Consider the following 57,378-nt stretch of genomic DNA (forward strand, 5'->3'; position numbering starts at 1 on the left):
TCGCTCTCACCGTCACGCTCTCCGTGACCGCCGGCATCGGCGTCGCCGCGGGGACCGCCGTCGCCGACGGCCCCGGCACGTCCGCCGATCCCGTCGTCGTCAGCGCGGGCGCACGCTTCGTGCCCCGCGCCACCGTCGTCCTGAACGCCGGCGAGACCGGCTTCCTCACCGCCCAGGAGGGCGACGACCGCCTCCGCTGGATCGACTACGCCACCGGGGCGACGACCGTCCTCGGCCGGCGGCTGCCCGAGCCGCTCCAGTACGACGTGGACGACTACCGCTTCACCCGGTCCCCGGGGGACTTCGGCCACGGCTCCGACACCGTCGCCCTCTACGCCGACTCCCCGGCCCCGCACGTGACGCTCCAGCAGCGGGCCGGCGGCGGAGCGGTGACCACGGTCCCGGTCCCGGAGGGCCAGACGTACGTCGCGACGTACGGCGACACCGTCATCACCCGGACCGGCGCCGCGAACGCCGTCACGAGCCTGCACCTGCTGCGCCTGGAGGACGGCGAGGTGCGGGACCGGGAGCTGGAGGGCCTGCCGCAGGGGTGGAACCTCAGCGTCGGCGACGGCGACACCCGCTCCGTCGCCGTCCGCGGCATCAAGTGGGAGGACACCACGATGTCCCAGGGGTGGTGGGTCGTCGACCTCGCCACCGGGAGCGTGAAGGCGCTCTCCACACACGGCGACAGCGTGTCCTTCGACAAGGACCACGTCTTCCAGCTCGGCGCCCCGTCCATCCAGTCCGCCCTGGTCTACCGCCGTGACGACCCGGACGCGGAGCCGGCCACCATCGACCTGCGGGACATCGCCTCGGCCGATGACGTCGTGCGGCCCCTCGGCGACGGCTTCGTCACCGTCACCCCGCCCAGCCCCGGCAACGACGGCGGGTACCGGGGCAACCAGCTGCTCCTGCGCGACGCCACTGGGGAGGCGAAGACCCTGCTGGAGGTCGCCTCCCCCGACGTGCACCGCACGCCCGACGGCTCGCTCCTGGTGGCCGGCGCGGAGAAGAGGACCGACTTCGGCCCGCTGGACTGGGGGTACTACCTCTTCACCCCCGCCGCGGACGGCACCGTCACCCGAAAGCGCCTCGCGGACATCGAGGACCGGGAGGCGAAGCCGGCCGGCATCTCGCTGGGCAGCGGCATCCTCACCACGGCCGACGACTCGCAGTACTACGACCCCGGCACCTACATCGGCGGCTACCGCAGCACCTGGCTGAAGACGACCGGCCGCCCGGAGGAGGTGAAGACGACCACCGACGGCCTCGTGTCCGGCCGGGACGACGACTGCGGCATGGTGCGCGAGTTCTACTGCGTGACCATGTTCGCGAGCGGCGACGGCGGTCACGGCCGCAAGGCGGCGACCGAGCAGGACGTCACCATGCTCTACCGCAACGGCGAGGCCTCGTGGGGCCCGCGGGTGACCTCCGGGCTCGAGAGCCCGGAACTCGTCGACCTCTCCGGCCGGTACGGCATCGTGAACCAGGCGGCCGGCGGCGAGCAGGCGGTCCTCGAATTCGAGGGGGCCGCCACCGGGAGGGTGCTCCTGAAGCGCGACCCGGTCGCCGCGTCCGTCTGGGGCGACACCCTGTGGAGCGCCCTCGGCCGCTCGGACGCCGTCGTCTCGGGCGAGTCGACCAAGGTCGCGGCGAAGAGCCTGGCGACGGGCGCCGCCGGCGAGTCCTTCGACGCGGGGTGCGTCCCCGACGAGCTCCAGGCCGTGGGCCGCTGGGTGTACTGGCGGTGCAGCGACTACTACTACTGGGACCACTACCGGGGCGCCGGCGTCTACGACCGGCAGACCAAGCGCACCCTGCGCCTCGGATCCGACCAGACGCTCCTGGGCGACGGGTACCTGGTCCACCGCTCGGACGCGGCCGGGCTGACCCTCGTCGACCTGCACAACGGGCTTCCGGCCGGCGGCACGGAGGCGGACCTGCCCCAGCGGGTGATCGTCACCGCCGCCCAGCTCGGGGACCGGACCGTGCGCCGGTCCGGGTGGACCGTCGACCGCTTCGGCGGTCACATCGCCTACACCGGCGAGGGCCGCCGGGTGCGGATCGTCCCGTCGGGCGTCCCGGCCTCGCGCATCGACGTCATCGACTCCGACACGCCCGCCCTGGACATCAAGTCCGCGGCATGGACGCCGCGGTGGTGGCTCTCGAAGCCGGCGGCGTCGTGGTCGCTGACGCTGAGGAACAAGGCGAGCGGGAAGATCGTGCGGACCTTCACCGGCGGCGAGGCACGGGGACTGATCGCGCCGTCGTGGGACGGCAAGGACACGGCCGGGGCGTACGTGCCGAACGGGGCGTACACCTGGACGCTGACCGCGAAGCCCGCCGACGGCGTCCAGGCGGACCTCTCCGTCTCCGGGACGGTGCCGGTGACCGGCGGGGCCGCCGTATGGCGGGACATGGCCGGTGACGACGGGTTCGGCGATCTGCTGGCGACGGACGCGGCCGGAGCGGTGTCGCTGTACAAGGGCGACGGGAACGGCGGGGTGTCGTCCCGGATCTCCGGGTCCGGCGACGCCTTCGACGCCGGCTCCGTGCTCGTGCCCTTCGGGGACGTGGACGGGGACCGGTGCGCCGATGTGCTCGCACGGGTGGGCGACCAGCTGCGGGCCTACCGTCCCGGGTGCGGGAAGGTCGTCACCGCCTCCTCGCCGTACACGGTGATCGGCTCCGGCTGGGGCCAGTACGACCGGCTGACGTCGCCGGGCGACATGGACGGGGACGGCCACGTCGACCTGATCGCACGCCAGGCGTCCACCGGGGACATCTACTTCTACGGCGGCACGGCCGATCACCGGCTGAGGACCCGGGTGCGGATCCAGACGAACTGGAAGCTGTACACGCAGGTCGTCGGGGCCGGTGACCTGAACGGGGACGGGCTCGGCGACCTGCTCGGGCTCGACTCCGCCGGTGTGCTGTGGGAGTACTACGGGACCTCCGCCGGCAGCGTGACCAAGCGGGTGCGGGTCGGCGGCGGGTGGAACGTCTACTCCGCCCTCGTGGGCGCCGGTGACGTGTCCGGCGACGGACGCGCCGATCTGCTGGCCCGGGACACCGCCGGGAAGCTGTGGCGGTACGCCTCCACGGGGGCCGGCACGTACGGCGGCCGGGTGCTGATCGGCACCGGCGGCTGGAACGGGTTCAAGGGCCTGTACTGAACCTGAGCGCCGTCCCGGGTCACGGACCTGGGACGGCGCCGCAGGCCCGGTGCGGCGGGTGAGGACGTCCGTTCGGGTCGACGGGCGCGGCCTCGCCGAGCGGCCGGGGTCAGGCGACCGCCCTGCGCCCGGCCGGCCACGGGCCACACGGACGAGGCGATCGCCGAGCGGCCCGGCTGCGCGGTGGTCGTCCACAGCTGTGGACGAGTGTGCGTGCGGCCGGGCGCCCCAGGGGCGGGGGCGGGCGCGTCGGTGGGCGGGTCAGGCCGACGCCCCCACCTCCGGCGCCGCCCCGGTGGTACCCGCGGCCCCGGCAGCCCCGGGCGCCTCGACCGTCCCGGCGGTACCGGCCGACCCGGGCGACCCGGTCGTGGCCTCGGCCGGCCGGCGCACGACACGGCGGCGGCGGACCGGGACGCCGAGCGTCGGGTTGGCGACGCCCCAGGCCGCGCCCTTGCAGACCACTTCCTTGTAGGCGGCGGCGAAGCGCCCCGTCAGGGCCGCCCGCACGGAGCGGTCGTCGGCGGTGACGTACTGGATGAGGCCGTCCTTGCGGCCCAGTGAGACGCACTGGTTGAAGTAGCGCAGCGGCACCTTCGGGAGCTTGCCGCCGGTGAGGCGGGCCGCGATGGCGTCCGCGGCCTGCCAGGCGCTGGGGACGCCCGAGGCGCACGACATGCGCAGCGGCTTGCCGCCGGGGCCCGCCGCCAGCGCCGCGTCGCCGATGGCGTACACGTCCGGGTGCGACACGGAGCGCATGGTCTCGTCGACCACGATCCGGCCGGTGCCGGTGACCTCCAGGGTGGTGGCCCGCGCGGTCGGGTGGACGGCGAAACCGGTGGTCCACACGGTGACGTCGGCCGGGATCGAGCCGCCGTCGGCGGTGGTGACGCGGTCGGGTCCGACGGCGGTGACGGCGGTGTGTTCGTAGGCCGTGATGCCGAGCCTGCCGAAGACCTTGTGCAGGTGCCGGCGGCCCTTGGCCGAGAGCCCGTCGCCGAGGGCGCCGCGTGCGGCGAGGGCGACGCCGAGGTCCGGACGGGCCTCGGCGATCTCGGTCGCGGCCTCCAGGCCGGTGAGTCCGCCGCCGACCACGACCACGTGCGCTCCGGCGTCCAGGCGGGCCAGGCGCTCGCGCAGCCGGTGCGCGCCGGGGCGGCCGGCGATCTCGTGGGCGTGCTCGGCGGCGCCGGGGACGCCCTGGCCGTCCCAGCCGCTGCCGAGGGCGTACACGAGGGTGTCGTAGGCCAGCTCCTCGGTCGCCGGTTCCTCCACCGGCTCACCGGTCGCGGGCTTCTGGGCGGTGGCGGTGACGGTGACGGTCCTGCGGTCGGCGTCGATGCCGGTCACCTTCGCGATCCGCAGCGCGACGCCGGTGCCCGCGAACATCTCGTCGAAGGGCCGGGGCCTGAGGTCCTGGCCGGTGGCGAGCTGGTGCAGCCGGACCCGCTCGACGAAGTCGGGCTCGGCGTTGACGAGGGTGATGGCGACGTCTTCGCGGTGCAGCCGCTTGGCGAGACGGCCTGCGGCGACGGCCCCGGTGTATCCGGCTCCGAGGACGATGATCCGGTGCTGCATCTCCTGGCTCCTGTCTTGAGCGGGTTCGCCCCTTGAACCGGGCGGCCCGCCGTTTCCTGACAGGAACAGGATGTGAAGCAGAACACACTCCAGTCGGGCTCGGGAGGCGTGCCTCGGAAGAGGCGGACTCATGAGGCGCGGCTCGGAAAGGCCGGTCCGGGGAGCGTGGCTCAGAAGAGGCGGAGCAGCGGCTCCCCGTGGTCGGCGGCCGCCCAGCGCCTGGTCGCCCGTTCGAGCTTGTCGGGGTTGGCCTGGCTGCGGAACGCGGCGATGCCCTCGGCGGTGACCTCCAGACACAGGACGCCGATGACCCGGCCGCCGACGACCGCCACGACGGCGGGGCCGCCGTTGGCGGTCGTGGCGTGGATCTCCGGGGAGCCGCCGACCAGGGCCTGCTTCGCCTTGCCGGGCTTGAACAGGCCCCGCATGAACTTCGCGACCGCCAGGGCGCCCTCGAACGGCTTGGTGCGGGCCGGGACCTTGCCGCCGCCGTCGCCGACGGCCACGGCGTCCTGGGTGAGAAGCCGTACGAGCGGTTCGGTGCGGCCGCTGGTGGCCGCGGCGAGGAACTCGTCGATGATCCTCCGGGCCGCGGCCCCGTCGATCTCGGTGCGGGCCCTGCCGTCCGCGACGTGCTTCTTGGCGCGGTGGAAGATCTGCTGGCTGGCGGCCTCGGTGAGGTCGAGGATCTCGGCGATCTCCCGGTGCGGATAGTCGAAGGCCTCGCGCAGCACGTAGACGGCCCGCTCGCCCGGCGTGAGGCGCTCCAACAGGGTGAGGACCGCGAACGAGACGGACTCGCGCTGCTCGGCGGTGTCGGCGGGGCCGAGCATCGGGTCCCCGGCGAGCAGCGGCTCGGGAAGCCACTGGCCGACGTACGTCTCGCGTCGCGCGCGGGCCGAGGTGAGCTGGTTCAGGCACAGGTTGGTGAGGACCTTGGTCAGCCAGGCCTCGGGGACCCGGACCTGTCCGGCGTCGGCGGCCTGCCAGCGCAGGAACGTCTCCTGGACGGCGTCCTCGGCCTCGCTCGCGGAGCCGAGGAGGCGGTAGGCGATGGCCTCCAGGCGGGGCCTGGACGCTTCGAACCGGTCCACGTCGTTCACGGTCAGGGCCATGGCCCGGATCCTAGCCCGCGGGCCCGGCGCGCCGACGGGGAGTTCTCCCCCGCGTCTGTGTCCCCGGTCTCCCTCCGCCCGCTGCGGCAACCGGGCCTCCGGCTGTTAACGTCTACTGATCCGTAGACGTTCATCCACAGGACAGGCTGACGTCGCAAGGATTCCACCTCTGCGTCCACGAGCGTTCCCCTCGGCGCTCACGCACCTGAGAACCCGGCCCGGAGATCCATCTGATGACGACTTCCTCCCCGCCCGTGCTCGCACTCGACGGTGCGTCCATCGACGGCGGCCTCTACACGGACGTCACCGACTTCGCCCGCCACACGCACTGGCTCAACGGGACGGCGGCGGCGTACTCGTCCGTCGGCATGGGTGTCTTCGTGCTGTTCCTGCTCGTCGCCTGGTGGCGGGCCCGGCGCGAGGGGAACGCGGTGATGGCCACGGTGCTGGCCACGCCGTTCGCGGTGATCATCGCCTACGTCGCCAACACGGCGGTCAAGGACGTCTTCCAGGAGCCGCGCCCCTGCCGGGCCCTGCCGCACGACTTCCTCATCGAGGCGTGCCCGCCGGTGGACGACTACGCCTTCCCCAGCAACCACACCACCGTCGCCTTCGCCTTCGTGGCGGCGCTGTTCCTCGTCAACCGGTGGCTGGGCTCGGTCGCGCTGCTCGCCGCCGTGGCGATGGGCTCCTCACGGGTGTACGTCGGCGCCCACTACCCGCACGACGTGGGCGTGGGCGCCCTGGTGGGCACCGTCGTGTCGCTGATCGTGGTGCTGGCCGCCCGGCGGTTCTGCCTCACCCTGGTGGGGCGGATGCGCGGCGGGGCGCTGCGCCCGTTGCTCGTCGCCGCGCCGCCCTCGCGGCACGCGGCCGGGCGTGGCGCGGCGCGGGTTCAGGAGAGCGTCCCGGAGCACGCCTCGGAGTGGCGGTAGAACGCTGAGGGGCCGGCCGCCGTCACTCGTTCCCGTACGGCGGCCGGCCCTGGAGGGCATGGGCCCTGATCTGCCGGTCCCGGCGGATCAGGGCCCATGTGCTGACCGCCACGACCAGCGTCGCGCCGGCCAGCGGCACCAGGAAGGGCGTCAGCCCGCCGATCGCGGTGGTCATCGCCGTCACCGCCGCACCCCCGTCACCGATGCCGCTGTCACGGTCGCCGCCGTCACTGTCGCCGCCGTCACCGCGGTCGGCGCCGTCACCGTCGGCTCCGCCATCGCCGTCACCGTCCCTCGTCGTCGGCCGCGTGCCGGGCCGGCCTCGGTCCGGTGGCGCCGGTGAGGGCCGCCTCGATCGCGGACATGCGGTCGGCGAGCAGCGCGAGGGCGCCCGCTGCGCGGGAGATCGGGTCCTCGGCGGGGCCGCCGAGGGTCTGGGTGCGGGCGTGGGCGGCCTTCAGCGCGGCCCAGCGCTCGGCCTGCCCGGGGGTGAGCGTGCCGCGCAGTTCGGCGAGTTTCAGCAGGTTGGCCTCGGCGCCGGTGGTGAGGGTCTGGGCCTCGGCGGTGAAGTGGTCGTCGAGCACGGCGGCCAGTTCGGCGCCGTTCATGACGGGGCGGATGCGCTGGGCGATCCGGTTCATGGTGCGGTAGGAGCCCTGGAGGCGGAACGGCGGCTCGGTGCGCGTGGCGTCGGACTGGGCGGCGGAGGCGATGTAGGCGGCGTTGACCGCTAGGACCGTCTCGCGCGCGGCGAGCAGATGGCGCAGCACGGCGGTGATCTGCTCCAGCTCGGCGGGGGCGTAGGGATGGGTGAGGCGGTCCGCGTGGGCCGCCGCATCGCCTTCGGCCAGCCGGACCAGCAGTTCCAGGTCGCTCCGGTCGCGGCCGGCCAGCGGGGCGAGGACCGGATGGGAGGTGAGCGCGTTCTCCAGGAAGCTGAGCGCGAAGGCCTCCTCCTTGCCGGTGAGGACGTCGCCGAGGTTCCACACGTCGGCGCGGTTGGCGAGCATGTCGGGTACGCGGAAGCGGTCGCCGGACTCGGTGTAGGGGTTGCCGGTCATGCAGACCGCGAAGCGCTTGCCGCGCAGGTCGTAGGTGCGCGGCTCGCCGTTCCACACGCCGTCGACACGGCGGGTGGCGTCGCACAGCGGGATGAACTTCTGGAGCAGTTCCGGCGAGGTGTGCTGGATGTCGTCCAGGTGGAGCAGCGTGTTGTTGCCGGCCGCCAACGCGAAGTTGATCTTCTCGATCTCCTGGCGGGCGGTGGCGTTCGGCGCCTCGGCCGGGTCGAGCGAGGTGACGGTGTGGCCGAGGGCCGGGCCGCTGACCCGCACCATCATCAGGCCGAGGCGGTCGGCGACGTACTCCATCAGCGTCGTCTTGCCGTAGCCGGGCGGCGACAGGAGCAGCAGCAGACCGCCGGTGTCGGTGCGCTTGGTGTCGCCGGCGGTGCCGATCTGGCGGGCCAGGCTGTCGCCGACGAGCGGCAGGTAGACCTCGTCGACGAGCCGGTTGCGCACGAAGGAGGCCATGGAGCGCGGCCGGTGCTCGTCCAGGTGCAGGCGGGCCCGCTCGGCGGCGACCAGGGCGGTGCGCCGCCGCTGGTGGGCGCGGTAGGCGGGGACGTCACGCTCGGCGAAGCGCCGGGTGCGGGCCAGGAACTCGTCGATCCGCAGCGGGAGGGCGCGGCCGGTGATGCGCGGGTGGGCGCCCAGCAGGCCTTCGGCGACGGTGACCGGGGTCAGGTCGGACTCGTGGCGGGGGAGGTCGGGGCAGAGCGAGACGGCGACCGCCTCCGCCAGGTCCCCGACCGTGACCGGGGTGCCGGTGGAGTCGGCGTACGCCGCCAGCCAGGCCCCGGCCAGCTGGTGGCGGGCGGCCAGGTCGTCGAGTGCGGCGAGGTCGTCGTCGAAGGCGGGGCCGCCCACCGTGCGGCGGAACTTGTCGAGCAGCGTGCGGGCGGCGGCGCTGACGACGAAGCCGTCGGGGCCCGAGGTCAGCTCCTCGAAAAGGTACGCGGCCGCCGCGGGGGCGAGTCCTCGGGCGTCCGGGAGTGCCGCGGGGGTGAGTCCTCGGGCGTCCGGGAGTGCCGCGGGGGTGAGTCCTCGGGCGTCCGGGAGTGCCGCGGGGGCGAGTCCTCGGGCGTCCGGGAGTGCCGCGGAAGCGGATCGGCCGGCTGCCGGGGCCGCCGCGGGGGCGAGCCCACCGGCTTCCCCGGCGGCCGGGGGCACGAGTCCGCCGTCGTACGGGGCCGCTGCGGGGGCGGAGCCGCCGGCTCCCGGGATCGCCGTGGGGGCGGGGCCGCCGGCGGACGGGGCGGGCGGCGGTGCCTCGCCGGGGGCCGGCCCCGTGGCGGCGGCCGTCGGGTGGACTCCGGACCCCGCCGTCCACCGGCCGATCGCCTCCGCGAGCTCCGCCTCCCAGGCGGTGACCGCGCCGGAGGCCGCCGGGCCGAACGTGTCGCGGGCGCGGGCCAGGGAGACGGCGCGGCGCGTCCAGGCGGCGCGGGCGGCCGGGGTGGTGCCGTGGGCCCAGAAGAGCTGGGCGGCGGCCCGGGCGGCGGGCTCGTGGCGTTCCACGCCGGCCCGCTCGTACAGGGGCAGCAGGGCGGTCAGGAGGAGGGTCGCGTCGTGGTCGTGGACGCCCCGCTCGTACCCCTCGTCGTACGCCTCCTGGGCGGCCCGGCGGACCAGGGCGGGCAGGTCGTCGGCCGCCGCCAGGGCCTCCGGCCCGGTCTCCCGCAGCAGCCGGGCGGCCAGGTGCTCGGCGCGGTAGACCTCGGGCGACTCGGACGGCAGGGTCCGCTCCCCCAGCGCGCCGGCCGCCGTGAACGCCGGGTCGGTGACCGGGGCGCGGTAGTCGGTGCCGGTGAGCGCGAAGGCGAGGCCGTCGCCGTCCGGGACGAGCGTGAGGTCGAGGGGCTGGGTGGTGACGGCGAAGCGGTGGGCGCCCAGACGGATGGTGCGGCCGCCGTCGGCGTACAGGTCGGCGCGGTCGCGCAGGGCGCGGCCGGCCTCCTGGCGGGCGGCCTTGAGCCGGCCGTCCAGCTCCTCCGCCCGCACCGGGTCGCCGAGTTCGCGCAGCTCCTCCGCGGTGCGGCGGACCTTGGCGACCATCGGGTCGGAGGCGAAGTAGGTGCTGACCGCGTCGGCGTCGGCGAGGGTGGCCGCGCGCCGGGCGACGGCCTGAAGGATGCGCGCGGCGGCGGCCGTGAGCTGCCCGGCACGCCGGGCGCGGGCGTCCAGCAGGGTCTGCTTGCGGGCGGAGAAGGCGTCGTGGACCTCGACGCGCCGGGCGGCCAACTCGCCGAGGAAGTCGTCGAACTCGGCGAAGCGGGACTCCAGGTTCTCCAGCCGCACCAGCGCGCCGGAGAGCTGTTCGTCGCACGCCTCGGGGGTGTCGGCCGCGGCTAGGGCGCCGGTGACGGCCTGGCCGAGCAGCGCGAACTCGGCGGCGAACTCGGCCCTGCCCTCCCGCTCGGCGAGTTCGCGGCGGCGGGCGACGAGCAGGGCGCGGGCACGGTTGACGCCGCCGAGCACCTCGGCGATCCGCTCCAGCACGGAGGTGCGTACGGTGGCGTCGCCGATGTCGAGTCCGGCGACGACCTCGGTGACCGTGCGCAGCGCGCCGGCCAGTTCGTCGAGGCGGGCGGCGACCGGTGCGGCAGCGGCGGCGGTCTCGATGGTCTCCGCGTCGGTGACGAGCTGCTCGACCTCCTGGTGGTGCTCGGCGAAGGCGTCCTCGCGGGAGAGGTGGGCGACGGCGCGCCTGCCGAAGGAGGCGAGGTCGCTCTCCGCCTCGGCGGCGAGTGCGTCGATGCGGGCGGTGTCGGCGTACCGCATCTCCTTGAGGGTCAGCACATGACCCTGTGCCGCGCGCAGTTCGGTGAGCCCGCCGACCCAGGCGGCGGCTCCGCGCGGGGCTTCACCGCGCAGCCGGCGCACCACCGCGGCGAGCCGTCCGGCGGCCTCCTCCAGGGCGTCGGCGGCCTGCCCGGTGAGCGTCCGCACGGTGCGGAACTCGGTCAGCACCTGTTCGGCGGTGGCGCGCACGGCCTCCAGCGGGGTGCGCAGGTCGCCCGACTCGGCCTCGCCGAGCCAGTGGTGCGTGTCGGCGGCGCGTACGCAGGCGCCGGCCAGCGCCTCGTACACCTCGACGGTCGGTGTGGTCTCGGCGACGGCGCGGCTGATGGACAGGCAGTCGGAGATGCCGCGCACCAGGTCGGCGTTGCCGATGCGGGCGAGGGGTCCGGCGCCGGCGCCGGCGGCGGCGGCGTGGGTGTCGGAGACGTACGGCGACGTCCACAGCTGGAGGGGGTGCACTCGGGCCGGCTCGCCCGTCGCCCCCGCGGGGTCCGCGCGCAGCGCCAGCAGCGCCCCGTCGTCGAACAGCGCCCAGCCGTGGCAGGTCAGCGGAGTGGCGATCTCCTCGCGGATGGTGTTGTACGACAGCAGCAGGCCGCGTCCCTCGGCGCGCGCGTGGAAGGCGTACAGCACGTCCTCGCCGTAGGGCGAGCGCACTTCCCGCTCGAACCGCAGCCCGGTGGTGTCGAGGTCGTACGTCTTGTACGTCCCGGTCGCCAGGCAGTAGCCGCCGGCGAAGACGATGCCCTGGTCGTCGGGGAGGCGGCGGCAGCCCTGGCCGATGCCGTCGAGGCGGACGACGGCGCGGGTGAGGGTGTTGAAGACGAGGTAGCGGTCGGCGTCCTCCTTGTAGGGGCGGATCCGCAGCAGGATCAGGGCGCCGACGCGGGCGTGCGCGATGTCGGCGTCGGCGAGGGCCTGCAGCGGTTCGTCGACCGGTTCGCTGTGGATGCCCTCGCCGGTCTCGGTGTCGTCCTCGGTCTTGACGGTGAGGGCGCCGCCGACGGTGGAGACGTGGATCTCGCCCTGGACCGTGACGTGCGGGTGGCGGCCCAGCCGGTGGTCCTCGCGGGTCGCCTGGGTCCAGGCGAAGTCGTGGGCGGGCGGCGGGACGTGGTCGCGGTCGCCGCGCGCGTCCAGGAAGACGGCCCGCCCGTCGTCGGCCAGGTCCCAGCGCAGCGCGCGGACGTCATCGGCCTTCTCGCCGGTGCGGAAGACGGCCAGCAGCCGGCCCTCCAGCAGCTGGAGGCGCAGCAGCCTCGCCTGCCGGTAGTAGCGGTGCAGGGCCGCGAACTCCCTCAGGAACGCGGGGTCGTCGAGGAGGCCGGGGACGGCGTCGTCGGGCAGCCGGTTCTGGTCGCGGTCGAAGAGCGCGAGGACGTCGCCGACCCGGGGTTCGGGGCGGGCGCCGGCGTGGACGCCGTTGTAGCCGAACAGCAGGCGGCCGCCGACGGCGACGACGTCGCGGGGGACGGACGGGTGCTCGGTGCGCAGCCGGCCGGTGCCGGTGAGGTCGAGCCGGACCGTGCCGAACTCCTCCGCCCGCCGGGCGTTCAACGCCTCGGCGCTGCGGGCGAGTTCGGCGGCCTGGGCGGTGAGCCGGTCGCGCAGCACCTCGTAGGTGCCGCGGTCCACGGCGTCGTGCGAACCCGTCTCCAGGGCGGTGGCCATGGGTCGTGCGTCCCTTCGCAGGAGGTGGGGGGACCGTGTCGCCGGCCCCCGAGGCGGGTCCGGACGAAGCCGCCGACCCCCGTGACGGCGGCTTCGTCCGGACCCTGGTCCGTCAGGGCCTGCGCGCGAACCCCCGCCCCGGGCGCGGGTTCGCCCTCACAGACCCTCGGGCCATCAGGCCTTCCGGCCCTCAGACCCTCGTGGTGCCGTTGACGGCGGTGAGCGCGGTCAACGGGGTGTCGGCGAGCCCGAGTTCGCCCGCGCGGTCCAGCAGCTGCCGGAACTGGCCGGCGTTGCCGCCGTCGGACTGCATCAGCTTCATCAGCAGCGCGGAGACGGTCAGGTTCTGCACGTCGGCCGTGGAGACCTGGCCGAGGACGCGGCCGAGGTCGTCGGCGAGGCTCGCGGAGCCGTCCAGGTAGGGCGTGGCCAGGGCCTGGGCGGTGCGGGAGTTCTCGACGAACCCGTCGACGCCCTTGCCGAAGGAGATCGCGGACACCAGCCGGTCGAAGAAGACCGACTCGCCGCCGACGATGTCGATGTCGGCGTTCTCCAGGCCGGTCGCCAGCACCGTGGCCTGCGCCTCGGCGACCTGGCGCTGCACGTCGAGCCCGGCGAGCCGGATCTCCTTCTCCGCCTGGAGCCTGAGGCGGTACTCCTCGTGGCCGCGGGAGGCCTCGTCCAGGGCGGCCATCGCCGCCGCCTTCTCGGTCAGGCCGGCCGCCTCCGCCTTCAGCTTCTCGCCGATCGCGGTGGCCTCGGCGATCGCCTTGGCCTGGGCGCCCTCGGCCTCGGCGCGCAGCCGCGCCTCGGTGCCCTCGGCCTCCGCGAGCATGCGGGCCTGGGTGGCCTCGGCCTCCGCGCGGCCGGCCTTCTCGATGACCTCGGCCTCCTTGTCGCGGACCTGGACGGCCGCGAGGCCTTCGGCGGCGGACTCGGCCTGCACGCCCTCGGCCAGCCGCAGCTTGGCGCGGGCGTCGAGGTCGGCGGTCTTCAACCGGGCCTCGGCGAGGGTGAGTTCCTCGGCGGCGCGGTGCGTGGCGGCCTGCTCGGCGGCCTCCGCCGCCTTGATGTCCTTGACCAGCTTCTCCTGCGCCTCGGCCTCGGCGGCGATGATGATCGCCTGCCGCTCGCGCTCGGCCTGCTCCACGGCGCGCAGCTTCTTGATGGACTCCTCCTGCTCGGCGACCGTACGGTCCACCGCGACCCGCTCGCGCACGACCTCGGCGATCTCGCGCTTCTCCGCCTCGACCTCCTTGTCGGCGGAGATCTTCGTCAGCTGGGTCTCGCGCTCGCGGGCGATGACCTCCAGCATCCGGTCCTTCTCGATGCGCTCGTTCTCCACGGCGATGACCCGCTCGCGGTTCTTGGCCGCGACGGCGACCTCGCGGGCCTGGTTCTCGCGCTGCACGCCGAGCTGTTCCTCGGTGCGCAGGAAGGCGCTCTGGGCGCGCAGCCTCTCCTCCTCGACCACGCGGGCGGTCTCGGCCTCCTCGCGGGCGCGGGAGGTCTCGATCTCGCGCTTCTGCTTGATCTCGGCGTCCGCCTGCCGGCGCTCCAGCTCCAGGATGGCCTCGCGCGCGTCGACGTTCTGCCGGGTGATCTCCTTCTCCTCGGTGCGCTGGGCCTCGTTGGTGCGCACGTGCTCGATCGCGGTGAGCTCGGTGATCTTGCGGATGCCCTGGGCGTCGAGGACGTTGGCCGGGTCGAGCTGGGTGAGCGGCGTCTGCTCCAGGTAGTCGATCGCCGCGTCCTCCAGGTGGTAGCCGTTGAGGTCGACGCCGATCAACTCGATGATCTGGAAGCGGAGTTCCTCGCGCTTGGTGTAGAGGTCGGTGAAGTCCATCTGCTTGCCGACGGTCTTCAGCGCCTCGGAGAACTTCGCGTGGAACAGCGCCTGGAGGGTGGCCTGGTCGCTGGCGCGGGCGGTGCCGACGGCCTGGGCGACCTTGATGACGTCCTGGGCGGTCTTGTTGACCTTGACGAAGAACGAGATGCGGATGTCGGCGCGGATGTTGTCCCGGCAGATGAGCCCGTCGCGTCCGGAGCGGGTGATCTCGATCGCCTTCACCGAGATGTCCATGACCTCGGCCTTGTGCAGCACCGGCAGCACGACCTGCCCGGTGAAGGACACGTCGACCCGGCGCGTCTTGGAGACGATCAGGGCCTTGCCCTGGTCGACCTTGCGGTAGAGCCGGGAGAAGAGGAACAGCAGAAGGAGAACCAGTATCAGGCAGGCAGCGGCGAGCGCGCCGAAGACATACATGGCATACGTCCTTGCGGTACAGAAGCTGAGATGGGCGCCGGCGCGGTCGGCGCCGGTCCTCGGTCTGGGGTGCTCGCCGGCGCGGTCGGTCCGGCCCCGGTCCGGGGCGTGCGTCCGCGGCGATCACCGGCGGCCCGTGGGCCGCGGCATCGGTCCCCCTCTCCCCCGCGCGGCCTGCCGGCCGGACCCCAGGCGTCTGCCGGGGTCCGGCACCGAGGCCGTCCGTAGTGCTCCCCGGATGACATGGTGCCCGGTGCCGCGGGCACCGCGCATTGCCGGTTTCCGGCAGTGTTCATGGGCTCCTGAGTGCCGGTGGGCGACCAAGGAGGCGGGTGACGGGACGCCGGCGGTCTGCCGCCGGGCCGGCGGAGAGGGCCGGTGGGCCGGGCTGGACGGTAGGCCGGGCTCTCGTCGGTGGGCCAGGCGCACGGTAAGCCGGGCTCGACGGTGGGTCAGGCGCACGCGGTGAACCGGGCTGGACCGGGGGGCCAGGCGCACGGCGGACCGTCCGGCCCGGTCGACCGGGCCGGACGGGCGGCCAGGTCGCACGAGGTCCGCTCGGTCCGCGGGCCGGGCCGTACGGGACTCGCTCGGCCTGCGGCACGATGGCCTCATGCGACCTCAGCGAACCCAGCGGCCCGACCGCGTCCCGCGGACCCGACGGCCGCGTCCCGTGCTCGTCTACGACGGGGACTGCGGCTTCTGCACGGCCTCGGTGACCTTCGCGCAGCGGCACGTCCGGCCGCGCTGCGACGTGCTCCCGTGGCAGTCCCTGCCCCTCGACGAGTACGGCGTGACCCAGGAGCGGGCCGAGTACGAGGCCCTGTGGGTGACCCCGGCGGGAACGGTGTACGGAGGCGCGCAGGCCGTCGCGAAGGCCCTGCTGAGCGCGGGCGGCCCCTGGTCCCTGCCGGGCGCGCTGCTCACCCTGCCGCCGTTCCGCTGGGCCGCGCACGCCGCGTACCGCCTCGTCGCGGAGAACCGCCACCGCCTGCCCGGCTCCACGGCGGCCTGCGCCGTACCGCCCCGCCGCTCGGGCAACCGCTGACGCACCGCGCGTGAGCACCTGTGCCGCCGCGGTGATCAGTCCGATGGAACTCGTCCCGTTCGACTGCGACCTCATGGAGCAGTGACGGCCCCCTGTCCTGCGCCACCGGGGACGATCGTTCCGGGATCGGTGATCGCGTGGCCCGGCGGCTTCCGCGTCGGGGTGACCGGCGTGAGCGGCCGCGGGGACGGACCCGTCAGGTGGGGGTCGTCCAGTGGGGGGACGTGGCTCTCCAGGCCCGGTCCCAGGCCTTGAGGTCGCGGCGGTGGAGGACGCGGGACGTGGTGGCGCAGGCGGTTGCGGCCAGGGCCGGGACGGCCAGGAAGGCGAGGATCGCCCAGCCCATGGTGCGGCTGCGGATCTGGTCCGTGGTCAGGGGCGGAGGAGTGATCCGGCCGTGGACGTCGGCCCAGACGTCGACCGTGCTGCCGACGGGCAGACCGGGGGTGACGTCCGCCTTCGCGGTGCGCGCCTGGCCGCCGGGGTCGGTGAAGCGGACCTCCACCGGGTAGCGGGTCCTCCTCTCCTCGGCGGAGCCCGGTTCGGGGTGGCGCGGGGCGTCGTGGGCCAGGACGGCGGTGGTCTGCCGCCGGTCGCCTTTCTGCCGCTCGGCCGCGTCCGTGTAGTGGCGGTAGGCGGTGTCGCCGGCCAGGAACATCGCGACGGGAGCGGCGGCCGGTACGACGAGGAACAGGGCGAGGGCCAGCCACGCCCGCAGGAGATCGGTACGGCGGCGCAGTGGGTTGCCGCGCAGCCGCCGTAGGGCGGTCCGGGGGGAGGCCGGCCGGGGGACGGGGGCGGTCGGCGCGCCGGCGAGCGGGACCGGGCGGAGACCGCCGAGGTCGCCCCGGTCGTCCGGGGGCGGCTGGGGCCGGGGGATGCCGGCGGGCATGGGGACTCCCTTGTCGGCGGGCGGGGGTGGGGACGGGGGCGTTCTCAGGACCGGTCGGGGTCCGGGGGCGCGGGGCTGGGGATCGAGGGGTGGGTGTGGGCGGAGTGGAGGAGGGTCGCGGCGCCGCGCACGGCGGCGGTGTGCGGGGCCGGTACGGCCCTGAGCGGCACGTGCAGGCGACCGGTGAGGCGGTAGGTGATCTCCGGGCGCAGCGCGCCGCCGCCCGCCAGCAGCACACCGCGCTGGAGGGCGTCGAGGGTGAGCGACGTGCGGTCCTGCCGCAGCATCGCCGCCACCATCGCGGCCACCGCCTCGCTGATCTCGGCCGACGGCGCTGTGTCCAGGTCGCTGGTGCCGAGCGCGGTGCGGCGCGCGTCGACGACCGCGCCGTCCACCAGCAGCACCACCTCGGTCAGGTGCGCGCCGATGTCCACCACGAGCAGCGGCCGGCTCAGGTCCGCGCCCGCGCCCAGGGCGACCGCGCGGGCGCCGGGGACGGTCAGCACGGTGCGTGGCCGCAGCACCTCCACGGCCGTACGGGCCTGGGCCCGGTAGGCGACCCCGTCCAGCACCGGAGCGGTCACCACGACCAGCGGACGGCTGAGGCGGGGCAGCCGGTGGCCGAGCAGCCGCTCCAGCATCCGGGCCGTGCCCGAGGCGTCGACGATGGCGCCGCGCTGGATCGGGTACACCGCACCGGCGCCGGGGAACGTCACCGTGGGGACGTCGATGATCAGGCCCCGGCCGGCGAGCCAGACGCGGGTGCGGGCGCTGCCCATGTCGAGGGCGACCCCGCAGCAGTGCCGGCACAGCGGCCAGGGCCGGTGCCGGTGCCGTACGGCGGAGACGGCCGAGCCGTGCCGGGCGGCGCGGGGACCGTGGGCGACGGTCACCGGCCGGCCTCCCTGACCTGCTGGCAGCGTGCGCAGTAGCGGGCCTGCGGCACTATCTCCAGCCGTTCCCGTGCGATGGGCCGCCGGCACAGGTGGCAGGCGCCGTAGCTGCCGTCGTCCAGGCGGGCGAGGGCGGCCTCGACGTCGGCGAGGACCATGCGGGCGGAGGCGGCGAGTTCGACCCGCACCTCGATCTGCGAGGCGGCCTGCTGCTGGAGCAGGGCGTCCGCGCGGGAGGTCGCGGCGGCGGCGATCTGCCGCAACTGCTCCTGGCGGAACAGGCGCTGCTCGTGCAGGCTCTCACGGAGCGCGGCGAGGTCCTCGGGCGTCAGGCGTGTGGCACGGTCGTGGTCGCCGATGGTCTGGTGGTTCACCGTTTCACCCCTCGGGCAGGGCGGGAGACGAGTGTCGTGATGCGGGCGGGCGGGTGGTGGTCGTACCGGAGGGCCGGGACTGCCCGGCGGTCGACAGCCGGTGGTCGGCGGTCGGCGGTCGGCGGTCGGTGGTCGGCAGTCGGCAGTCGACCGCCGGCTGGCGGTCAGGCGGATCCGGACGCTGGGACGAAGCCGGACGCTCGCACGGGAGTCGGACGGTCGGGCGGGAGCCGGCGGTCGGGCAGGGACCGGGGAGGGGTCAGGCGGTGCGGCGCAGGCAGGCGACGCAGTGGCCCGTGTACGGCAGGATCTCCAGGCGCTCGGCCGGGACCGGCTTGCCGCACCCCAGGCAGGTCCCGTAGCTGCCGTCCTCGACACGGGCGAAGGCGGCGTCGATCTCCTTGAGCACCCGCTCGATGGCGTCCTTCTGCGCGGACATCAGGTGGTCGTCCGCGCTCTGCCCGGTCTCGGTGAGCGCCCGCAGCTGGACCAGCCGTGTGCCGCGGGCGTGTTCGAGGCGCCGGCGGGCCTCGTGAGCGGTCAGGCGCTCGGGGCGGGGGTCGGTCCGGGCGGCGTCGAGCGACATGCTGGGTCCCTTCCGTGGGTCCTGCGTGGTTCCGCGGCGATGTCTCCACCCTCCTCCCGGCGGCAGCGCGAACCCATCGGGTCCAGAGCCCATTTGCGCCGGGTCGCACGATCCACTCCGTACGGTCATGGGTAGGCCGTGACCTGCCAAATGGGGGTCACGCCCCATCGACCGGGCGGGCGGGAACGGGCAGGCTCGGAGTCGGACAGGGGGCGCGACTCGTCCCGGGGGCGCGATGCCCGACAGTGGAGGCATGACGGCCCGGCACGTGAGGAGGCGCAACCGCGGTGTCCCTGTTCTGGCGGATCTTCGGACTCAACGCAGTGGTGCTGGGGTCGGCCACCGCGCTGCTGCTGTGGGCGCCGGTGACCGTCTCCGTGCCGGTCGTGCTGACCGAGGCGGTCATCCTGGTCGGCGGACTGGTCGTGATGCTGGTCGCCAACGCCGCCCTGCTGCGCTGGGGTCTGTCCCCGCTGGACCGGCTGACCCGGCTCATGACCACCGTCGACCTGCTGCGCCCCGGCCAGCGGCTGCCCGCCCACGGCGGCGCTGAGGTCGCCGAGCTGATCCGCACGTTCAACGCCATGCTCGACCGGCTGGAACAGGAGCGCGCCACCAGCAGCGCGCGCGTCCTGCTCGCCCAGGAGGCCGAACGGCGCCGTATCGCGCAGGAGCTGCACGACGAGGTGGGGCAGAGCATGACCGCGATCCTGCTCGCCCTCAAACGGGCCGCCGACGCGGCCGACCCCCCGCTGCGCGACGAACTGCACCAGGCGCAGGAGATCACCCGGGAGAGCCTGGACGAGGTACGCCGCCTGGTGCGCCGGCTGCGGCCGGGCGTCCTGGACGACCTCGGCCTGGTCAGCGCGCTGACCTCGCTCACCTCGGACTTCGCCACCCACACCGGGCTGCGGGTGGTGCGCCGTTTCGACGCCGACCTGCCCGCCCTGGACCCGGAGACGGAACTGGTCCTCTACCGCGTCGCCCAGGAGAGCCTGACCAACGCGGCCCGCCACGCGGACGCCGAACGCGTCGAGGTCGCCCTCACCCACGCCGACGGCGCCGTGGTGCTGGCCATCACGGACGACGGCCGCGGGATCAAGGCCGCCTGCGAGGGCGCCGGCATCCGCGGCATGCGCGAGCGGGCCCTGCTCATCGGGGCCGCGCTCGACATCACCGACGCCCCCGCCGCAGGTGCGCCCGCCGGTGCCGGCCTCGCCACCGCCTCCGGCGCCCCGGCCGCCCCCGCCACCGGCGCGCCCGCCACGGGCCCGTCCGGCGTCGGCCCGTCCGGCGTCGGCCCGTCCGGCGCGCTTCCGCCCGCTGCCGGTCCGTCCACCGGCGACGCGGGGGCAGGCCATGGCACCGGGCCCAACGCCCTCACCGGTCCCGGTGCCGGTTCCGGCCCCGGCCCCAGAGCCGCCGCCGGACCCGGCACCCGCGTCCGCCTCGCCGCGCCCGTCCCCAGCAAGCCCAGGAAGCAGCCCTGACCATGCCGACCACGCCCGACCGCACCCCGGACAAGATCCGCATCCTGCTCGCCGACGACCACGCCCTCGTACGGCGCGGGGTGCGGCTCATCCTCGACCAGGAGCCGGACCTCGAAGTGGTCGCCGAGGCCGGGGACGGAGCGGAGGCCATCGAGATGGCCCGTACCCACGAGATCGACCTCGCCGTCCTGGACATCGCGATGCCCCGGCTGACCGGTCTGCAGGCCACCCGCGAACTGGCCTCCCTCAAGCCCGACCTGCGCATCCTGATGCTGACGATGCACGACAACGAGCAGTACTTCTTCCAGGCGCTGAAGGCCGGCGCCTGCGGCTACGTGCTGAAGTCCGTCGCCGACCGGGACCTCGTCGCCGCCTGCCGGGCCGCGATGCGCGACGAGCCGTTCCTGTACCCGGGCGCGGTCACCGCGCTCATCCGCAACTACCTCGACCGGGTCCGCCACGGCGACGAGGCCCCCGACCAGGTGCTCACCCCCCGCGAGGAGGAGGTCCTCAAGCTGGTGGCGGAGGGGCACTCCTCCAAGGAGATCGCCGAGATCCTCTTCATCAGCGTCAAGACGGTCCAGCGGCACCGCGCCAACCTGCTGCACAAGCTCGGCCTGCGCGACCGCCTCGAACTCACCCGCTACGCCATCCGCGCCGGCCTCGTCGAGCCCTGACCCGCCCGCGCCCCCGACCACCCGGGGCCCCGGCCGCCACTCCCAGGCCGGGGCCCCGGGTCCGCACACCCGCCGCGCTCCGCAGGACGCGACCCACAGGAAAGGGGGAGGCGCATGCACCACGCGTCACGCACCGCCCCCGCCCCAGCCCGCGCCCCCACTCCCGCTCCCGCTCCCAGGGCGTCCGCCCTGTTCACGGCCGTCCTGCTGGCCCTGCTCGCGGTGTTCACCGCGAGCGGCCCGGGCACCGGCACGGACAGCGGTGCCGACCCGCGCTCCGCCCCCGCCCCCGCCTTCGTCGCCGCCGCTGCCGCCGCCCCCGGCTTCCGCCCCCTCCCGGACGCGGCCGGCGCCGACCCCGACCGCACCGCCCACGCCCCTCACACCGCCTACGGCCTTCGCTCCGGCCCCCTTCGCTCCGCCCCCGCCGCTCACACCGGACGCGCCGATCACGCCGGTCACGTCCACCACGCCGCCCGAGCTCCCCGCGCCGACGCACCGTGCACCGCCGTCTGCACCACCCAGGCCGGCACCCGGCAGGAGCACCACGGGGCACGTCCGGCCCCGCCGGGCCACCTCGTCACCACCGGCGACGCCACCGCCGTGGCGCCGCCCGCGCCCGCGCGGACCCCGCCGGCCCGCGCGCCCACGCACTCCTCCTCCCTGAGCCGTCCGGTCCCCGACCGCGACCGGGCCCCTCCCGCACCCTCCGGCGCCTGAGCCCGCATCCCACCCCAAGACCGCCGTCCGCGTCGCCCGCGGGCGTGCCGCCGGAGGCTTCCGTTGATCCGTTCCGCCCGGGTGAGGGCGCTGTTCGCCCTCGCCGTCCTCGCCGTGTCCCTGTACATCGCCGCGACCGTGCCGGTCCGTCTCGGACTCGATCTGCGCGGGGGCACCCAGATCGTCCTGGAGACCCGCTCCACCCCGACCGCCGAGGCCGACCGCGCGGCCACCGACCGCACCCTGGAGGTGCTGCGCGGCCGCGTCGACGCGCTCGGCGTCGCCGAACCGACCCTCGTCCGCTCCGGCGCCCACCGGATCATCGTCGAGCTGCCCGGCGTGCAGGACCCGAAGCAGGCGGCCGAGGTGCTCGGCCGCACCGCGCAGCTCACCATGCACCCGGTCCTCGGCCCCGCCGGGACCGAGAAGGCGGCGGCCGAGAGGACGGCGTCCGGCGAGCGGGTGCTGCCCGACGAGTCCGGGCAGCGGCTGCGACTGGCCGTCACCGCCATGACCGGCGAGGACGTCAAGGGCGCCGAGGCCCGGTTCGACGCGGAGTCCGGCACCGGCTGGCACGTCACCGTCGACTTCGACCGGGCGGGCCGCGACCGGTGGGCGAAGCTGACCGGCCAGGCCGCGTGCCGCCCGGCGGGCGATCCCGCGCGCCGGGTCGCCATCGTGCTGGACGACCGGATCATCTCCTCCCCGCAGGTCGACCCGTCGGTGGCCTGCGGGAGGGGCATCGCGGGCGGCTCCACCCAGATCACCGGCTCCTTCGACGACGGCGAGGCCCGCGAGCTGGCGTTGCTGATCAACGGCGGCGCGCTGCCCGTACCGGTCGAGACCGTCGAACAGCACACCGTGGGCCCGACGCTGGGCGCCCGCGCCATCACCGCCAGCGCCTGGGCCGCCGCCATCGGCACCGCCCTGACCGCACTGTTCGTCATCGTGGTCTACCGGCTGATGGGCGCCCTCGCCGCGGTGGCGCTGCTCGCCTACGGCCTGATCTCCTACGCTGCCCTGGCCGCCCTCGGCGCCACGCTGACCCTGCCGGGCCTGGCCGGGTTCGTGCTGGCGATCGGCATGGCCGTGGACGCGAACGTACTGGTGTTCGAACGCGCGCGTGAGGAGCATGCCTCGCGGGTGCGGCCGACCACCCGCTCCGCGCTCACCGCCGGTTTCCGCAACGCCTTCAGCGCGATCGCCGACTCCAACGTCACCACGCTCATCGCCGCCGCCCTGCTGTTCCTCCTGGCCTCGGGCCCGGTGCGCGGGTTCGGCGTGACCCTGGGCATCGGCGTCGTCGCCTCCATGATCAGTGCCTTGGTCGTCACCCGGGTGCTCGCCGGCTTCGCCGCCTCGCGCGCCTGGGTGCACCGGCGGCCCCGGCTCACCGGGCTCGCCACCACCGGCCGGGTCCGCGACGCGCTCGCGCGCCGCGATCCGCGTCCGATGCGCCGGCCGCGCCGCTGGCTGGCCGTCTCCGCCGTCGCGCTGGTGCTCGCCGGTTCGGGCATCGCGGTACGCGGCCTCGACTTCGGCATCGAGTTCACCGGGGGCAGACTGATCGAGTACGACACCGGCCGGGCCGTGGACCCCGAACGCGCCCGTGCCGCGCTCGCCGAGGCGGGCTTCCCCCGCGCCGTCGTGCAGTCCTCCGGCGCCACCGGGCTGACCGTGCGCACCGGGGAGCTGACCGACGACCGGGCGGCCGCGGTCACCCGGACCGTCGACGCGCTCGGCGGCGGCGCGGAGAAGGTCCGCGACGAGCTGATCGGCCCGAGCCTCGGCGAGGAGCTGCGCCGAGGCGCGCTGATCTCGCTGGGCGTCGCCCTCGGCGCGCAACTGCTGTACCTGGCGGCCCGGTTCCGCTGGCTGTTCGGCACGGCGGCGGTCTCCACCCTCGCCCACGACGTGGTGATCCTCGTCGGCGTGTTCGCCTGGCTGGGCAAGCCGGTGGACGGGGTGTTCCTCGCCGCGCTGCTGACCGTGATCGGGTACTCGGTCAACGACTCGGTCGTCGTCTTCGACCGCGTCCGGGAGCTGCTCCGGCAAGATCGCGAGGCGCCGCTGGCCGACGTCACCGACCGGGCGATCCTGCAGACCCTGCCGCGCACGGTGAACACCGGGATGGGCGCGGTCCTCATCCTCGCCTCGCTGGCCGTCCTCGGCGGCGACTCGCTGACCGACTTCGCGCTCGCCCTGCTCATCGGCCTCGCCGTCGGCACGTACTCGTCGGTGTTCACCGCGGCCCCGATCGCCGTCGAACTGCACCGCCTGCGCCGCCCGACGCCCCGCCGCCCCACACGGAACGGCCCCCGCCGCCCCGCGCCCCACCGCCCCCGCCCGCCCCGGCGGTACGGCTCCGCCGGGGGCCCGCCGAACGGCAGGCGCCGTACCGCCCCGGACGACCCGCCCACCCTCGCCACCCACCGCCCCTGACCGCCACCGCGCCTGACCACCGCCCCTGACCGCCCACCGCGCCTGACCTCCCGGCCCGGCCCCGCCGGGCCCGGCCTCGCCCCGTCGCCGGGGGCCGAGCCGGGCCGGGGGGCCGAAGCCGGCCGCCGGGCTCATGGGCGTCCGTGAACTCCCGCGCCCCATAACCCCGATGCCCGCTGTCAGACCCCTGTGAGAGGCTTTCGATCATCTGCGGCACACGTCATGTGCTGTTGCCATCGAGCACATCGCAGGGGGGATCCTCATGACCACCACCACCGACCACCGCCGTCGGCGCGCGCTTCGGGGCGCGCTCGCCGCCACCGCCGTCGCGGCCGCGCTGACCGCCACCGTCGGCACGGCCTTCGCCACCGGGAACCCGGCCGGGACCGGACGGGCCGAGCAGGCGCGTTCCGCGGCCGCCGCCGAGCAGCGCCCCGGCGGCGACCGGGCCGGCGCCCGTACGCCGGGCCTGCGGGCCGGGACGGCCGGCACGGTGCGCACGCCCAGCTTCTCGATGACGGCGGTGCACAAGAAGACCTCCGAGCTCTACCTGTACTTCCCCGACCACCAGGGCGGCTTCAAGCCCCAGTACGACGTGGGAGTCACCTTCGAGGGCATCGCCGACTCCATCGACGTCGACAACGACAAGGACGGTTACAACGACGGGACCTGGCACCTGGGCACCGACGGTTCCCTGACCTACGGCTACATCGACGACGACCTCGACTACCACAGCAAGGACGTCGGCAAGGGCTGGAACATCTACACCACGGTCCTGTCCCCCGGCGACCTCGGCGGGGCGAAGGAGGCCGACCTGATCGGCCTCGACAAGTCCGGCGTCCTGTGGGAGTACCTCGCCTACCCGGACGGCTCGCTCACCTCGCGCAAGCGGGTCGGCGGCGGCTGGGACCAGTACACCCAGCTCGCCGGCCAGGGCGACCTGACCGGTGACGGCAAGGCCGACATCGTCGCCCGCGACAAGTCCGGCGTCCTGTGGCTCTACAAGGGCACCGGCGACTACAAGGCCCCGTTCGCGGCCCGTACGAGGATCGGCGGCGGCTGGAACACGTACGACCGGCTGCTGTCGGTCGGCGACCTCGACGCCGACGGCACGCCGGACCTGATCGCGCGCAAGCCGGACGGCGGTCTGTACCGGTACTCGGGCACGGACGACGCCCAGGCGCCGTTCGCGAAGCCGGTGCAGATCGGCCACGGCTTCCAGGCGTACAACCTGCTGTGACGGCACGCGCCCCGCGCGCGTGAGGAACGGGCCGTCGCCTCCACCGGGAGGCGGCGGCCCGTTCGGCCTACCTGCGGGCCGTCTTCCGCACCGACCAGACCACCTGCCCGCCCTGCTGGAGTCCGCCGCCCCGTACGACTACCGCCTCGGCGTCTCCGTCTGGTTCCGCAGCCTGTTCGCGCTCGACCCCGACGTCACCGCGATGGCCCACGCCCCGCTGGTCTACCAGTGTCACGCCCTGCCGGCCCTCGCCCTCTTCGCCCTGTGGCCCTTCAGCCGCCTGGTGCACGCCCTCGCCGTCCCGCTCGGTTACGTGCTGCGCCCCTACGTCGTCTACCGCTCCCGCGGCCGCGCGGTGCCCTCCCGCGGTGGCGCGCCCCGGACCTCCGCGCGCTGAGACGAACGTCGCCCGGCGCGAGGCAACGCGGCGGGCGCCCGCGCGGTCCATACGGTTGTGCGCACGGCGGGCGGGGAACTGCTCCGGGGGACCGCGCGGTGGTGCGGTCGCGCAGGGAGCGGAAGGATCGGCCGGGGAGACAGCGTGGGACCGGGAGCACCGGCGGGGAAGCGGCGTGAGCCCGGGACGGGGACCCGGCTCACGCTGTTCGTCGTGCGCGTCCTGCGGAACGAGTGGCGGGCCATGGTCGTCGACCCGGTGCGGCGGCTGGCACGGCGCGGACTGTCCGCGCTGCTGCTGGCCTTCGTGGCCGCCTTCGGCGTGATCTTCTTCCACGCGATCGCCCAGCACCCCGGCGGCGAGAGGGCGGTACGGCTCGTCGGCGGCGTCCAGGGCGACCTGCCCCTGTGGCTGGCCCTGCTGCGCACCCCCGTCTCGCTCTACGTCCCCGCCCTGGACCTGCCGGTGTGGGCCGGGATCACCCAGCTGTTCCTGGCGTTCGCGCTGGCCGAACTCACCCTCGGCCGGACCCGCACCCTGTTCATCTCCTACGCCACCACCCTGGCCGGGACCCTCACGGTGCGGGTGATGATCGCGATGGGTCCCGGCCGGTGGGGGCTGGGCCTGCCGCCGGAGACCGGCCACGTCCTCGACACCGGTCCGTCCGCCGCCGTCGTGGGACTGTTCACCTATCTGTCCGTCGTCCGGCGCGCCCCCGTCGTCTTCCTCCTCACCGGTGGCTCGATGGTCGTCGAGTCCCTGGTCAAGCCCAATCTGGCCGGCCGCGAACATCTGATCGCGGTCGCCACCGCGCTCGTCCTGGCACTGATCGACGAGCGCGCCTGGCGCCGCCTGCGGTGGCCGGCGTGGCGGGAGCGGAAGCCGGACGGGCGGACGCCGGGGGCGGCCGGACCGGTCCGGGGCGGTGCCGCACGTCCCGCACTCGCGCTCACGCGCGACCGCGGCCGCGGCCGCGACGAAGAGCACGGCCCCGCGCCCGGGCGGGGGACCGTCCCCACCGCGCCCTGGCGGGGGACCGGTCCCGCGGCCCGTCCTCCGGGACCCTCCCGCCCGACCCGACCGCCGGCGGGCGTGGCTCGCCCGGACGGAGTAACGGCGGGCGCCGCGCGGCCGGACGGGGTGACGGCGGGCGCGGCCCGCTCGGACGGAAAGGCGGCGGGTGCGCCGCGCCCGGACCGGCCGACTGCGGGGACGGTGCGGCCGGGCGCGGTGGTGGATCCGGGCGCGGTGGCCGGGCCGGTGGAGGAGCCGGGCGGGTCGGCGGTGTCCGGTGAACCGGAGATGTCGGGCCGGCCGACCCGGCCGACGCTCAGCCGCTGAGCCGGTGGGCGGTCCTCCGTACGGCCGGACCGCCGGGCGGCGACAAGCGGCGTGCGACGGCCGTGACGGCGGACCGGCGCGACTCCCCGTCAGGGCCCTGCGGGGCGGTCAGCGCAGGACGCTCGTCCAGGCGCGCGGCGCGGAGTCGATGCCCGGGAGCACCGCGGGGGCGGGCTCGTGCGCCAGGGACGGCGCGGTGGCCGAGGACGCCGCCGGAGAGCACAGGGCGCCGCCGATGTAGTCGTTGAGGGCGTCGTCGATCGGACTCGGTTCGAAGCCGGTGCCGTCGGCGTTCAGGCGCTCGTACTTCATCAGGTTCCAGCCCGCCGCGACCTGCCGCTTGCCGTCCGGGCTGGACAGGGCGATCGTGCCCGCGCCGAACACCGCGCCGTCATGGCCCCAGAAGCGGCCGCAGCCGGGGATGTCGACGGCGTAGATGCCGAGACCGTAGGCCATTCCGTTCACGGGCACCGTGGTCTGCATCTGTTTCAGCGCGGCCGGGCCGAGCAGCCGGCCGGTCAGCAGGGCGCGGTAGAAGCGGTTCAGGTCGTCGGCGGTGGAGACGACCGAGCCCGCCGTGTACGCCCAGGACATGTCGTAGACGCTGTAGTCGCGGGGCGGGTCGATCAGGCCGTAGAAGCTCTCGTACATCCGCGGGTGCGGGCCCTGGATGTAGGGGGTGCGCGGGTAGGAGGTGTGGTGCAGTCCGGCCCGGTCGATGACGTGCCGGGTGATGTACGCCTCCGGGTCCTGGCCGGTGACCTCGGCCAGCAGCAGTCCGGCGATGACGTAGTTGGTGTTGGAGTAGTGGCCGGGCAGCGCGCCGGGCGCGCCGGTGGCGGGTGCCGCGAGGCCGATGCGGACCAGTTCCTCGGGGCGTACGGAGCGGAAGCGCTCCTCGTCGAGGCTGGCGGTCGAGCCCTGGGCGAGGGACGGGAAGGCGCCGACGACGTAGTCCCCGATGCCGCTGGTGTGGTTCAGCAGCATGCGGACGGTGATCTGCCGGCCGCGCTGACCGGGGATCAGGTCCGGCAGGTAGTCGCCGATCGGGGCGTCCAGGCGGATCCGGCCGAGCTCCACCTGCTGGAGCACGGCGACGGCGGTGAACGTCTTGCTGATGCTGCCCACCCGCTGGCGCATGTCCGGGCGGACCGGGCGGACCGTGTCCACGTCCGCGACGCCGGAGGCGCCGGACCAGGTGCGGGCGCCGTCGCGGACGGAGGAGTAGACGCCGTACATCCCGGCGTCCGTGACGGCGCGCAGGGCGGTGCGCAGCGCCGCCGGATCGGGTGCGGCCGTGGCCGGCGCGGCGGCTCGGGCGCCGGCGGAGGCCGCGGAGGCCACGGGCACGGCGGCGGTCAGTAACAGGGCGGTGGCGACGGCGGTTCCGGCACTCCGGAGGATGCGCAAGGGATTCCCCTCCCACGTGTTCGAACAGGCGTGTCCCGGTCATCCTGATCGATCACGCGCGGGCGGGGCATCCTTCGGGCGGATGAAGCGGCTTTGTCCGCCTCGGACTTGGGGAGGGGACACGGCCCCGGAACGGGCTGTGGGACCGGTCCCCGCCGACGCCCTTAGCCGGCCTTCGCGGTCAGTCCCTCTCGTCGAAGCTGGCGAAGTAGGCGGCCGCCATGTCCTCGTCGGCGTGGCCCTGCGCGGCGGCGCGGGCGAAGCGTTCGGCGCTCGCGGCGGCCACGTCGAGGCGGACGCCGTTTCGCTCACCGGCCTCGACGATCAGCCGGGCGTCCTTCTCCGCGGTGGCCACGGCGAAGCTCGGCGGCAGCAGCCTGTCCTCCAGGACGAGGGCGGCCTTGGCGTGCAGATAGCCCATGTCGAGCGGGCCGCCGGAGATGAGGTCGAAGAAGCCCTGCGGGTCGACGCCGAGCCCCTTGGCCAGGGCGAGCGCCTCGCCGGTCGCGGCGGTGGCCGCGAGGACCCAGCTGTTGGCGACCAGTTTGAGCCGGGTGGAGGTGGCCGCCGCCCCGTCCTCGCCGGTCCACACCGTGCGGGCGCCGACCGCGTCGAACACCGGGGCGACCGCGTCCCGGCCCTGCGCCGGGCCCGCCGCCAGCACGGACAGCTGCCCCGCCTCCGCGGGCTGCTTGGTGCCGAGCACCGGGGCGTCGTAGAAGAGCAGGCCGTGTTCCCCGGCGAGGGCGGCCAGTTCGGCGACCGCGTCCAGGCCGGCCGTGGTCGACTGCACCCACGCCGCGCCCGCGCGCGCCGCCGGGGCGGCCTCGCGCATGGTCTCCAGCACCGTGTCGCCGTCGTAGAGCATCGTGAGGATGACGTCGGCGTCGCGCACCGCCTCGGCGGGCGTGTCCACGACCCGCGCGCCGTCCGCGGCCAGCGGCTCCGCCTTGGCCCGGGTGCGGTTCCACGCCCGGACGGTGTGCCCGGCCCTCAGGAGGTTGCGGGCCATCGCGGCGCCCATGATCCCGGTGCCCAGGACTCCCACGGTACGGATCGTGTCGGTCATGTCCTCGTTCCCTTCCTGCTCCCTGCGGTGTCGACACGGCGAGTATCCGCGATCACCGCGCCGGTCCACGGGACGTCAGGCGCCCTCGGGACGGCGGGGCGGTGGGCGCTCCGCCCGGAAGGCGTCTCAGGCCATCCAGAAGAAGACCGCCGTCATCCGCTTCTCCTCCAGGGTCCGGCCGAAGTAGCCGGTCGCGCTGTGCACCAGATTGGCGTGGTAGAGCAGCAGCCGGTTGGCCTTGTGCGGCACGCGGACGTCCTCCTCGAAGGCGTCCGGTGCGACGAACCGGGTGCCCAGCGCCTCGACGAGGTTGGTGTGCGGGGCCTGCACGACGTTGCCGCCGAGCCGCCCGCCCGGCAGGGACTGGCGGTAGAAGCTGGTCCCGCAGTCCTTGGGGACGGCGGGATTGAGGTAGAGCACGGCCGCGTAGCGGCACAGCGCCCGGGAGTCGGTGTGCGGGCGCGGTTCGCTCTCGCCCTCGCCGACGACCTGGACGCAGTTGTGGTTGAGGGTGCCGCCGCCGGGCGCCTGCTGCACCCACAGCTCCTTCGCCCCGGTGGCCTTCTTCACCAGCCGTTCCACGCGGGCGAGTTCGGAGGGCTCCAGGCCCGGCATGGTCCGCAGGCCCGGCCACGTCTCCGAGGTGTACGGGTAGCCCTTGACCCAGTCGTCCCTGCTCAGGCACCGCTCGCGGACGGCGGCCGCGTCCGGCAGGACGTCGTCGATCACCCAGTAGTCACGGCCCTTGGTGGGCTTGCGGTAGGGCAGGACGGGCAGCGCGGTGGGCACGCCGGGACGACCGGGAGGCTGTGGGGGCATGCGGCCGAATGTAGGGCGGGCCTTCCCCAGGGCTCTCCCACGCGGGGGTCAACATTGTGTCAACGTTGCCTGCTCACACAGGGGTTGAGCGGCGCCCGCGTCGGGTTCGCGCGGTCCGGCACGGTTTCGACGACGTAGGGATTTTACCTGAACCAAAGGTTTCCACGGCTTCCCCGTCCGTACTGCTGTGCGTCCGAACCGCCCGCCACGGGGGGCGGGATCCACTGCCGGGCAGGAGGCACGGTGCGCTTTTCGCGGAACGCGACGGGAACTCTCTTCGTGACCGGAGCTCTGGGACTGACCCTCGCCGCGCTCGCCTATCCGGGCATGCTGGGCTTCCAGAACGTCTCCAGCAACCCGTCCCGGGTCATCGCCCAGACCCAGTGGGGCCCGCTCACGGAGGCGGACCGGGACTTCGTGGTCAAGGTGCGCGCGGCCGGGCTGTGGGAGTACCCCGTCGGCCAGATGGCCGTGAAGAAGGGCACCACCAAGGCGGTCGTCACCGCCGGTCAGCACCTGATCGACGGGCACGCGGCGCTGGACGCCAGCTGCCGCAAGATCGCCCCCATGCTCGACATCACGCTGCCCAACGCCGCCAGCCCGCAGCAGCAGGGCTTCGTCACCACGCTCAGCGCGGACAGCGGCAAGCAGTTCGACAGCGACATGGCCAACATCCTGCGCGTGACGCACGGCTCGATCTTCAACACGATCGCGAAAATCCGCTCCACCACCAAGAACAGCCTGGTGCGGGCGCTCGCCAACCAGGCCAACGCCACCGTCCTCGACCACATCACGGTCATGGAGGAGACGGGGCTGGTCAACTTCGACCAGGTGCTGTTCCAGCAGACGACCCCGCCGAAGCTGCCCGCCTCCGACCTCACCCCGCCGCCGCCCTCCGGCGGCCAGCCCGAGGTGGTGCTCACCCCGCCGCCCAACGCCACCTCCAGCCCGCTGGACCTCGGCGGCGGCGGACAGCCGGGCGCCACCCCGGCCCCCGGACCGACGGTGGGCTGAGCGCTTCGGACCGGCGCGGACGCTTCGGAGCGGCACGGACGCTTCGGACCGGCACGGGCTCTTCGGAGCGGCCCGCACGCTTCGGGCCGGCCTTGAAGCTCCGGCCCGGCCCGGACGCTTTCCCGCCCCCGGCACGGCGGCCGTCCCAGGCACGGGAGGGGTGCGGCCGGGGGGCTGCCACCGGTCCAGCCCGCCCGGTCCGACCAGCGCGTCCGGTCCGTCCGGCCGGTTCAGCTCTCGACGGCGGCCAGGTACAGCTTCACGTACCGGTCCACGTCGATGTCCAACGCCACGTCCACCAAGGTCTGTTCGCGGGCCTCGCCGTGCAGCTCGGCCTCGCCGGGGCGCGGGCGGCGGTCGACGACCGTCTGTCCGCGCGCCGGGCCGGGAGCGAGATGCACCTCGACCGGCAGCCGCTGTGTGGTCAGCCCGGCCGGGTCGGCGACCGCGCAGACCGCTCCCGCGTCCCCGAGGCCGCCGGCCGGGTCCTCCTCGCTGGTGACCGGGTCGCGGTGGGCCAGCAGCCGACCGGCCAGAACGGCGCCCGGCTCGCCGCTCGCGCGCAGCCGCCGCACGTGGTCGGCCGGCACGATCACCCGCTGGAACACGTCCAGCCCGTACATCGTGATCGGCACCCCGGCGGTGAGCAGGATCGCGGCGGCCTCCGGGTCGTGCCACACGTTGAACTCGGCGACCGCCGTGGCGTTCCCGGTGGCCACCGCGCCGCCCATGAACACGATCCGCTCGATGTTGCGCGTCACCTCCGGGTGGGTGCGCAGCAGCAGGGCGATGTTGGTCAGGGGCGCGGTGGGGATCAGGGTGACCGGGGTGGGCGAGGCCAGGATCTCGCGGCGCAGCAGCGTCACCGCGTCCACGTCGGCGGGCCGGCGGCTCGGCGCGGGCAGCCCCAGGTCGCCCATGCCGTCGTGGCCGTGCACGTGGTGGGCGGTGCGCACGGGCTCGATCAGCGGCCGCTCGGCGCCCCGCGCGACCGGGATCCAGGGCGAGCCCGCCTGCTCCAGGACGGTCAGCGTGTTGCGCACCACCTGGTCCACGTCGGTGTTCCCGGCCACGCAGGTGACCGCGCGCAGCTCCAGCCCCGGGTGGCGTACGGCGAACAGCAGGGCGAGCGCGTCGTCGACGCCGGTGTCGCAGTCGATGATCACGGGGGTGGGCCGACCGGTCACAGCAGGGCTCCTCGCAACGATTCGTCGTACCGCCGACCTTAGGCCCTGGCGTCCGGTTCGCGTCGTCCGTCCTCGTCCGGCGGGGGCGGCCGCCGGGTGCCTGGCGCGCCTCGCTCACCCGGACGGCCCGGCGCGCTGGTGGGCGCGGCCGCTCGGTGGTGCCGTGGGAGGAGCGCGCAGTCCAGGTCGTCCCGTCCGTCTGGAGGCAACCGCCCATGCCCCGTCTCCTGCCCGCCGCCGTGCTCTGCGCGGCCGCCCTGCTGACCGCTGCCGCCTGCTCGTCCGGCGGGTCCGGCCGGGACGCCGACGCGGCCGCCACCGAGGCGGGCGCGGCCACCCGGCCGGCCGCCCCCGTCTCGCCCAGTGCCGCCGCCATGCTCACCGCGGCCCAGGCGCAGGACGCGCTGCTCGGCGAGTCCGACCTGGGCGCCCCCTGGGGGCCCACGGAGGGCGCGGCGACCTGGCGGGACGGGGTGCTCAAGGCGCGGACCGACCTGACGGGCTGCCAACGCCTGCTCGACGCCCTCTACGCCGACGAACCGCTCGGCACCCCCACCGGGACGCGGGCGGTGGCCGCCTTCGACGACGGCGACGACCAGGCCCAGCTGCGGTACCAGGTCCTCTCGCTGCACGCGGCCGACGTGGACCGTTCGCTGGCGTGGCTGCGGACGCTGCCGCAGGGCTGCGCCCAGTTCACGGCGAGCACCACCTCGGCGGGCGAGCAGGAGGTGCGGGTCGGCGAGCTGGCCCTGCCGAAGGTCGGGGACGCCCGCCAGGGGCTGCGGGTCACCTTCACCGGCGAGTCGGACGACGGGGACACCACCACGCTCACCCTGGACGTGGTCGTCGTGCGGGTCGGCGACGACGCGATCGTCCTCACCGACGGCGCGGTCGGCGCGGTTCCGCCGGACACCGCCTCACGGGCGCTCGCCCTCGGCGTGCAGCGCCTGGCGGACGTACGCCACCAGGCCCGCGTCCAGGCCTGACCCCGACCGGGCGGCGAGGCGCGAGGCTCAGGCGACCATCCGGTCCACGGCGTCCTTCGCCTCCTTCAGGCCGGCGCCCGTGACCTCCCGGTACGTCTTGATCGCCTCGATCGTCCGGCCGGCCCGGGCGAGTTCGGCCACCTCGTCCAGCCGCGGGTCCTCCTCGCGCAGGTCCAGGTGGCCGAGGATCAGGTCGAGCTTGCGTTCGATGCGTGCCAGGCGGCGGTCGGTCCGGGCGAGCCGGCTCCCGCTGCCCGCCAGACCGGCGACGCCGGCCGACACGAGCAGGGCCACGGCAAGAAGGGTCGCTGTGTCCATGGCACCGATCCTAGGAACGCCGCCCCGCGCGGAACCTCAGGCGCAGCTCATAACTTCCCTACGGCGCGGACTTGTCGACGGCGGCTCCGCTTCCTCTCCTCCTCGCCGTTCACCCCTGCGTCTGCAGCTGCCGCAGCTGGCGCCGTACGTGGTCCAGGGCGCCCCGCCGCCGGCCCGGCACCCGGCCGCGCAGCTCCGCCAGCACCGCGCCGAGTTCACGGGCCCGCTCCGGGTCGCGGAGCCTGCCCCACTGATGGTGCGCCCGGTCCACGGCGGCCTCCACCGCCGGGGCGTCGGCGGGCTGCCCCATGGCCAGCCGGGTGGCGGCGACGGTCAGCCAGCACCGGCAGCTGCGCGCGGCGTCGCCCGCGAACATCGCCAGGTCGGCGCGGACCTCGCCCCAGTGCAGCGCGTCCTCGGAGGCCGCGCCGTACGCCCGTACGGCGGCCTGCTCCCAGCGCGCGGCGAGCGCGTCGGCGTCCCCGTGCCGCCCCGACTCCACACAGGCGGCGATCGCGGCGTGCGGGTCACCGGGCACCGGCCGCTGGGCGACGAGCGCGGCACCCGGGTCGCCCGGCGCGGACCGCTGGGCGACGACCGGGGCACGGGTGTCGCCGTCGTCCGGGACCGGCCGCCGCGCGACGACCGCGCCCGGCTCGGCGCCCGACGCGGCAACCTGTTTCGGACGGTGGACAGCCGTCCCGGGCAGCGGACCACCGGGTGCCGGCGGGGCGGCCGGCGGGCCCGGCGGCTGCTCCGGCACCGGGCCGAAGCCGGGCGCCGCGCCCCCCACGGCGCCCTGGGCCGCCGGGCGGTGGGCCGCGAGGACGAGACCCGGGCCGTTCTCCTCGCCCTCCTCACCGGCCATCCGGGCCAGCGCCTGCTCGTGCAGCTGCTCCGGCGGCGGCCGGTGCCCGCTGCGCAGGATCGTCGCCACCGCCTTCATGTACGTGGGCAGCGCCACCCTGCGCCGCACCGGCGGCGGCGCGATCCTGCCGTACAGGGCCACGTTCGGGCCGGCGTCCAGGGGCCGCTCGCACACCTGCTGCCAGCTCTCCGCGTCCGCGCGCAGGTCGGCCACGAGCGTCGTCGTGCCGTCCGGGCGCAGCCTGAGCTCCTCGCGCAGCCAGTGCCAGGGCAGGGCGGTGTAGCGGACCGTCGCCGGCGTGGTGCGGGCGAGCGCCAGATGGGGCAGGCGCTGCCGGCGGTCGAGCTGGAGCTGACCGGTGACGAAGACGGTCAGCGGGCCGGGAGCGGCCGCGGCGGCGCGCAGCCGGGTCAGCACGGCCTGCGGCTCCAGCGGATCGGCGAGTTCGACGACGGTCGCGGTCGGGGCGCCCGACAGCACGGAGGGCTCGACGGCGGCCAGCACCGGGAGCACGGACGCGGCGTCCACCAGACGCCCCTTGCCCACGGGCGAGGCCGCGAGCAGCAGCACGGTTCCTGACATGGTCCCCCCGCGTCGGTGATGGCCGTCGATCGCGTACGTCAGCACCGTAACCGCTGTGGCCGCCCGGGCGGGCGCCGGAGTGGGAACGCGGGCCGCCGAAGGGGCCGGGGCGCACCCCTCACGCCCCCGCCCGCCGACTTGCCAGGGCTCCTTCCCCGGTGTGCCCTGGTAGGCGGGGGCGGCGAGAGAGAGGAACGTTCCCATGGCTCACTCGGCACCCGTGTCCGGCCGCACCGCGCACGCCCGCACCGAGCGGCACCGGCCCACCGACTTCTTCAGCGACCGGGCGCACACCATCGGGCGCTGGGCGGTGCCCTTCGCCATCGCGCTCGTCTACGGCTACTGGGCCGCCGCCAACCGCCGCCACGGCGGGCCGATCACCGTCGGTAACCTGGTGTTCGGCTTCGTGACCGCGATCGTCTTCACGGTCCTCATGGCGGCTCTGCTGTACCTGGCCCCCCGTCTGCCGCGCGAGCTGCACGCCTTCGCGTGGTTCCTGTTCTCCGGCACGGCGTTCGGCTTCCTCGTCGGCCAGACCGGCCACTTCGAGACCCGCTGGCTGGTCGGCGTCTCCGCCGGGGTCGGTGTGCTGATCGGCCTGATCGTCTTCTACTGGGTCTACACGCACGAGGACGCCCAGGGTCATCGCATCGGCTGACCCGCGCCCCGTCGCACCGCCTCCCCACCACCGCCTCCACACCGCCGCCTCCACACCGCCGCGGGCCCCCGGCACCGGCCGGGGCCCGCGGCGTCACCGCGCCCGCCCGGCGCCCGCCCCCGGGTCCGTCCCGGCCCCCGTCCCTGAGTCCGTCCCGGCGTCGGGCCGCCCGATGCCTCCCCCTGTCCACGACGCCCTCACGGCCACGCTTCGCAGTCACCCGATCGCCTCCGTCCGCTCGCGCGCCCGCCGTCGGTGGCCTTCGCTGGGAGGGTGTCCCGACACCTGCGCAGCGGCCTGTCGGCCGTGCTGATCGCCCTCTCGTGCATGCTCGTGCCGTTCGGAGCGCTGGCGGCCTGGGCGGCGTACGGACTCACGGACACCGGTCGCTACGTCACCACCATGGCGCCGCTCGCCGCCGACCCGGACGTACGGGACGCGATCGCGCAGACGGTCGGGGACGGGATCACGCACGAGATCGGCCAGGAGATGGACGCCCGGGTGCTGCGCGGCACCGTGGCCCCGTTCGTGCACGACGCGGTCCGCTCGTTCACGCAGACCGCCGCCTTCCGCACCGCGTGGAACGAGGGCAACCGGGTCGCCCACGACGCCCTCCTGCGCGCCCTGCGCGACGAGCGCGACGCCCGGGACCGCCCGGTCACCGTCGACCTCGCCCCCGTCACCGCCCAGGTCAAGGCCCGGCTCGCCCAGGACCACGTACCGCTCGCGGCCCGCATCCCCGTCGAGCACACCGAGGTCGCCCTGCTCCCGGCCCAGCAGATGGGCCGCCTGCGGAAAGGGTTCAACGTGCTCGAAGTCGCCGGCTTCTGGCTCCCCGTCGCGGCCGTCGCGTTCGCCGTCGCCGGCATCGCGCTGGCCGTCCATCGCCGCCGCGCGCTCACCGCCACCGCGCTGGGCATCGCACTCGGCGGCGCGCTGCTCGCCCTCGCCCTCGCCCTGGGCCGCAGCCTGACCCTGGCCGATCTGCCCGACGAGGTCTCCCAGCCGGCCGCGGGCGCCGTCTACGACGCCCTGACGGCCACATTGCGCACCACGTCCTGGCTGCTGGTGGCCCTGGGCCTGACGGTGGCCGCCCTGACCTGGCTCGGCCGCCGCCGCGTCGGCCGCTCCCGCCCACGTCCCCGCCTCTGGCCTCGGTTCCCGTTCCGCCTCGGGCGGCGCAGGCGGGCGGCCGAGGCGACCGCTCCCACGCAGACCCCGCAACCCCCACCGCGCGTCCGCGCCTGACGGCGGACACCGTCCTCCACCACGCGTCCGCGTCGGCCGACCTGGAACTCCCCCGGCCGTTCGACGAGGCGCCCGGCCGCTTCCTGACGCGATGGGACCACTCGCGTAGTCGGTGCCGTGCGGCGGGGGCGACGCCCGCGGACCGCGTCGGCACGGCCGTGCTGACACGACTGTTCCCCCGTTCATCTCCCCTGCCCGGGATCCGCACACGGGGCCGCTAACCTTACGTGTCCGTCCTGGCCAGGGATCGACGGGATCAACTCACGCGAAGGGTTGCGCACATGGGCATTCTCACTCGCCTGCGGAACGCGTTCGGCCGGTCACGCAAGGGGCGTGGGGCCGAAGCAGAGGGTGCGGAGCAGGTACCGGCCCAGGAGCCGGCCCCGACCGCCGAGCAGGAGCCGAAGGCCCAAGTCCCCGCCCCGGCGCCCGAGCCGGTGCCGGATCCGCCGGTCGCGGCCCACGTCCCCGACCCCCGCACCTCGCCCCGCGAGGAGAGCGACGAACACGAACTGGTCGCCGCCGCCTTCGACAACGTCACGGTCCCCAAACCGGCGAAGCCGATCGACCCGGCCCCGGCCCTCACCACCCCGGACCCGACGCCGGAGCCGGAGCCCGAGCCGGAACCCGAGCCGGAAAAGAAGACGGAACCGGAACCGGAGCCCGAGCCCGAGCCGGAACAGAAGACGGAACCGGAGCCCGAGCCCGAGCCCACCACCCCTCCTGCGCCCGCCCCCGCCCCGGAGCCCACGACCGCTCCCGAGCCGACCCCCGCGGACCCGACCCCCGCCGAGGCATCCACCGAGGTTCCCGCCGAGACCACCGACGACCACCCCCAGCCCGCCGACGGCGAGGACCTCCCACAGGGGCCGCCCGCACCCGACGACGAGAGCCGCACGGGTGGTGCGAGCGGGAACGAGGCCCCGGCCGAAGGCGAAGCCGAGGCCGAAACGCCCCCCGCGACCGGCACCGGCACCGCCCCCAAACCCGCCACCCCCCTCACCCGCCTGAAGTCCCGCGCTCCCGCCCTCGCCACCGCCTACAAGGCGGCCACCGCGGCCCTCAGGAAGCACGACCTCACCGGCGCCCGCGCCAAGGTCTACCTCGTCCTCGACCGCTCGGCCTCCATGCGCCCGTACTACAAGGACGGTTCCGCCCAGGCCCTCGCCGAGCAGACGCTCGCCCTCGCCGCCCATCTCGACCCCGAGGCGACCGTCCACGTCACGTTCTTCTCCACGGAGGTGGACGGCACCGCCGACCTCACCCTCGCCGACCACGAGAACAGGATCGACGAGGTCCACGCCACGCTCGGCCGCATGGGCCGTACGACGTACCACGCGGCGGTCGAGGAGGTCCTCGCCCACCACGCCGGGCAGGACACCGAGGACACCGCCCTGGTGATCTTCCAGACGGACGGCGCCCCCGACGCCAAGACCCCCGCGACCCAGTCCCTCACCGACGCGGCGAAGAACCACCCCGGCGTCTTCTTCTCCTTCGTCGCCTTCGGCGAGCACGACAACAAGGCGTTCGACTACCTGCGCAGGCTGAAGACCGGCAACGCGTCCTTCTTCCACGCCGGCCCTACCCCGCGCGAACTGACGGACAAGGAGCTGTACGAGGGCGTACTCGCCGCCTGGCGGCCGTAAGCACCCCGTCGCGTCCGCTTCCCGGCCCCCCACGCCCGCGAAAACCGGGAAGCGGTCCCCCCACCCGCGTCGGATACGATTTCAAGGTTCACAGACGACCCAGAACCACGAGATCGTCACTCCGCGTAGCGACTTGGGAGCAGCCCGCGATGGCTCGACACCTCATCACCAGCGCCCTTCCGTACATCAACGGGATCAAGCACCTGGGCAACATGGTGGGGTCCATGCTCCCGGCGGACGTGTACTCCCGCTACCTGCGCCAGCGCGGCCACGACGTGCTGTACATCTGCGCGACGGACGAGCACGGCACCCCGGCCGAGCTGGCCGCGAAGGAACAGGGCCTGCCCGTCGCCGAGTTCTGCGCGCAGGCGCACGACGCGCAGAAGGCGATCTACGACGGTTTCGGCCTGGCCTTCGACCACTTCGGCCGCAGCTCCTCGCGGCAGAACCACGAGATCACGCAGGAGATCGCCCGCGAGCTGAAGGCGAACGGCTTCATCGAGGAGCGCGCCATCCGCCAGGTGTACTCCAACGCCGACGGCCGCTTCCTGCCCGACCGCTACATCATCGGCACCTGCCCGCACTGCGGCTACGACAAGGCCCGCGGCGACCAGTGCGAGAACTGCACCCGGGTGCTGGACCCGACGGACCTGATCGAGCCGCGTTCGGCGATCAGCGGCAGCAGCGACCTGGAGGTCCGCGAGACCAAGCACCTCTTCCTCCTCCAGTCGACGCTGGCCGGCGAGGTCGAGGCGTGGGTCGACGAGCGCGCCGACGCCTGGCCGGTGCTGGCCTCCTCCATCGCCCGCAAGTGGCTGACCGAAGGCCTGCACGACCGCGCCATCACCCGCGACCTGGAGTGGGGCGTCCCGGTCCCGGCCGACACCTGGCCGGACCTGGCCGCCGAGGGCAAGGTCTTCTACGTCTGGTTCGACGCGCCGATCGAGTACATCGGCTCGACGAAGGAGTGGGCGGAGCAGGACCCGGAGAACCGCGACTGGCGCTCGTGGTGGTGGGAGTCGGACGCGGACGTCCGCTACACGCAGTTCATGGGCAAGGACAACGTCCCCTTCCACAGCGTGATGTTCCCGGCGACCCTGCTGGGCACCCGCGCGCCGTGGAAGAAGGTCGACGTCATCAAGGCCTTCAACTGGCTGAACTACTACGGCGGCAAGTTCTCCACCTCGCAGCGCCGCGGCGTCTTCACCCATGACGCGCTGGAGATCCTGCCGGCCGACTACTGGCGCTACTTCATGATGGCCAACGCCCCGGAGTCGGACGACTCGTCCTTCACCTGGGAGCACTTCACGGCCACGGTGAACAAGGACCTCGCCGACACCCTCGGCAACTTCGTCAACCGCGTCCTGTCCTTCTCCCGCAAGCGTTTCGGCGACGACGTCCCGCAGGGCGGGGAGCCGGGCGAGGCGGAGGCCAGGCTGGGTGCGGAGATCGCGCGTCTGCTCGCCGAGTACGAGGAGCAGATGGAGGCCGTCCAGTTCCGCAAGGCGGCCGCCGCGCTGCGCGCCCTGTGGTCGGCGGGCAACTCCTACCTGGAGGAGAAGGCCCCCTGGCTGGAGATCAAGACCGACCAGGACGGCGCGGCCCTCACCCTGCGCACGGCGATGAACCTGATCCACCTCTACGCCGTGGTCTCCGAGCCCTTCATCCCGACGACGGCGAAGGCGATGCGCTCCGCGTTCGACCTGCCGGACGACACGGCGGCGTGGGTGACGTCCGACGAGGCGAAGGCGCTGACCGCCGTCCCCGCCGGCACCCCGTTCACGGTCCCGCCGGTCCTCTTCGCCAAGCTCACGGACGACGACCTGGCGGCGTACAAGGAGCGCTTCGGCGGCGAGCCGGCCTGATCGAGGGGCACCCCCTGCCCACACTCCGGCACCGTGCTCTCCCCCGTCCGCAGGAGATGCCGACCGCGTAACACGCTCGCTACAGCTCGGGGCCCGGGAGGCGTCACCGCTTCTCCCGGGCCCCGTGCTTTGCGAAGATCCCCGGGACGGCGACCGTCCGGTCGGCGTCACTCGTATGAGGGGGGACCTTCCATGGGACTGTTCGGCAACGCGCACAGCATCGACCCGGCCGAGGCGCAGCAGGAGTACAAGCGTCTGCTGGGGCACGGCGAGCAGGTGCACGCCGCTCATCTGCTGATCCGCGACACCATCCTGTTCACCGACCGACGCCTGATCCTGGTCGACAAGCAGGGCATCACCGGCAAGAAGACGGAGTACCACTCCATTCCGTACCGGAGCATCACGCACTTCTCCGTCGAGACGGCCGGCCACTTCGACCTCGACGCCGAGCTGAAGATATGGGTCTCCGGCACCGCGGCCCCGATCGAGAAGACGTTCACCAAGGGCGTCGACATCTACGAGGTCCAGGCCATCCTGACGCAGTTCGTCGCGAAGTGAAGGGGGCGGCCTGCGGCCGTCGAGATCGCACCCGGTCAGTGCTGCTCGCCGGTCCCGCTCTCATAGCGGGGCAGGTCGTCGGTGGAGATGGTCCAGTCGGCGATGGTGACGTCCTCGCCGTAGACGAAGTCCTTGCGGGTGGCGTAGCGGGGGCCGTCGGGGGTGGGGTGGATGTCGGTGAGGACGGCGCCCCGCCCGTGCGGGGGTCGAAGATCGCGTAGACGGGGATGCCGATCAGTGGGTAGTCGCGCGGCTTGGTGACCCAGTCGTTGTCCGGGTTGGAGCGTGCTAGCACCGGGTGCGGGCCTACCGCACGCCCGAGACAGCGCCGCCGCCCGGCACACTCCCCGGAGCGACGCGCGCCCAGCAGAAGGCGCCCGGGACCTCGTCGGTCCCGGGCGCCGTCGCGATCCGCGCGCGGCCTACTTCGGCTGCGGCTTGTTCACCGTCAGGTGCAGTTCCTTCAGGCGGGCCGGCTCCAGCTCGGTCGGCGCGCCCATCATCAGGTCCTGGGCGTTGCCGTTGAGCGGGAAGGCGATCGTCTCGCGGATGTTCGGCTCGTCGGCCAGCAGCATGACGATGCGGTCGACGCCCGGGGCGATGCCACCGTGCGGCGGGGCGCCGAAGCGCAGCGCGCGCAGCATGCCGGCGAACTCGCGCTCGACCGTCTCGTTGTCGTAGCCCGCGATCTCGAACGCCTTGAGCATGATGTCCGGCTCGTGGTTCCGGATGGCGCCGGAGGACAGCTCCACGCCGTTACAGACGATGTCGTACTGCCAGGCCAGGACGTCCAGCGGGTCCTGGTTCTCCAGGGCCTCCAGGCCGCCCTGCGGCATCGAGAACGGGTTGTGGGAGAAGTCGATCTTCCCTGTCTCCTCGTCCTTCTCGTACATCGGGAAGTCCACGATCCAGCAGAAGCGGAACACGTCCTCCTCGAACTGGCCGGCCCGCTTGGCCGCCTCGACACGGACCGCGCCCATGATCTTGGAGACCTCGTCGAACTCGCCCGCGCCGAAGAAGACGGCGTGGCCGGCGGCCAGCGACAGACGCTTGGTCAGCTCCGCGACGTTCTCCTCGGTGAGGAACTTCGCGATCGGGCCGGTCAGCGAGCCGTCCTCGCCGACGCGCACCCAGGCCAGGCCCTTCGCGCCCTGGGAGACCGCGTAGTCACCCAGCTGGTCGAAGAACTTGCGCGGCTGGTCCTGGACCGCCGGCACCGGCAGGGCGCGCACGTGCTTGCCGGCGAACGCCTTGAACTCCGAGCCCTCGAAGATGTCGGTGATGTCCACCAGCTCCAGCTTGGCGCGCAGGTCCGGCTTGTCGGAGCCGTACTTGAGCATCGCCTCGCGGAACGGGATGCGCGGGAAGGGGGAGGTGACGTGGCGGCCGCCGCCGAACTCCTCGAACAGCTCGGTCATCAGCTGCTCGATCGGCCGGAAGACGTCCTCCTGCTCGACGAAGCTCATCTCGACGTCGAGCTGGTAGAACTCGCCCGGCGAGCGGTCGGCGCGGGCGTCCTCGTCGCGGAAGCAGGGCGCGATCTGGAAGTAGCGGTCGAAGCCGGAGATCATCAGCAGCTGCTTGAACTGCTGCGGGGCCTGCGGGAGCGCGTAGAAGCGGCCGGCGTGCAGGCGGGAGGGGACGACGAAGTCGCGGGCGCCCTCGGGGGAGGTCGCCGTGAGGATCGGCGTCGCCATCTCGTTGAAGCCGAGCGCGACCATCTTGTGCCGGATCGCGGAGATCACGGCCGTGCGCAGCATGATGTTGCGGTGCATGCGCTCGCGGCGCAGGTCGAGGAAGCGGTACTCCAGGCGCCGCTCCTCGTTGACGCCGTCCTCGGCGTTGATCGTGAAGGGCAGCGGGGCGGCGGCGCCGAGCACCTCGACCTCGCCGACCTCGATCTCGACCTCGCCGGTGGGCAGGTCGGTGTTCACGTTCTCGGTTCCACGTGAAACGACGCCGCCGTCGACGCGGACGACCGTCTCCTTGGACAGCTTGTCCAGGGTCTCGTAGGCGGGCGTGCCGGGACGGGCGACGAGCTGCGTGATGCCGTAGTGATCGCGCAGATCGATGAAGAGGATGCCGCCCAGGTCGCGCCGATTGTGCAGCCAGCCACTCAGCCGGACGTCGGTGCCGACGTCAGAGGCGCGGAGCTCGCCGCAGGTGTGGGACCTGTACCGATGCATCGTCGTTCATCCAGTCTTCGCGGATCGGGGTCACCGGGCGGGCATGGCCCGGACCCACCAAGCGTACCGGCCGCCCCAAGATCGGCTCGCCCCCATTACCCGCCACGCCCCCACGCACGCCGCCGCGCACGCCCACAGCGCCGGTTCCGGCCGGCGCCGGATTCGCCCTTCTTCGGTGGCAGTGTCCGATCGCATCTTCTTACAGTGGGGCAATGCGCACTGGTGAGCCCCTGCCCGCCGTCGGGGACGTCCTCGCCGCCCTCGCGACCGGACTGTGGCACTGGGACACCGCCACCAAGATGGTCGCGGTCGACGCCGAGGCGGCCCGGCTGCTCGGGCTGCCCGCCGAGGCGGTCACCCTCACGGAGGCCCAGGTGCGCGCCCGTCTGCACCCGGTCGACTGGAACGAGATCACCGGAGTGGTCCAGCTGGCCGCCTCCGAGGGCACCCTCGCCGAGGTGCGCATACGGATCATGGACGAGCAGAACCGGATCATCCGGGTGGTGCGCAGCCGCTCCCTGCCGACCTTCGACCCGCGCAAGAAGGCGTACGAGCTGATCGGCACCCTGCAGGAGGTCACCGAGCCCACACCGGGCTCGCCCGCCGCGCGCAGCGGCGTCACCGGCGACTGGCGGCGCTCCAGGGAGGCTTTCCTGCTGGACGCCGGGCGGGCCCTGGCCGAGGCGCGGTCCACCGCCGAGGTGCTGCGGGTGGCGGCCGGCCTGTCGATGCCCGGCTTCTCCCCGGACGGACTGGCGGTCTTCGGCGTGGAGGGCGACCGGCTGTCGGTGATCGGCCACCACGGGCAGCGGCCCGGCGACGAGGCGCCGTTCGTGCAGATGTCGCTGGACACGGACTACCCGGCCGCCGAGGTGGTCCGCACCGGCCGCGCCGTGTACCTGTCCTCGCCGGAGCAGTACCGGGCCCGCTACCCGCTCACCTGGCCGCTCGCCGAGCACTTCCACCGCCGCTCCTGGGCGTATCTGCCGCTGACCGCCTCGGGCCGCACCATGGGCGCCTGGATGGCGGCCTTCGCCTATCCGGTGGCGTTCACGCCCGACGAGCGCTCGGTGCTGACCACGGTGGCCCGGATGCTCGCCCAGGCCCTCTCGCGGGCCGGGACCGCCGAGACCGAGCGGGAGCTGAGCGAGGGCCTGCAGCGCTCGATGATGCCCACGCTGGGCCCCGAGGTCCCCGGCATGGACCTGGCCGCCCGTTACGTCCCCACCGGCGGCGGCCTCCAGGTCGGCGGCGACTGGTACGACATGATCCCGCTGCCGGACGGCACCGCGCGCGACCGGGGGAAGGGGAGGCCGGGACGGTTCGCCCTGGTCATCGGCGATGTGCAGGGGCACGACGTGCGCGCCGCCGGGCTGATGGGCCAGCTGCGCATCGCCCTGCGCGCCTACGCCTCCGAGGGGCACCGCCCGGACGCGGTGCTCTCCCGCGCCTCCCGGTTCCTGCACGGCATGGTCAACGACGGCGCCACCGGCGACGACATCGCCGACCTGCGTTTCGCGACCTGCCTGTACGCCGAGGTCGACCCGCGTACGGGGGTGCTGGAGGTGGCCCGCGCCGGGCACCCCGACCCGGTGATCCGGATGGCGGACGGGACGGTGCTGCAGCGGCCGACGGCGGGCGGGCTGCCGCTCGGCGTGGACCCGGACCCCGACTACCCGACCACGCGGTTCACGCTGGAGCCCGGCGAGACGATGATGGTCTGCACCGACGGCCTGATCGAGACCGGCGGCCACGACCTGGACACCGGCTGGCAGCGCATCCGTTCGATCCTGGAGCGGCACGAGGGCGACACCGAGGAACTCGCCGACGCGCTCGTGCAGGCCGTGCACGGGCCGTCCTCGCACCACACCACGGGCCCGCTGGTGGACCGCCGCGAGGACGACATCGCCGTCCTGCTGCTGACCCGGCGCTGCGAGGGCCACGGCGGCACGGTGAGCCTGCCCGAGGTCCGGCGCACCCTGCTCACGGTCGCGCAGGCCGAGCCCGAGCGGGTCGCGGTGGCCCGCCAGCAGCTGCGGCAGCTGCTGCACGACTGGACCTCCGAGGAGCAGGTGGACTCGGCGGTGCTGCTGCTGTCGGAGATGCTGACGAACGTGCTGGTGCACACCGACACCGACGCGCTGCTGCTGGCCGAGGTGAGCGGCGAGCGGGGCGAGCGGCGGATGCGGGTGGAGGTCACCGACGCCGGCGACGACCTGCCGCACAAGCGCCGGCCGGGCGAGCTGGCCTCCTCCGGGCGCGGGCTGGTGCTGATCGAGCTGCTCGCCGACGCGTGGGGCGTCGAGCCGCGGGGGGTGGGCAAGAGCATCTGGTTCGAGCTGTACGAGCCGCCGTGGGAGAAGAAGCGGTGAGAACCGCGGACCGCCGGCCGGCCGTGCGGCGGGGCCCGGCCGTCGGCCCTACGGCTCAGCATGACGGCTCGGGGGTGACGGCTCGGCCGTACGGCTCAGGTCCGACGGTTCGAGGGTGACACGGCTCAGGCGTACCGCTCGCGGACCTCGTGCGCGATGCCGAAGGCCGCCGCCGTCAGCGGCACCGCCAGCAGCATCCCCACGATCCCGGCGACCGACGCTCCCGCGGCGATCGCCAGCAGCACCGCCGCCGGGTGCATCTGGACGGTCCGGCTCTGGATGAGCGGCTGCAGCACGTGCCCCTCCAGCAGTTGCACGGCGACGACCACGCCGAGCGCCCACAGCGCGACCACGAACCCGCGGTCGGCGAGCGCGACCAGCACGGACACCGCGCCGGAGATGAAGGCGCCCAGGTAGGGGATGTAGGCGCCGACGAAGACCAGCGCGCCCAGTCCGACGGCGCCGGGCACGTGCAGCAGGAGCAGGCCCACGGTGATGCAGACGGCGTCGATGAACGCGATGATCGTGGTCCCGCGCATGAAGCCCTCGACGGCGGTGAACGCCCGCATGGCCATGCTCTCGACCGTGTCGGCGCTGTCGCCCGGCGAGAGCGTGCGCAGGGTCCGCCGGGCCCGGCCGGCGTCGCGCAGGAAGAAGAAGACCAGCAGCAGCGCCAGCACGGCCATGGCGAGGTACTCGGCGACGACGCTGACGCCGCTGATGACGCCGGAGGCGGCGGTCCCGCCGAACTTGGACAGCAGGTTCCTGCCCTGCCCGGCGAGGTCGGACAGCGAGGTCCCGGCCGGTCCCAGATGGGAGGAGAGGGACCTCGCCGCGTGCTCCAGGGAGTCGGCGATCTGCGGCCAGCTGTCGATCAGCGCGCGCACCACGATGTATCCGGTGCCGCCGACGACGACCACGACGGCGGCGCAGGTGATCCCGGCCGCCACCGACCGGTTGACCTTCGCCCGCACCAGCCGCCGGAACAGCGGCCGCAGCAGCGCCGTGCCCAGCAGGGCCAGCAGGACGGGGATCACGGCGGTGCGGAGCACCACGCACAGCCGCACCAGGACCCACACCACCCCGGAGACGAGCAGCACGACGGCGCACCAGGCGGCGAGGCGCCGGACGGGCTCGGGCAGTGAGGTCACCCCCTCAGCGCATCACGCGCCGGGCGGACTGTCCTGTGCGGACAGTCCGCCCGGGTGAGCCCGCCCCGAGCGGATCTCGGCGTCGCCGCCGGTGGTGTCCTTGAGCGGGTACGAGTCGGGCAGCCCCGTCACGGGGCTCCCGTCCCCCTAGAACTCACCCGCGGGCACCTCGCCGAGGCGGCCCGCCTTGAAGTCGTCGAACGCCTGGACGAGCTCGGCGTGGCTGTTCATCACGAACGGCCCGTAGTGCGCCATCGGCTCCCGGATCGGCAGTCCGCCGAGCAGGATCACCTCGAAGGTGGAGCTCCGCGAGTCCTGGGTCTCGGACGCCCGCAGGGTCAGCGAGTCGCCGTCGCCGAAGACGACCGCCTGCCCCATGCCGAAGGGCCGCTTCTCGCCGCCGGCGAAGCCCTGGCCCGCGAGGCCGTAGGCGAGGGCGTTGAAGTCCGACCGCCACGGCAGCGTGACCTCGGCGCCGGGACTGACGGAGGCGTGGACCATCGTGATCGGGGTGTGCGTGATGCCGGGGCCGCTGTGGCCGTCGAGGTCGCCCGCGATGACGCGCAGGAGCGAGCTGCCGTCGGCCGAGGCCAGCAGCTTGACGGTGCCGCCGCGGATGTCCTGGTACCGGGGGTCGGACATCTTGTCCTTGGCGGGCAGGTTCACCCACAGCTGCAGCCCGTGGAAGAGGCCGCCGGACATGACCAGCTCCTCGGGCGGCGTCTCGATGTGCAGCAGGCCCGAGCCCGCGGTCATCCACTGGGTGTCGCCGTTGGTGATGGTGCCGCCACCACCGTGGGAGTCACGGTGGATGAAGGTCCCGTCGATGATGTACGTGACGGTCTCGAAGCCGCGGTGCGGGTGCCAGGGAGTCCCCTTCGGCTCGCCGGCCTCGTAGTCCACCTCGCCCATCTGGTCCATCATGATGAACGGATCCAGGTGCTTGTAGTCGATGCCCGCGAACGCGCGCCGCACCGGGAAACCCTCCCCCTCGAAACCGGACGGAGCCGTGGCCACGTGCAGGACACGGCGCTGCCGGGCGTTCGCGGAAGCGGTGACGCGGGGAAGCACGAGCGGGTTCTCGACGGTCACTGCGGGCATGTCGGTACCTCCTTGGGGGCGTGACGGCCACTCTAGTTGAGCATTCAACTTCTTGCCAGCTCCAACACGAGGAGCCCGGAGGGCATTCCCTCCGGGCTCCACAGGACCCGGAGGGCATTCCCTCCGGGCTCCACAGGACCGGGCCGTACCGCCGGGGCCTCAGCCGTACATCCGCCGCATCGCGAAGTCGACCATCTGCTCGACCGCCTTCGCGTCGAAGACGATCCGGTGCTCGCCCTCCATGTCGAGCACGAAGCCGTACCCCGTGGGCAGCAGGTCGATCACCTCCGCGCCGGTGATCACGAAGTACTTGGACTCCTTGCCCGCGTACCGCCGCAGCTCCTTCAGCGAGGTGAACATCGGGATCACCGGCTGCTGGGTGTTGTGCAGCGCGAGGAAGCCCGGTGTGTCACCGCGCGGGCAGTACACCTTCGAGGTGGCGAAGATCTGCTGGAAGTCCTCGGCGGCCATCTGCCCGGTGGTGAAGGCGCGGACCGCGTCCGCGAGCGAGGGCGGCGACGGCTCGGGGTACAACGGCTGCTGCTGGCCGTAGCCACCGGCCATGCCCCCCGCCATACCGCCCGGCATCTGCTCCTGCGGCGGCGCGTACTGCTGCTGCGCCGCGCCCCCGTCCATCGGCTGGCCGTATCCGTACATGCGGCAAGCGTACCGACGCCCCCGGGGCCGCAGGGCCGGGGCGAGCACTCCCGGCCCGGGGAGCGGACGCCTCACGGGCCGACCGGGAGGCTCACGGGCGCCGGAGATCGCCCGCCAGGACGGCGCCGACGGTCACGCCGAGGCGGTCCCCGGCGTACGCCGTCGGGACGCCGCGGACCCCGGTCCGGATTAGAGACGCGTCACAGACGCACCGTCAGGGGTTGCTTCTTATTACCGACGGGTAGCATCATCGGAGCTACTAGTTGGTACGCGAACCAGATGCGAGGAGACAGTGCCTCGCCGAGTCCTCGACGGGAGCCGTGGCCATGGGGCACTACAAGTCCAACCTCCGCGACATCGAGTTCAACCTCTTCGAGGTCCTCGGACGCGACAAGCTGTACGGCACGGGTCCGTTCGCCGAGATGGACACCGAGACCGCCAAGAGCATCCTGGAGGAGCTGACCCGCCTCTCCGAGAACGAGCTGGCGGAGTCCTTCGCCGACGCCGACCGCAACCCGCCGGTGTTCGACCCCGAGACCCACACCGCCCCGGTCCCGGCGTCCTTCAAGAAGAGCTACCAGGCCTTCATGGACTCCGAGTACTGGCGCCTCGGCCTGCCCGAGGAGATCGGCGGCACAACCTCGCCGCGCTCCCTGATCTGGGCCTACGCCGAGCTGATCCTGGGCGCCAACCCGGCCGTGTGGATGTACTCCTCGGGCCCCGCGTTCGCCGGCATCCTCTTCGAGGAGGGCAACGAGGTCCAGAAGCACATCGCCAAGATCGCCGTGGAGCGCCAGTGGGGCTCCACGATGGTGCTCACCGAGCCCGACGCGGGCTCCGACGTGGGCGCCGGCCGCACCAAGGCGGTCCAGCAGGAGGACGGCTCCTGGCACATCGAGGGCGTGAAGCGCTTCATCACCTCCGGTGAGCACGACATGTCGGAGAACATCCTCCACTACGTGCTCGCCCGTCCCGAGGGCGCCGGCCCCGGCACCAAGGGCCTGTCCCTCTTCCTCGTCCCGAAGTACGAGTTCGACTTCGAGACCGGCGAGCTGGGCGAGCGCAACGGCGTCTACGCCACCAACGTCGAGCACAAGATGGGCCTGAAGGCCTCCAACACGTGCGAGATGACCTTCGGCGACCAGCACCCCGCCAAGGGCTGGCTGATCGGCGACAAGCACGACGGCATCCGCCAGATGTTCCGCATCATCGAGTTCGCCCGCATGATGGTCGGCACGAAGGCGATCTCCACGCTCTCCACCGGCTACCTCAACGCGCTGGAGTACGCCAAGGAGCGCGTGCAGGGCCCGGACCTGGCCAACTTCATGGACAAGGCCGCGCCCAAGGTCACCATCACCCACCACCCCGACGTGCGCCGCTCGCTGATGACCCAGAAGGCGTACGCCGAGGGCATGCGCGCCCTGGTGATGTACACCGCCTCGGTCCAGGACGAGATCCAGCTCAAGGAGGCGAACGGCGAGGACGCCTCCGCCGAGCACGCCCTCAACGACCTGCTCCTGCCGATCGTCAAGGGCTACGGCTCCGAGAAGGCCTACGAGCAGCTCGCCCAGTCCCTGCAGACCTTCGGCGGCTCCGGCTTCCTGCAGGAGTACCCGATCGAGCAGTACATCCGCGACGCCAAGATCGACACCCTCTACGAGGGCACCACCGCGATCCAGGGCCAGGACTACTTCTTCCGGAAGATCGTCCGCAACCAGGGCGCCGCGCTGAACTCGCTCGCCGAGGACATCAAGAAGTTCCTCGCCCTGGGCACCGGCGGCGCCGAACTGTCCGAGGCCCGCGAGCACCTGGCCAAGGCCGCCGTCGAGCTGGAGGCCGTCGTCGGCGTCATGCTGACCGACCTCGCCGCCACCGAGCAGGACGTCAAGAACATCTACAAGGTGGGCCTGAACACCACCCGCCTGCTGCTGGCCTCCGGCGACGTGGTCGTCGGCTACCTGCTGCTGAAGGGCGCGGCGATCGCCGCCGAGAAGCTGGAGACCGCCTCCGCCAAGGACAAGCCGTTCTACACGGGCAAGATCGCGGCGGCGAAGTTCTTCGCTGCCAACGTCCTGCCGGGCGTCACGCTGGCCCGCAAGCTGTCGCAGAAGGTCGACCTGGACCTGATGGAGCTGGACGAGGCCGCCTTCTAGGAGCCCCGCCCCGAGCCGTCCCCGCGACGGCGTCCCGACGGCGCGGTGACGCCACCGCACCCGCCGCGTTCCGTACGAGGCCCGCACGAGGGTCCGCTCCCACACCGGGAGCGGACCCTCGTCCGTCGTTAAGGTGAACCCATGAGCACAAGCCGGCCCTTCGACCGAGGCCATACCGACGACCTGATGTCCTTCCTGGCGGCCTGCCCGTCGCCGTACCACGCCGTGGCGAACGCCGCCGCGCGGCTGGAGAAGGCGGGCTTCCGTCAGGTCGCCGAGACGGACGCCTGGGACACGGCGACGTCAGAGGCTTCCGCCACGGGGGCGGGCGGGAAGTACGTGCTGCGCGGCGGCGCGATCATCGCCTGGTACGTCCCCGAGGGCGCCGCGCCGCACACCCCCTTCCGCATCGTCGGCGCGCACACCGACTCCCCCAACCTGCGCGTCAAGCCGCTGCCGGACACCGGGGCGCACGGCTGGCGCCAGGTCGCCGTGGAGATCTACGGCGGCCCGCTGATGAACTCCTGGCTCGACCGCGACCTGGGCCTGGCCGGCCGGCTCACCCTGCGCGACGGCTCGACGCGCCTGGTGAACGTCGACCGCCCGCTCCTGCGCGTCCCCCAGCTCGCCATCCACCTGGACCGCGCCGTCTCCACCGACGGCCTCAAGCTCGACAAGCAGCGGCACCTCCAGCCGGTGTGGGGCCTCGGCGACGACGTCCGCGACGGCGACCTGATGGCCTTCGTGGAGCACGAGGCGGGCCTGCCCGCGGGCGAGGTCACCGGCTGGGACCTGATGACGCACTCCGTGGAGCCGCCCGCCTACCTGGGCCGCGACCGCGAGCTGATGGCCGGCCCGCGCATGGACAACCTGCTGTCCGTGCACGCCGGCACGGCCGCCCTGGCCGCGGTGGCCACCGGCGGCGCCGACCTGCCGTACATCCCGGTGCTGGCCGCCTTCGACCACGAGGAGAACGGCTCCCAGTCCGACACCGGCGCCGACGGGCCCCTGCTCGGCGGCGTGCTGGAGCGCTCGGTGTTCGCCCGCGGCGGGTCCTACGAGGACCGGGCGCGCGCGTTCGCCGGCACGGTCTGCCTCTCCTCGGACACCGGCCACGCGGTCCACCCGAACTACGCCGAGCGTCACGACCCGACCCACCACCCGCGCGCCGGCGGCGGCCCCCTGCTCAAGGTGAACGTCAACAACCGCTACGCCACCGACGGTTCGGGCCGTGCCGTGTTCGCGGCGGCCTGCGAGAAGGCGGGCGTCCCCTTCCAGTCCTTCGTGTCCAACAACTCCATGCCGTGCGGCACGACGATCGGCCCGATCACCGCGGCCCGGCACGGCATCCGGACCGTCGACATCGGCGTGGCCATCCTCTCCATGCACAGCGCGCGCGAACTGTGCGCCGCCGACGACCCGTTCCTGCTGGCGAACGCGCTGGTGGCGTTCCTGGAGGGCTGACCGGCCCGGCCGCGGGGAGCCCGCGGGCGACCCGCCGAACGACCCATGAGGGGCCACCGCCGCATGTCCACCGGGCGGGCGGGTACCCGGAGTTGACCGGAAGGGACCGGACAGGCCGGAACCACCGGACCTGACACCGGACTAGGAGGCGACACTCATGGGCCTCGGCGGGTGCATCATCCTCATCGCCGTGGGAGCCATCCTCACGTTCGCGACCGACTGGCACATGCAGGGCGTCAACCTGCACATGGTCGGCGTGATCCTCATGATCGTCGGCGTGATCGGCGTGACGACGTTCAGCAGCATCGCCCGGCGCCGCCGCGTGATGGTGCCCCCCACGACCGCGGTCGTGGAAGAGGAACGGCACCACCACGCACGCGACGGCTACAGCGACGGGTACGGCGTCTGACGGCGCCGTACGGCAACACGCATGGCGTCGCCGAACGCCGTCGCACGAGGCGGCATCGCGGAGACGTGCGGGACGCCCTCCGGCACGGCGTGGTCGATCTCCAGGGCGCGGGAAGGACCGTTTCCCGCGCCCTGATCGACGGAGCCGAAGACGGTGAGCGACCGAGCGGCAGGCGCCGGCCCGGCCGGATGCCGCCGGCTCGGTGGCAGACCGGCCTCAGCCCGTCGGCCCAGCCGCGGCGTGCCGGGCGACGGGCCGGGGAAACGGTCAGAGCATGAGATTCCTCGTACGAGACCGGATCCTGGGCATCGGCGACGACTACTGGATCGAGGACGAGCACGGCGACAAGGTGTTCCTCGTCGACGGCAAGGCGATGCGGCTGCGGGACACCTTCGAGCTGAAGGACGCCCGGGGCCGGGTGCTGATCGACATCCACCAGAAGATGCTCTCCCTGCGGGAGACCATGGTGATCGAGCGGGACGGCGAGGCCCTGGCCAAGATCCGCCGCAAACGGCTGTCGCTGCTGCGCAACCACTACCGGGTGGCCCTCGTCGACGGCACCGAGCTGGACGTCAGCGGCAAGATCCTCGACCGGGAGTTCGCCGTCGAGTACGACGGCGAACTGCTCGCGGTGATCTCCCGGCGATGGCTGAGCCTCGTCGACACCTACGGCGTCGACGTCGTACGGGACGACGCCGACCCGGCGCTGCTGATCGCGGTGGCCGTCTGCGTGATCCACCTGGCGGAGAAGGAGCGGGACGAGCGCTAGAACCTGCCCGTGGCCCCCCCGGTCAGCGGCGCGGTTTCTCCAGGCCGAGCACCCGGTCCTTCAGGGCCGGGAACTGCTCACGCGTCGTGGCGACCCTGCCCGGTTCGAAGTCGACCCTGAGGACCTCCTCCTCGTGACCGGCCTCGGCCAGGACCTCGCCCCAGGGATCCACCACGATCGAGTGACCGGCCTGGGGAACCCCGGCGTGGGCGCCGGCCGTTCCACAGGCGAGCACGAACGCCTGGTCCTCCACCGCCCGCGCCCGGGCCAGCAGCGTCCAGTGCGCGCGCCTGCGCTCCGGCCAGCCCGCCGGGACCACCAGGGTCTCGGCCCCGGCGTCGACGAGGGAGCGGAAGAGCTCGGGGAAACGGAGGTCGTAACAGGTCGCCAGACCGAGCGTGGTGTCCGGCAGGGCGACCGTCACCGGCTCGCGTCCCGCGCCCATCAGCACGGCCTCGCCCTTGTCGAAGCCGAAGCGGTGGATCTTGCGGTAGGAGGCGGCCAGGTCGCCCGAGGGGGAGAAGACCAGGGAGGTGTTGTAGAGGGTGCCGTCGGGCGCGCGTTCGGGGATCGACCCCGCGTGCAGCCACACGCCCGCGTCGCTCGCCGCCTCGCCCATCGCCTCGTACGTCGGTCCTTCGAGCGGCTCGGCCGCGCCGTCGAACTCCTCGAAGGCGAAGGCCCCGGTGGTCCACAGCTCCGGCAGCACGACGAGGTCGGCGCCGCTCTGTTCGCGCACGAGCGCGGCCGCCCGGCGCCGCCGGGATGCGACCGGTTCGTCCTCGTCCACGGCGATCTGGATCAGCGAGGCGCGCACACTACCACCGTCCTGGCAATCGAGTTGTCCACACAGGCCTACGATCGTCACACGAAAGCACTGCCGGGGTGCTTCACAGCAGCGTAACTTGGGGTTCCTCCCCGCTCGAAGCGGAGCGAGAGCGCGGGAGAATCCCAAGACACCCGCCGACAGCAGCCACCGCCCACTGGCAATGCCGCCACCACCTGCCCGTGTACCGACCGCCGAGGGGTCCCGTTCCGTGAGTCTGCATCCCACCCTCCAGCCCTACGCCGATGCCTGGACCCACTCCGTCGAGGCGATATCCGAGCTGGTGCAGCCGCTCGTGGAGGGCGAGTGGAACCGGCGGACCCCGTGCCCCGGCTGGTCGGTCCGCGATGTCGTCTCGCACGTCATCGGCATGGACTGCGAGGCCCTGGGCGACCCACGTCCCATCCACTCGCTGCCGCGCGACCTGTTCCACGTCACCAACGAGCACCAGCGCTACATGGAGATGCAGGTCGACGTCCGCCGGCACCACACGGCGCCGGAGATGACCTCCGAGCTGGAGTACACGGTCATCCGCCGCAACCGCCAGCTGCGCAACGAGTCCCGTGACCCGGGCACCAAGGTGCGCGGCCCGCTCGGCGCGGAGATCACCCTCGAGGAGTCCATGCGCTACCGCGCGTTCGACATCTGGGTGCACGAGCAGGACCTGCGCGCCGCCCTCGGCCGGCCCGGCGACCTCGACTCGCCCGGCGCGCTCGTCGCCCGCGACTACCTGCTCGACGCCCTGCCGCGCGTGGTCGCGGAGAAGGCCGACGCGCCGCGCAGCTCGGCGATCGTTTTCGACGTGCACGGTCCGGTGGAGTTCCTGCGCACGATCCGCGTCGACATCCAGGGGCGCGGCACCCTGGAGACGGCCCCGGCGCTGGGCCCGGCCGCGACCGTCGCCCTCGACTGGGAGACCTACGTCCGTCTCGCCTGCGGCCGGGTCTCCCCGGAGGCGGTGACGGACCGCGTGAAGACGGACGGCGACCCGGAACTGACGTCGGCCATCCTGCGGAACTTCACGGTGACGCAGTAGGCGTCAGGGCGGGGGCGGGTGGACTCGCCCCCGGTTCACCCCACCGAGCAGGTCGCCGTCCGCCCCGTCACACCGGCACGTGCACCGTCTCCACCCGGCTCGCCACCAGTCGCTCCCGCTCGCGCCGGGCCGCCCGCCCGCGCAGCCGCAGGATCTGACCGACCCCCAGCGCCTGCAGCACGAACACGGCCGAGAAGGCGACCCGGTAGTCGTCCCCGGTCGCGTCCAGCAGCACACCGATCGCGAACAGCGTCGTCATGGAGGCGACGAAACCGCCCATGTTGGTGATGCCGGAGGCGGTCCCCTGACGCTCGGCCGGGTTGGCCGGCCGGGAGAAGTCGAAGCCGATCATCGAGGCGGGCCCGCACGCCCCGAGCACCACGCACAGCACCACCAGCAGCCACATCGGCGCCCGGCCGCCGGGACACGCCAGTGTCGCCGCCCACATGACGGCGGTGGCCGCGACCGTGCCGAGCGCCAGCGGCAGCCGCGCCGCGTGGTGCCGGGCGACGATCTGTCCGTAGACGAGTCCGACGGCCATGTTGGACAGCACCACCAGGGTCAGCAGGTCGCCGGCGGTCGCCCGGGACAGCCCCTGCGCCTCCACCAGGAACGGCAGCCCCCACAGCAGCAGGAACACCATCGCCGGGAACTGCGTGGTGAAGTGCACCCACATCCCGAGCCGCGTCCCCGGCTCCCGCCAGGAGGCGGCGATCTGCCGGCGCACGTACGCGGCCCCCTGGTGCTGCGGCGGCTCGGGGGCGAAGCCCTCGGGGTGGTCCTTGAGGAACAGGACCAGCAGCGCCAGCACCACCGCGCCGGCCAGCGCGCTGCCGGCGAACGCCCAGGTCCAGCCGACGCTGTGCAGCACCCGGGCCAGCACCAGCGTGGAGACCAGGTTGCCCGCCATGCCGACGAGCCCGGCGAGCTGCGCGACCAGGGGCCCGCGCCGGGCGGGGAACCAGCGGGTGCCCAGCCGCAGCACGCTGATGAACGTCATGGCGTCGCCGCAGCCGAGCAGCGCCCGGGAGGCCAGCGCGGTGCCGTACGACGGCGAGAAGGCGAAGCCGAGCTGGCCGGCCGTGAACAGGACGACGCCGATGCCCAGCACCTTCTTGGTGCCGAGCCGGTCGACCAGCAGGCCGACGGGTATCTGCATGCCCGCGTAGACGAGCAGCTGGAGGATGGAGAACGTGGACAGCGCGGAGGCGTTCACGTGAAAGCGCTCGGCGGCGTCGAGTCCGGCGACGCCGAGCGAGGTGCGGAAGATGACGGCGACGAAGTAGACGGCGACGCCGATGCTCCACACGGCGACCGCGTCCCGCCCGCCGGGCGGGTCGCCCGGCAGCGTCACGGGGGCGGTGGGCCGGCTGGTCGAGGAGCTCATCGGACCTCACCCCGGGCCAGGTTGGAGAACCAGCTGACGTGTCCGTGCACGATGGCGACGGCGGCCTCCGCGTCGCCCTCGCGCAGCGCCCGCAGGATCGCCTCGTGCTCGGCGAGCGTCTTGGCGATCCGGTCGGGGTGGGAGTGCATGACGGCGACACCCATGCGCAGCTGCCGGTCGCGCAGCTGGTCGTAGAGGCGCGAGAGGATCGCGTTGCCGCCGCTGCGGACGATCTCGGCGTGGAAGCAGCGGTCGGTGACGGCGGCCGCCGCGTAGTCGCCGGTGGCGGCCTGCCGCTTCTGCTGTTCGAGCAGCTCCTCCAGCCGCTCCAGGAGCGCGGCCGGGGCGGGCACGGCCTTCCTGACCGCGTGGCCCTCGACCAGCTGCCGGGTCTCGATGACGTCCGTGATCTCCTGGGCGGAGACCGGCAGGACGAGGGCTCCCTTCTTCGGGTAGAGCTTGAGCAGCCCCTCGACCTCCAGCCGCAGCAGCGCCTCGCGCACCGGAGTGCGCGACACTCCGACGGCCTCGGCCAGCTCGCCCTCGGTCAGGAGCGTCCCGCCCTCGTAGCGGCGGTCGAGGACGGCCTGTTTGACGTGGGTGTACACACGGTCGGCGGCAGGAGGCTGCTTCACGGACAAGGTCATGGCCACATCATAGATACAACACGTACACAAGAATCGCCCCGTCCAGCATGCGGACCGGGCGGACCGGTGGGGAACCCGACCGGGCAACCGCACAACCTTCTGTGCTAGTTACGAGTCAGACACGTGCGGCCCCACTTCGCTGGGTACTCAACTCCGCCGCACTGTAGGGGCATTCAACGTATTCGGGGTACCTCACTTGAAAACCGGCATCAAGGCCATTCGTCTCCGCAGAGCGGCTGCCGTCGCCATGACCACCGGCGCCGTCCTCACCGCCGGGGCGCTCAC

44 protein-coding genes and 3 pseudogenes (2 of these 47 only partly in view) are annotated in these 57,378 nt (G+C 73.7%); 24 read left to right on the forward strand and 23 right to left on the reverse strand.

Going from position 1 to position 57,378, the window contains the following annotated elements; translation table 11 throughout:
* On the forward strand, window positions 1-3,179 hold the 3' portion of the coding sequence (locus tag ACH5A8_RS10550; protein WP_399000173.1) for an FG-GAP-like repeat-containing protein. 55 nt of this gene lie to the left of the window's left edge; only the last 3,179 of its 3,234 coding nucleotides appear in the window; its start codon lies off the left edge, out of view; its stop codon occupies window positions 3,177-3,179.
* 261 nt (window positions 3,180-3,440) lie between these two features.
* Here the strand turns inward: ACH5A8_RS10550 and ACH5A8_RS10555 are convergent, their stop codons facing one another.
* Together ACH5A8_RS10555 and sigJ are read right to left on the reverse strand one after the other, a co-directional pair.
* Window positions 3,441-4,757 (reverse strand): NAD(P)/FAD-dependent oxidoreductase, encoded by a 1,317-nt coding sequence (locus ACH5A8_RS10555; protein WP_399000175.1) that lies wholly within the window; start codon window positions 4,755-4,757, stop codon window positions 3,441-3,443.
* Window positions 4,758-4,927: 170 nt separating this feature from the next.
* Window positions 4,928-5,872, reverse strand: coding sequence for an RNA polymerase sigma factor SigJ (gene sigJ, locus ACH5A8_RS10560; RefSeq protein ID WP_399000177.1), 945 nt, complete (start codon window positions 5,870-5,872; stop codon window positions 4,928-4,930).
* Between the two features lie 233 nt (window positions 5,873-6,105).
* Here sigJ and ACH5A8_RS10565 point away from each other — a divergent pair, with 233 nt between their 5' ends.
* Window positions 6,106-6,807: a phosphatase PAP2 family protein gene (locus ACH5A8_RS10565; RefSeq protein ID WP_399000179.1), complete on the forward strand. Its 702-nt coding sequence runs from the start codon at window positions 6,106-6,108 to the stop codon at window positions 6,805-6,807.
* Window positions 6,808-6,829: 22 nt separating this feature from the next.
* On the opposite strand, the gene ACH5A8_RS10570 is transcribed toward ACH5A8_RS10565, so the two are convergent.
* The 3 genes from ACH5A8_RS10570 to ACH5A8_RS10580 form a co-directional block, all read right to left on the reverse strand.
* Entirely contained in the window at window positions 6,830-6,982 is a 153-nt protein-coding gene (locus ACH5A8_RS10570; RefSeq protein WP_399000181.1) for a hypothetical protein, read from the reverse strand.
* Window positions 6,983-7,091: 109 nt separating this feature from the next.
* Window positions 7,092-12,341, reverse strand: a complete 5,250-nt coding sequence (locus ACH5A8_RS10575) for a DNA repair ATPase (protein WP_399000183.1) — start codon at window positions 12,339-12,341, stop codon at window positions 7,092-7,094.
* A gap of 190 nt (window positions 12,342-12,531) precedes the next feature.
* The gene (locus tag ACH5A8_RS10580; RefSeq protein WP_399000185.1) at window positions 12,532-14,607 is read right to left on the reverse strand and encodes an SPFH domain-containing protein; all 2,076 of its coding nucleotides are present in this window, start codon (window positions 14,605-14,607) and stop codon (window positions 12,532-12,534) included.
* 613 nt (window positions 14,608-15,220) lie between these two features.
* On the opposite strand from ACH5A8_RS10580, the gene ACH5A8_RS10585 reads away from it, so the two are divergent.
* A complete protein-coding gene (locus tag ACH5A8_RS10585) occupies window positions 15,221-15,655 on the forward strand; it encodes a thiol-disulfide oxidoreductase DCC family protein (RefSeq protein ID WP_399000187.1) in 435 nt (144 codons plus the stop codon).
* A 196-nt stretch (window positions 15,656-15,851) separates the two neighbouring features.
* On the opposite strand, the gene ACH5A8_RS10590 is transcribed toward ACH5A8_RS10585, so the two are convergent.
* The 4 genes from ACH5A8_RS10590 to ACH5A8_RS10605 form a co-directional block, all read right to left on the reverse strand.
* The gene (locus ACH5A8_RS10590) at window positions 15,852-16,547 is read right to left on the reverse strand and encodes a hypothetical protein (RefSeq protein ID WP_399000190.1); all 696 of its coding nucleotides are present in this window, start codon (window positions 16,545-16,547) and stop codon (window positions 15,852-15,854) included.
* A gap of 44 nt (window positions 16,548-16,591) precedes the next feature.
* On the reverse strand, window positions 16,592-17,440 hold the full coding sequence (locus ACH5A8_RS10595; protein WP_399000192.1) for a rod shape-determining protein: 849 nt from the start codon (window positions 17,438-17,440) through the stop codon (window positions 16,592-16,594).
* Window positions 17,437-17,814, reverse strand: a complete 378-nt coding sequence (locus ACH5A8_RS10600) for a TraR/DksA family transcriptional regulator (RefSeq protein ID WP_399000194.1) — start codon at window positions 17,812-17,814, stop codon at window positions 17,437-17,439. Before ACH5A8_RS10600 ends, ACH5A8_RS10595 begins: the two co-directional genes overlap by 4 nt.
* A gap of 259 nt (window positions 17,815-18,073) precedes the next feature.
* Window positions 18,074-18,400: a TraR/DksA C4-type zinc finger protein gene (locus tag ACH5A8_RS10605; RefSeq protein ID WP_399000196.1), complete on the reverse strand. Its 327-nt coding sequence runs from the start codon at window positions 18,398-18,400 to the stop codon at window positions 18,074-18,076.
* Window positions 18,401-18,687: 287 nt separating this feature from the next.
* Here ACH5A8_RS10605 and ACH5A8_RS10610 point away from each other — a divergent pair.
* The 7 genes and pseudogenes from ACH5A8_RS10610 to ACH5A8_RS10640 form a co-directional block, all read left to right on the forward strand.
* Window positions 18,688-19,596: pseudogene (locus ACH5A8_RS10610) on the forward strand (HAMP domain-containing sensor histidine kinase); the annotation flags it as partial.
* Window positions 19,597-19,892: 296 nt separating this feature from the next.
* Window positions 19,893-20,567, forward strand: coding sequence for a response regulator (locus tag ACH5A8_RS10615; protein WP_399000199.1), 675 nt, complete (start codon window positions 19,893-19,895; stop codon window positions 20,565-20,567).
* Between the two features lie 114 nt (window positions 20,568-20,681).
* The gene (locus ACH5A8_RS10620) at window positions 20,682-21,287 is read left to right on the forward strand and encodes a hypothetical protein (RefSeq protein WP_399000201.1); all 606 of its coding nucleotides are present in this window, start codon (window positions 20,682-20,684) and stop codon (window positions 21,285-21,287) included.
* Window positions 21,288-21,350: 63 nt separating this feature from the next.
* Entirely contained in the window at window positions 21,351-23,729 is a 2,379-nt protein-coding gene (gene secD / locus ACH5A8_RS10625) for a protein translocase subunit SecD (protein WP_399000203.1), read from the forward strand.
* 262 nt (window positions 23,730-23,991) lie between these two features.
* The gene (locus ACH5A8_RS10630; protein WP_399000205.1) at window positions 23,992-24,969 is read left to right on the forward strand and encodes an FG-GAP repeat domain-containing protein; all 978 of its coding nucleotides are present in this window, start codon (window positions 23,992-23,994) and stop codon (window positions 24,967-24,969) included.
* Between the two features lie 121 nt (window positions 24,970-25,090).
* Window positions 25,091-25,366, forward strand: a pseudogene (locus ACH5A8_RS10635) (respiratory nitrate reductase subunit gamma); the annotation flags it as partial.
* 213 nt (window positions 25,367-25,579) lie between these two features.
* Window positions 25,580-26,707, forward strand: coding sequence for a hypothetical protein (locus ACH5A8_RS10640; protein ID WP_399000207.1), 1,128 nt, complete (start codon window positions 25,580-25,582; stop codon window positions 26,705-26,707).
* A gap of 108 nt (window positions 26,708-26,815) precedes the next feature.
* Here ACH5A8_RS10640 and ACH5A8_RS10645 read toward each other — a convergent pair whose 3' ends face one another.
* From ACH5A8_RS10645 to ACH5A8_RS10655, 3 genes are all read right to left on the reverse strand, one after another.
* Window positions 26,816-28,117: a serine hydrolase domain-containing protein gene (locus tag ACH5A8_RS10645; protein ID WP_399000209.1), complete on the reverse strand. Its 1,302-nt coding sequence runs from the start codon at window positions 28,115-28,117 to the stop codon at window positions 26,816-26,818.
* A gap of 181 nt (window positions 28,118-28,298) precedes the next feature.
* A complete protein-coding gene (locus ACH5A8_RS10650; protein ID WP_399000211.1) occupies window positions 28,299-29,186 on the reverse strand; it encodes an NAD(P)-dependent oxidoreductase in 888 nt (295 codons plus the stop codon).
* A 126-nt stretch (window positions 29,187-29,312) separates the two neighbouring features.
* Complete coding sequence (locus ACH5A8_RS10655) at window positions 29,313-30,005, reverse strand: DUF6445 family protein (RefSeq protein WP_399000213.1); 693 nt, start codon at window positions 30,003-30,005, stop codon at window positions 29,313-29,315.
* Between the two features lie 279 nt (window positions 30,006-30,284).
* On the opposite strand from ACH5A8_RS10655, the gene ACH5A8_RS10660 reads away from it, so the two are divergent.
* Complete coding sequence (locus ACH5A8_RS10660) at window positions 30,285-31,019, forward strand: DUF4142 domain-containing protein (protein ID WP_399000215.1); 735 nt, start codon at window positions 30,285-30,287, stop codon at window positions 31,017-31,019.
* A 230-nt stretch (window positions 31,020-31,249) separates the two neighbouring features.
* Here the strand turns inward: ACH5A8_RS10660 and ACH5A8_RS10665 are convergent, their stop codons facing one another.
* Entirely contained in the window at window positions 31,250-32,206 is a 957-nt protein-coding gene (locus ACH5A8_RS10665; RefSeq protein WP_399000217.1) for a nucleoside hydrolase, read from the reverse strand.
* A gap of 215 nt (window positions 32,207-32,421) precedes the next feature.
* Here ACH5A8_RS10665 and ACH5A8_RS10670 point away from each other — a divergent pair, with 215 nt between their 5' ends.
* Window positions 32,422-33,192: a hypothetical protein gene (locus tag ACH5A8_RS10670; RefSeq protein ID WP_399000219.1), complete on the forward strand. Its 771-nt coding sequence runs from the start codon at window positions 32,422-32,424 to the stop codon at window positions 33,190-33,192.
* A gap of 27 nt (window positions 33,193-33,219) precedes the next feature.
* On the opposite strand, the gene ACH5A8_RS10675 is transcribed toward ACH5A8_RS10670, so the two are convergent.
* Complete coding sequence (locus ACH5A8_RS10675; RefSeq protein ID WP_399000221.1) at window positions 33,220-33,510, reverse strand: ribosomal protein L7/L12; 291 nt, start codon at window positions 33,508-33,510, stop codon at window positions 33,220-33,222.
* 109 nt (window positions 33,511-33,619) lie between these two features.
* Window positions 33,620-34,960, reverse strand: coding sequence for a hypothetical protein (locus ACH5A8_RS10680; protein ID WP_399000223.1), 1,341 nt, complete (start codon window positions 34,958-34,960; stop codon window positions 33,620-33,622).
* 202 nt (window positions 34,961-35,162) lie between these two features.
* Between ACH5A8_RS10680 and ACH5A8_RS10685 the strand changes: the two genes are divergently transcribed.
* From ACH5A8_RS10685 to ACH5A8_RS10705, 5 genes are all read left to right on the forward strand, one after another.
* On the forward strand, window positions 35,163-35,618 hold the full coding sequence (locus tag ACH5A8_RS10685) for a hypothetical protein (RefSeq protein WP_399000225.1): 456 nt from the start codon (window positions 35,163-35,165) through the stop codon (window positions 35,616-35,618).
* A gap of 273 nt (window positions 35,619-35,891) precedes the next feature.
* Entirely contained in the window at window positions 35,892-36,866 is a 975-nt protein-coding gene (locus ACH5A8_RS10690; protein ID WP_399000227.1) for a hypothetical protein, read from the forward strand.
* A gap of 281 nt (window positions 36,867-37,147) precedes the next feature.
* Window positions 37,148-38,512, forward strand: a complete 1,365-nt coding sequence (locus ACH5A8_RS10695; RefSeq protein ID WP_399000229.1) for a VWA domain-containing protein — start codon at window positions 37,148-37,150, stop codon at window positions 38,510-38,512.
* A gap of 149 nt (window positions 38,513-38,661) precedes the next feature.
* Window positions 38,662-40,377 (forward strand): methionine--tRNA ligase, encoded by a 1,716-nt coding sequence (metG, locus tag ACH5A8_RS10700; protein WP_399000232.1) that lies wholly within the window; start codon window positions 38,662-38,664, stop codon window positions 40,375-40,377.
* A gap of 192 nt (window positions 40,378-40,569) precedes the next feature.
* Window positions 40,570-40,935, forward strand: a complete 366-nt coding sequence (locus tag ACH5A8_RS10705; protein ID WP_399000233.1) for a PH domain-containing protein — start codon at window positions 40,570-40,572, stop codon at window positions 40,933-40,935.
* A gap of 35 nt (window positions 40,936-40,970) precedes the next feature.
* Here the strand turns inward: ACH5A8_RS10705 and ACH5A8_RS10710 are convergent.
* Window positions 40,971-41,230: pseudogene (locus ACH5A8_RS10710) on the reverse strand (Uma2 family endonuclease); the annotation flags it as partial.
* Window positions 41,231-41,357: 127 nt separating this feature from the next.
* Complete coding sequence (aspS, locus tag ACH5A8_RS10715) at window positions 41,358-43,121, reverse strand: aspartate--tRNA ligase (protein ID WP_399000235.1); 1,764 nt, start codon at window positions 43,119-43,121, stop codon at window positions 41,358-41,360.
* 212 nt (window positions 43,122-43,333) lie between these two features.
* Here aspS and ACH5A8_RS10720 point away from each other — a divergent pair, with 212 nt between their 5' ends.
* The gene (locus ACH5A8_RS10720) at window positions 43,334-45,493 is read left to right on the forward strand and encodes a SpoIIE family protein phosphatase (protein WP_399000238.1); all 2,160 of its coding nucleotides are present in this window, start codon (window positions 43,334-43,336) and stop codon (window positions 45,491-45,493) included.
* A 125-nt stretch (window positions 45,494-45,618) separates the two neighbouring features.
* Here ACH5A8_RS10720 and ACH5A8_RS10725 read toward each other — a convergent pair whose 3' ends face one another.
* The 3 genes from ACH5A8_RS10725 to ACH5A8_RS10735 form a co-directional block, all read right to left on the reverse strand.
* Window positions 45,619-46,644, reverse strand: a complete 1,026-nt coding sequence (locus ACH5A8_RS10725) for an AI-2E family transporter (protein WP_399000240.1) — start codon at window positions 46,642-46,644, stop codon at window positions 45,619-45,621.
* 147 nt (window positions 46,645-46,791) lie between these two features.
* A complete protein-coding gene (locus ACH5A8_RS10730; protein WP_399000242.1) occupies window positions 46,792-47,745 on the reverse strand; it encodes a pirin family protein in 954 nt (317 codons plus the stop codon).
* Between the two features lie 159 nt (window positions 47,746-47,904).
* Complete coding sequence (locus ACH5A8_RS10735) at window positions 47,905-48,402, reverse strand: SseB family protein (protein WP_027757937.1); 498 nt, start codon at window positions 48,400-48,402, stop codon at window positions 47,905-47,907.
* A 326-nt stretch (window positions 48,403-48,728) separates the two neighbouring features.
* Here ACH5A8_RS10735 and ACH5A8_RS10740 point away from each other — a divergent pair, with 326 nt between their 5' ends.
* The 4 genes from ACH5A8_RS10740 to ACH5A8_RS10755 all read left to right on the forward strand — a co-directional run bounded on the left by ACH5A8_RS10740 (window position 48,729) and on the right by ACH5A8_RS10755 (window position 53,197).
* On the forward strand, window positions 48,729-50,555 hold the full coding sequence (locus ACH5A8_RS10740) for an acyl-CoA dehydrogenase (protein ID WP_399000244.1): 1,827 nt from the start codon (window positions 48,729-48,731) through the stop codon (window positions 50,553-50,555).
* A gap of 141 nt (window positions 50,556-50,696) precedes the next feature.
* On the forward strand, window positions 50,697-52,019 hold the full coding sequence (locus ACH5A8_RS10745; protein WP_399000246.1) for a M18 family aminopeptidase: 1,323 nt from the start codon (window positions 50,697-50,699) through the stop codon (window positions 52,017-52,019).
* 157 nt (window positions 52,020-52,176) lie between these two features.
* Window positions 52,177-52,428, forward strand: coding sequence for a DUF6458 family protein (locus ACH5A8_RS10750; protein WP_399000248.1), 252 nt, complete (start codon window positions 52,177-52,179; stop codon window positions 52,426-52,428).
* Between the two features lie 274 nt (window positions 52,429-52,702).
* Window positions 52,703-53,197 carry an LURP-one-related/scramblase family protein gene (locus tag ACH5A8_RS10755; RefSeq protein ID WP_399000249.1) on the forward strand — a complete coding sequence of 165 codons (495 nt, stop codon included), beginning with the start codon at window positions 52,703-52,705 and terminating at the stop codon, window positions 53,195-53,197.
* Window positions 53,198-53,219: 22 nt separating this feature from the next.
* On the opposite strand, the gene ACH5A8_RS10760 is transcribed toward ACH5A8_RS10755, so the two are convergent.
* The gene (locus ACH5A8_RS10760; protein WP_399000251.1) at window positions 53,220-54,014 is read right to left on the reverse strand and encodes a carbon-nitrogen family hydrolase; all 795 of its coding nucleotides are present in this window, start codon (window positions 54,012-54,014) and stop codon (window positions 53,220-53,222) included.
* Between the two features lie 220 nt (window positions 54,015-54,234).
* Between ACH5A8_RS10760 and ACH5A8_RS10765 the strand changes: the two genes are divergently transcribed.
* Complete coding sequence (locus tag ACH5A8_RS10765; protein ID WP_399000253.1) at window positions 54,235-55,059, forward strand: maleylpyruvate isomerase family mycothiol-dependent enzyme; 825 nt, start codon at window positions 54,235-54,237, stop codon at window positions 55,057-55,059.
* Between the two features lie 67 nt (window positions 55,060-55,126).
* Here the strand turns inward: ACH5A8_RS10765 and ACH5A8_RS10770 are convergent, their stop codons facing one another.
* Together ACH5A8_RS10770 and ACH5A8_RS10775 are read right to left on the reverse strand one after the other, a co-directional pair.
* A complete protein-coding gene (locus tag ACH5A8_RS10770) occupies window positions 55,127-56,446 on the reverse strand; it encodes a nitrate/nitrite transporter (RefSeq protein ID WP_399000255.1) in 1,320 nt (439 codons plus the stop codon).
* Window positions 56,443-57,093, reverse strand: a complete 651-nt coding sequence (locus tag ACH5A8_RS10775) for a GntR family transcriptional regulator (protein WP_399000257.1) — start codon at window positions 57,091-57,093, stop codon at window positions 56,443-56,445. Before ACH5A8_RS10775 ends, ACH5A8_RS10770 begins: the two co-directional genes overlap by 4 nt.
* Before the next feature lie 247 nt (window positions 57,094-57,340).
* Here ACH5A8_RS10775 and ACH5A8_RS10780 point away from each other — a divergent pair, with 247 nt between their 5' ends.
* A protein-coding gene (locus ACH5A8_RS10780; RefSeq protein ID WP_399000259.1) for a D-alanyl-D-alanine carboxypeptidase family protein crosses the window boundary here: on the forward strand, window positions 57,341-57,378 show its 5' end (the start). It continues 814 nt past the right edge of the window; the window shows 38 of its 852 coding nt (coding positions 1-38); its start codon is at window positions 57,341-57,343; its stop codon lies off the right edge, out of view.

The sequence above is a fragment of the Streptomyces sp. NPDC018610 genome (assembly GCF_044391765.1).
Lineage (GTDB): Bacteria > Actinomycetota > Actinomycetes > Streptomycetales > Streptomycetaceae > Streptomyces.

Bases quoted from the DNA above. Each gene is read 5' to 3' on its own strand.
- ACH5A8_RS10555 (WP_399000175.1), bottom strand. From the start codon at position 4,757: ATGCAGCACCGGATCATCGTCCTCGGAGCCGGATACACCGGGGCCGTC.
- sigJ (WP_399000177.1), bottom strand. From the start codon at position 5,872: ATGGCCCTGACCGTGAACGACGTGGACCGGTTCGAAGCGTCCAGGCCC.
- ACH5A8_RS10565 (WP_399000179.1), top strand. From the start codon at position 6,106: ATGACGACTTCCTCCCCGCCCGTGCTCGCACTCGACGGTGCGTCCATC.
- ACH5A8_RS10570 (WP_399000181.1), bottom strand. From the start codon at position 6,982: ATGACCACCGCGATCGGCGGGCTGACGCCCTTCCTGGTGCCGCTGGCC.
- ACH5A8_RS10575 (WP_399000183.1), bottom strand. From the start codon at position 12,341: ATGGCCACCGCCCTGGAGACGGGTTCGCACGACGCCGTGGACCGCGGC.
- ACH5A8_RS10580 (WP_399000185.1), bottom strand. From the start codon at position 14,607: ATGTATGTCTTCGGCGCGCTCGCCGCTGCCTGCCTGATACTGGTTCTC.
- ACH5A8_RS10585 (WP_399000187.1), top strand. From the start codon at position 15,221: ATGCGACCTCAGCGAACCCAGCGGCCCGACCGCGTCCCGCGGACCCGA.
- ACH5A8_RS10590 (WP_399000190.1), bottom strand. From the start codon at position 16,547: ATGCCCGCCGGCATCCCCCGGCCCCAGCCGCCCCCGGACGACCGGGGC.
- ACH5A8_RS10605 (WP_399000196.1), bottom strand. From the start codon at position 18,400: ATGTCGCTCGACGCCGCCCGGACCGACCCCCGCCCCGAGCGCCTGACC.
- ACH5A8_RS10615 (WP_399000199.1), top strand. From the start codon at position 19,893: ATGCCGACCACGCCCGACCGCACCCCGGACAAGATCCGCATCCTGCTC.
- ACH5A8_RS10620 (WP_399000201.1), top strand. From the start codon at position 20,682: ATGCACCACGCGTCACGCACCGCCCCCGCCCCAGCCCGCGCCCCCACT.
- ACH5A8_RS10630 (WP_399000205.1), top strand. From the start codon at position 23,992: ATGACCACCACCACCGACCACCGCCGTCGGCGCGCGCTTCGGGGCGCG.
- ACH5A8_RS10650 (WP_399000211.1), bottom strand. From the start codon at position 29,186: ATGACCGACACGATCCGTACCGTGGGAGTCCTGGGCACCGGGATCATG.
- ACH5A8_RS10655 (WP_399000213.1), bottom strand. From the start codon at position 30,005: ATGCCCCCACAGCCTCCCGGTCGTCCCGGCGTGCCCACCGCGCTGCCC.
- ACH5A8_RS10670 (WP_399000219.1), top strand. From the start codon at position 32,422: ATGCCCCGTCTCCTGCCCGCCGCCGTGCTCTGCGCGGCCGCCCTGCTG.
- ACH5A8_RS10675 (WP_399000221.1), bottom strand. From the start codon at position 33,510: ATGGACACAGCGACCCTTCTTGCCGTGGCCCTGCTCGTGTCGGCCGGC.
- ACH5A8_RS10680 (WP_399000223.1), bottom strand. From the start codon at position 34,960: ATGTCAGGAACCGTGCTGCTGCTCGCGGCCTCGCCCGTGGGCAAGGGG.
- ACH5A8_RS10685 (WP_399000225.1), top strand. From the start codon at position 35,163: ATGGCTCACTCGGCACCCGTGTCCGGCCGCACCGCGCACGCCCGCACC.
- ACH5A8_RS10695 (WP_399000229.1), top strand. From the start codon at position 37,148: ATGGGCATTCTCACTCGCCTGCGGAACGCGTTCGGCCGGTCACGCAAG.
- metG (WP_399000232.1), top strand. From the start codon at position 38,662: ATGGCTCGACACCTCATCACCAGCGCCCTTCCGTACATCAACGGGATC.
- ACH5A8_RS10705 (WP_399000233.1), top strand. From the start codon at position 40,570: ATGGGACTGTTCGGCAACGCGCACAGCATCGACCCGGCCGAGGCGCAG.
- aspS (WP_399000235.1), bottom strand. From the start codon at position 43,121: ATGCATCGGTACAGGTCCCACACCTGCGGCGAGCTCCGCGCCTCTGAC.
- ACH5A8_RS10720 (WP_399000238.1), top strand. From the start codon at position 43,334: ATGCGCACTGGTGAGCCCCTGCCCGCCGTCGGGGACGTCCTCGCCGCC.
- ACH5A8_RS10730 (WP_399000242.1), bottom strand. From the start codon at position 47,745: ATGCCCGCAGTGACCGTCGAGAACCCGCTCGTGCTTCCCCGCGTCACC.
- ACH5A8_RS10735 (WP_027757937.1), bottom strand. From the start codon at position 48,402: ATGTACGGATACGGCCAGCCGATGGACGGGGGCGCGGCGCAGCAGCAG.
- ACH5A8_RS10740 (WP_399000244.1), top strand. From the start codon at position 48,729: ATGGGGCACTACAAGTCCAACCTCCGCGACATCGAGTTCAACCTCTTC.
- ACH5A8_RS10745 (WP_399000246.1), top strand. From the start codon at position 50,697: ATGAGCACAAGCCGGCCCTTCGACCGAGGCCATACCGACGACCTGATG.
- ACH5A8_RS10750 (WP_399000248.1), top strand. From the start codon at position 52,177: ATGGGCCTCGGCGGGTGCATCATCCTCATCGCCGTGGGAGCCATCCTC.
- ACH5A8_RS10755 (WP_399000249.1), top strand. From the start codon at position 52,703: ATGAGATTCCTCGTACGAGACCGGATCCTGGGCATCGGCGACGACTAC.
- ACH5A8_RS10770 (WP_399000255.1), bottom strand. From the start codon at position 56,446: ATGAGCTCCTCGACCAGCCGGCCCACCGCCCCCGTGACGCTGCCGGGC.
- ACH5A8_RS10775 (WP_399000257.1), bottom strand. From the start codon at position 57,093: ATGACCTTGTCCGTGAAGCAGCCTCCTGCCGCCGACCGTGTGTACACC.